The organism is Pilibacter termitis, from assembly GCF_900167335.1.
Lineage (GTDB): Bacteria > Bacillota > Bacilli > Lactobacillales > Streptococcaceae > Pilibacter > Pilibacter termitis.
The window spans coordinates 57,672-115,342 of sequence record NZ_FUXI01000003.1 but is presented as its reverse complement, the minus strand read 5'-3'; the positions used below and the strand labels follow the sequence as shown (position 1 = coordinate 115,342).

Sequence of the window (57,671 nt, the reverse complement as noted above, 5' to 3'; positions counted from 1 at the left end):
TTCATCGTCACCTCTCCTCATACTCGTGAATAATAACACCTTTCACCACACGATTCACCGTTCCTGTCGCACTTGGCGTGTCTGGTGTGTTTCCTATCATCACAGAGGCGGTAATAGAAATAATTTGAGCAAATACGAGAAATGGAAAAACGATAAATTCTTCTTCTAATGTTTTCTCACTTCCAAGTTCAAAGCCGTCAACCTCTAGTCCTTGACCGATGAGCGTAACAACATTAGCAATTTCGTCTTCTTTTACTTCGTTATACAAATCCAAATCATACTGGCGAGTATAGTTATCGTTTGCACAATAAACATAAACCGCTGTTTTCTCGTCAATAAAAGATTTCGGACCATGTCGCAAGCCCATGCTAGAGTCATAGAGTGTCGCAATTTTTCCTGCGGTCAACTCCAAAATTTTCAGCTGTGCCTCACGTGTCAACGCTGCTGCTGGACCACTTCCTACATAAATCACCCTCTGCGTATCTTTCGGCAAATGAGCAACCACTTCTGCTTCTCTATCCAAAACATCTTGTGCAATTTGAATAATTTTGCCAACTTGTTCGGCTTTCTTCTCCTCGCTAAATGTCGAAAACACAAGTGTCGCAAGCAACATCATACTCGAGCAACTGCCTGTCATAGCAAACCCTTGGTCGTTTGATTTCTCTGGCAAAAGTAAAACAAGAGCATTTGGACGATTTTCTGTCTGTTTAGCTAACTTGCCTTCTTTTGCACAAGTCATTACAATGTGATAACTATCCCTCACCACTTGGTCAACTAATTCCACTGCTGCGAGACTTTCTGGAGAATTTCCACTACGAGCAAACGAAATCAAAATCGTCGGAGTATCTTTTTCAAGTGTTGTCTCAGGTGTTGCCACAATATCGGTTGTCGCAATGCTTTCAAAGCGGAAATGTTTCGTATCTCCCGATTTTTGTAGACTTCTTTGCACCACGTCTCCCACATATTGACTCGTCCCAGCACCTGTAAAAATAATACGCCCAAACGTATGTTTCTCAAGAAAATCAGTTAAAAATTTGTCAATCTCCCCTTTTTTTCCTACATAATCTTCAAGTGTCTGTTGCCACAAGGTTGGCTGTTGATAAATTTCCCTTGCGGTAATAATCGCACCCAAGTCTTTCAATTCTTCATCTGTAAATTTTAGCATTTGGTTTGTCTCCTTATATTTTTATCTACGAAAGGCAAGAGGGTGTTAACTGTTCGCAACCTCCTTACCTCCTTCTTTTTTTACAAGAACAGGCGTGAATAAGTTTTTATCCACGCCCGTATACAAGTTCTTTAAGGCCAGATATTCGGCCAAATGCCAAAGCCACTTCCAATTAGACCAATAACCAAAAGAAGTGCAATACATTTGATTGGCGTCCATTTGAATTTTGCAAGTAAGAAGTAAAGCAATAGCGTCATACCGAGCGGAATGATAGACGGTAAAATACCATCTAAAATTTTCTGAATGTCAATCGTTACAGGTTTTGTTTCATTTTGGTTCATAGTAATTTCTGAACTGCCATTTTTCAAATCTGTAATCGCTGCATTGTCCTGAAGTCCTTCGCTTTCCTTGCCGTCTTTATAGAGCATATCTGCATATTTATCTACATCTTCTGTTGGCACAACGGTTGTAATTTGACGAACTTCGTTTGTTGTTCCATTCGGAATTTGAATGTTTACTTTTGTTGCTCCGTAAACACAAGTAAGTGAACCTACGATAAAAATACCCAAAATACTGGCTGCACGTGTAAATTCTTTTGCATTTTCCGTCAAAATCCCAATTGCATCCATACCTAAGCGATAAGACCATTTCATCAAGAAGAAACGAATCGCAAATTGTGCCGCATTGAACACGATAAGGAAGATAAATGGTGCTGCTATACTGCCACTAATTGCCATATTGGACGTAATCCCAGCAACAATCGGTACAAGTGTAAACCAGAAAAGTGCATCGCCAATTCCACCTAATGGCCCCATTGCCGCCACACGCACTGCACGGATAGTCGGAATATCTGCTTTCCCTTGTTCAAGTGATAACACAATCCCCATTACAAAAGTTACTAAGAATGGATGAGTGTTGAAAAACTCTAAGTTGTGGCTCATAGATGCCGCTAAATCGTCTTTATCCTTATGAATTTTTCGAAGTCCCGGTAAAATAGAGTAGAGCCAACCACCTGCCTGCATACGTTCGTAGTTAAACGAACCTTGCAAGAAAAGTGAACGCCAAACCATTTGGTTCAATGTTTTTTTATCAAGAGGCTCTGCTGGCGTTGAATTTTTATAGTTGTCTGGAATATTATATGCCATCTTCATAACCTCCATCATTTGTAGATTCTGCTGTTTTTAATTTAGTTTGCATTTGGAAATCCCAGAACGCAAGAGCGAAACCGATAAACGCCAAAAGAATTAAGGCTGGACCACTTAAGGATTCGATAGATGCCATTACAGCTGCTAAAGCAAATCCACAGAAGAAAAATCCCCAAAGGTCACGTGAAACCATTACTTTAATCAAAATGGCAAAACCGACATAACGCATCATGCCTCCTGCTGCTCCTAACCCTTTCATGAGCCATTCTGGAATAGCACTTACAACCGTTTGTCCAAATTGACTTCCTCCAATGAAGAAAAGCGTAACGATAACAGCAAATATTGCCCCGAGAGCCGCCATGGCTCCATAGTTTATCCGTTCAATCCCTTTATAATCTGCATTTTCTGCACAAGTATCTGCTTTACTCATTACAGGTGACATAATGGTAAAAATAAGGGTTACTGCATATTGACCGAGCAATGAGAACGGAATGGCGGTGGCTACCGCTGCAGTAGGCTCTAACTTTAGACTAATGGCAAGAATCGCTGCCATAATGCCTCCAATTACAGCATTCGGTGGTTGAGCACCCCCTACTGGCATATTCCCAATTGTCATCAGCTGATACGTACCTCCAACGATTAGACCTGTTTTCAAATCGCCAAGAATAAGTCCAATAACACAACCAGTTACAATCGGTTGATACAATGATTCTAAGAAACTGAACTGGTCAATTGCACAAATGAATGTGAAAATAAAAACCAGTACAATCTGAATAATAGATGCGTGCATGATTTAGCCTCCTATATTTTTTTATTGACTAGAGAATTTTCACTCTCTGTCAAGTATTACTACCAACTTTACAACCATTCTTGTTCCTACCCCGAACTTCCTTATGAAAACAATTTGTTTACATCTTCTTCTGCGATAGACGGCACACGTTGAATTTGTAGCTCTACACCCAGTTCTTGCAATTCTTTGAATGCTTGCACGTCTTTTTCGTCTACTGCAATGGTGGTGGCTACTTGCCGTTTGCCCTCGCTCATGTGCATATTTCCAATGTTAACTTTTTTGATTGGCACGCCACCTTTCACAAGCGTTAGGACATCTAAGGGCGTTTCACAAATGATAAAGATTTTTTGTTTTTCATTTGCTTTTTCGATAATATCAATCGTTTTTTGCAATGTGAAGTACCGTGTTGCTACCCCTGTTGGTGCCGCCATATCCATCATTCCTTGACGCAACTTATTTCCTGCTACGTCATCATTTGCTACAAGCAAAAGATTTGCACCGATTGACCCTGTCCATTGGGTTGCCACCTGTCCATGAATTAATCGATTGTCAATACGTGTAAGTAAAATGTTTGGCATATTTCTTATTCCTTTCTTGTCTAGCTACGAGGGGCAGGAGTTGGGGCGTTGTTCGCAACAGCACTGGAAACTTCGTTTCCAGCAAGTAAATGCTGTGGCTCACTACGCCCAACTCCTGACCGCCCCTCTCCGCTTTTCTTTTTGTCTAGCTACGAGGGGCAGGAGTTGGGGCGTTGTTCGCAACAGCACTGGAAACTTCGTTTCCAGCAAGTAAATGCTGTGGCTCACTACGACAAACTCCTGAGCTCCCCTCTCCGCTTTTCTTTTTGTCTAGCTATGAGGGCAGGAGTTTAGTCGTTGTTCGCAAGGCTACTTGAAACTGCATCTCCAGCAAGTAAATGCTGTGGCTCACTACGACCAACTCCTGAGCTCCCCTCTCCGCTTTTCTTTTTGTCTAGCTACGAGGGGCAGGAGTTGGGGCGTTGTTCGAAATGCTACTTGAAACTTCGTTTCCAGCAAGTAAATGCTGTGGCTCACTACGACCAACTCCTGAGCTCCCCTCTCCGCTTTTCTTTTTGTCTAGCTACGAGGGGCAGGAGTTGGGGCGTTGTTCGAAATGCTACTTGAAACTTCGTTTCCAGCAAGTAAATGCTGTGGCTCACTACGAGCAACTCCTGAGTTGCCCCTCTCTGCTTTTCTTTTTACAGCTACAACGTGCTGTGATTTAGTTTGGTAGAATTTCTGTTATTGCGTAGCGAGAAATTTCAAGTTTTACACCACCTCCAATGTCTACAAAGACAAAGTCTTTTTGAATACTTGCGACAAAGCCAATCAAACCACCGCTAAACATAATTCTTTGACCAATCGCCAAATTTTTATGAAGTGCTGCGATTTCTTTTTGACGTGCCTTGAGTCGTTTCATGCTAACCAAGCTATAAAGCGTAATCGTCAGCAAAACCAAAATGAGTAAAGCGATCGCACTGTTTAAAATCAGCTCAATTTTCATATTAAATACCCTCGCTTTCGTCATCCTCTTCTTCCGCTGCAACGCTCAGTTTTTGTGTTACAAGTCCATCTCGACCAGCAGACAAAATCATTTTTTCCACTTCATCTGACGGCAATTTCATCATGCGACAGCCACAAAATTCAAGCAACATCGGAAGATTTGTCCCTGCGTAAACATACGCATTTTCACACTCAAACGTCTCAAGCATTGCCACATTAAAAGGAGTTCCTCCTTTTAAATCTGTAAAAATAAAAACTTCATTCTCACCTCCATTTGAAAGTGCTTGGATTTTTTGGGCAACATTTTCTTTGAACGCATCCATGCTCATATTTTCCTCAAACAGCTGGACTTCAAAGTTTTCCTGTTCTCCTGCAATCATTGCAAGTGCCGAATATAGCCCACCTGCAAATTGTGCATGCCCTGTAAGTAATGCAGAAAGCATAACCTTCTCTCCCTTCTACAAATGTATTTGTTGTATTTCTATATGCCTAGTATAATCTCTTTCACGCTGGAAATGTTTTCAAAATAATAGCTTTTTCGCTGGAAATGTTTTCAAAATAACTAGCAAAAATTAAGAAAATAGTTTATCATAAAATTAGTTCAATACAATTTCAAATTGGCTAAGATAGCATAAGTTCTAGGGTTTGGTAAAAAAATGGAAAAAATTTTTCTCTCATGAAAACTTAAAATTTTTTCATCTTTCATCTAAAAACAGGCTATCTCTTACTATTAGGAGGCGTTCATATGGATACTACTTCTTTGAGTGAAACAGAACAATATTTGTGGGATTGGCTACAACAAAATACAGACAGAGTCTCAAAACTCTCCATTGTACAAATTTCAGAAGAAACACACGTCAGCAATTCAACAATTACTCGCACTGTCAAAAAAATGGGCTATGACGGATTTTCAGAATATCGACAGCTCTTAAAAATGGAAAAACGAGACTTGGTCAACAATGGCTTTTCTCAAGAAATCAATGAAGCTATTTTCAAAAATGAAAATGAACTTCGACGAACAATCAATTCTCTTTCTGCGAGCGATCTGGAAAAATGTGTCTCACTCATTGATCAGGCGGAGAAAATTTCGATTTTTTCTACTGGTTTAAGCTCATTTGTCGGCATGGAAATGAAGAATAAATTGCAGTTACTCGGTAAAAATTGCAGACGTGAAGATGATCCGTCCTATATTTCCTACTATGGAAAAAAATCGTGCAAAGATGAATTAATCATTCTCTTTTCACTCAGCGGAAAAACGCCTGAACTTGTACAAGCTGCACAAGATGCGAGAAAAAATGGAGCAATTGTCATGTCCTTTACTGCGACTGTTCCTAGCCCAATCGCCAAACTCTCGCACGTCTGCATTCCTGTTTACAAATCAAAAATGACTATTTTCGACCACGAAATAGATGTCGCCAGCAGACTGCCACTAAACATTATCGCACGCATTTTAGCCGACGCTTACGCAATCTATGTAAATAAAAAAGGATAGGGGTACCTCTAAATTTTTAAAATCTAAACGTTATTTCGTGAAATTATTTTCCATTTGTAGCATAATAAAGGAAGAAAGAAATTTCTTTGAAACGAGATGTTTCTAAAAAAATCAATAAAAAAAAGCGAAGAATGGCGGGTTTAAGTCTCTAACAGCGATCTATATTGTGAGCCGTTGCCAGACTTCAGCACCATGGAGCTAGACAAAAAAAGGAGAATATTATGGCAAAAAAAGGATTTACTTCAGGATTATTAACAGGTATCGCTGCAACACTCGGACTTGTCGCAGCAGGAATTACAATGGTGAAAAAAACGGTGATTGACCCGATTGACGAAAAAGAAAGACAAATCGAAGAAAACCGTAAAAAAGCACAACGCAAACGCATTGCAAAATAATCAAAAAAAGCACTCGGAGATCAATTTTCCCTGTGCTTTTTTCGTTTATTATACGGTCCGTGATATTCTTCATCAAGATTTCTCTTGAGCGAAAAAGTAAGCGGCACATAATCAATACCACCTTTAGCAAAAGGGTGACAACGCAAAATACGTGCAACCCCCATTAAACCTCCCTTAAATGCTCCATGCGTGCGTATTGCATCTATCATATAGTTGGAACAAGTAGGATGAAAGCGACAACTCGGCGGAAGAATAGGCGAAAGAAAACGCTGATAACCACGCACTAAAAACAACAAAATTTTTGACATAAGGCTTACCTCTAAAAAAACAAGAACCTCGATAAAAAGGTTCCTGTTAATAAAATTACATTTGTTTGTTGTAAAATTCTACGATCAACGCTTCGTTAATTTCTTGGTTGATTTCATCACGCTCTGGAAGGCGAGTAAGACTTCCTTCTAATTTTTCTGCATCAAAAGATACAAAAGATGGACGTGAAACGATAGATTCAACCGCTTCTTTGATTACTGAAACGTTTTGAGATTTTTCACGAACAGAAATTACTTGACCTACTTCTACTGAGTAGCTAGGAATATCTACGCGTTTTCCGTTTACCAAAACATGACCATGGTTTACCAATTGACGAGCTTGGCGACGAGTTGTAGCCAAACCAAGGCGGTAAACAACGTTATCCAAACGACGTTCCAAAAGAGTCATGAAGTTGTAACCAAGCGTTCCCTCTTTGATTTTAGATGCTTTTACGAACAAGTTACGGAATTGACGTTCGTTCATTCCATAAGTGTGACGTAATTTTTGTTTTTCAGCCAATTGCAATCCGTATTCAGATAGTTTTGTACGGCTGTTTGGTCCATGTTGACCCGGTACGTAAGGGCGACGAGCCAATTCTTTTCCTGTACCTGACAATGAGATACCTAAACGACGTGATAATTTCCAAGATGGTCCAGTGTAACGAGACATTTGTAGTCCTCCAATAATAAAATATTTTTTGGAGTAAAATAATCATGAAAATACCTATTTCGTGCAGTTCCTCTCCAAGTTTCACCTTTGCAGCCGCGGTTACTACTTTACGATTGTGAGCAACTGTTGACGAGAACATTCATTTTCTGCTGCGTTATTTTACACGATTACTATTATAGCATTTTTTTTGGGGGAGTTCAAGGGAAAGTTTTCCTTGTGTGTGTCTAAATTTTGGTTAAAAGTGTTTTTCTCAATAATATCGGGATTTAAGAGGGCTAAAAAATAGAAAAAAATCAAAGAAAAGTTCACGATTTTGCAAAACTTTCCCTTGATTTTTATAATTTACTGTTATAAAATAATCCAAGTTGAGTTAAGCACTGCTATTGCTTTGCTCAATAGAGGGGCAGGTGTGAACTACTTGCTCCTTTATTTATATAGACTATTTTAACAAACTTCCTATGTGAAATCAAGATTTTTTATAAAAAAAAGTTATATTTTTTGCCTTAAAACCAATATTTTAACCGATTTCACACTTTTTTCCACCACTGCAAAGAACTCTTGGGAAGGGCTACTTCACTTTCACCTCGATACAAATAGTCTGCTGCGGATGCTGACATCTCTTGGTATTTTTCATATTCTTCTCGCCATGAACCACAGAACAAATCTCTCAATGTTCCCTCTGCTTTATCTATAATCATTTTCGCCATGGTGGTCGCACCCTCTACTGACCAGTACATTCCTCTATTTTTCATACGACTAGCGATTTTTGCGTGCAAACTCTCCATAATCCCGATTCCATCATGCGTAAACCCTCTCATGTGAGCTGGCTTGGTGTATTGGAAATTATTCAATAGTTTCCTACTGAATTTCGCAAAGTTTTCTTGTTTTGTTTCATCTCCAATTAAACTTTCTAGCGTATCTAAAAAAAGCTGACATTCTTTTTTGGAATGTTTTTCGATTGCTTTCATGATGCTTTCAATTAATGGCTCTCTTATTTCTATTGGAAAAATGGCAAACTCTTGCTTAATTCTCTCAACCAAATGAAATTCGTCCCAAAAATGCTCATGGCGACATCCAAAGGCTTTCGCCATTTCACTAAACGTCTCAAACATATAACCTTTTCCCATGTCGCTATTTGTAATCATCAACGTGTTTTCTGTGATTTGATAATGATTGTATAGGTAGTCAAGCACTTTTTCACGTGCGGTTTTGTTTTTTGCTTCTAAAATTTCATGCTTTTCAACTAATTTTTTGCGTTCACCATACTCTTTTTCAACTCCCTCGTGAACCACGAAATGAGATAAATCCGTTCTTTTTGTTTCGGTGTTAGGGGTATTTACTTGCACTCCGTCCCCCTCAACATAAATCTTCTCAACTTCCTTTTTCCCTGAATTTTCTTGCTCCTTGAAATAGCGATACTCCTGCTGTTCTTCATAACGTTGAGTAGCCAACTTTCTCGACTTTAAAACCGTATCTTTCGTAACAAAAACATTTTTTAGGACTTCAAACAGATTAGCGGCTTTTCTGTACGCTACCTCCGTAGCCAAATTGTTCAGCTCAAATAAAAGTTCTGTTGAAAAGCGTTCATACGGCTCTAGTCCCAACCATTCATCAACAGGATATCTATTGACTCCATTTTTACGGTAACATCTTCTCGAGAATGTTACTTCCCCAAACGAAAAAATAACAGTTCTCATGGCAGTTTTAATCAATTGCCAACCTGCTGCTCTTAATTCCATGCCTTTTTTCTGGTCTACTTTTTTCAATTTTTCTTTAAAGTTTTCAACAAATTTTGCTTGAAATTCTTTTTTCGCTTCTTGTTCGTTAAATGAAGTCTGCATAAATCTATCCTTTCTTGTTTGTATAGACCAATTATAACAAAAGATAAACATATATGTCTTTTATTTTCTCTACAAATTAAAAAAGCTCGCATTTAAGAGCTTTTTCTCATCTATTTTGCTTTTCCTTTGTCGTGTTCTTTGTCAGTTGAAAAGGAATTAAAATTAGTTTCTTGTTTTGCTACTTCCACACGTTGTTCAAAAGCGTTTTTGGGTTTCTTGCTTTCAATTGCTTTAATCTGAACTAAAAAGTGAAAGATAGCCTTGATTGTATCTTCATATTTAATTTGACTAGCATTTGGATTTTTCGTTTGATAATTCTTCCAAGAAAGTTGTCGCTCTTGGCTTACGATTAATTTTCTCAACATATCTTCAACAATTATATTAGGAGCTTCATTCAAAAGCGTATCGTAAAAACTCTTTCCTAAGTCTTTATAATTTAGACTTATTCCTAGTTGCGAAAACATGAATAAGTCGTAATAATCCTTATCTCGATTGTTTCTTTCTCCCTTTTTTAAAGTAGCGACTAATTTATCCGCTACAATTTGTTCAAGAGGAAAACTCAAAAGTCGATAAGTTGTACCATCTAATTTCTCAAATTCTCTTACAGTGGCTTCAGGATGAATAATATTGTTTGTGGATAAATCAATTGCTAAGTTGTCAATGTTCATACGTCCAAATTTAGCACGAAACAATACTTTCAATCCTTCTTCTCCATGCTGAGCATACATATCTTTAAGTTGAAAAATAACACCATTTGGCGAACTATTTTGCAGTAATTCCTCAAAATAAGTTTTAATCGCTTGTTTACTCATTTCAAATGATTGAAACATCATATCTAAATCTTGAGTTGCTCGATGTTTTTCCCCTATTATTTTTTCGATTAGAAAACCACCCTTTAATACAATCTTATCGCTTAATTTACTAAAAGCCATCATAGATAAAAGTTCCTCAAGAAAAAATCTTTGCTGAATAACTTGAGGATTGACCCCGTTTTCTTTTGCTTTTTGTCGAGCAATTTGTAACAACTCATGCTGCTGCATCTTTTTCCACCTCTAAAATAAAGTCATACAACGCTTTCCCTATTCTGAATTTCTCACCATACTCAACTAACTTTTTCATATCTATCTTGTATTCCCTATTGGAAAAAATTCTTAATACTGCTACTTCTTTCGTTTCCTTGTCATATCCATAACGTGGATTCCAAATATCAACAAGTGTACGTTCGATGTTGTAAATCGAAATCATTTCTCCACCGTACAACTGGTATGTTTCCTTGCCTAAGTCAAAGAAAATATCTGTTGAAAAATGAGGTCGAATAAAATTTTTCTTAAAAGATTGATTATGATACCCACGTTTAAACGTCAAATCATATTCAAAATTGTATTCATCATTTAAACCATAAATACTTAATGCTGTTTTTCTTGAGAAAATTCCTTGTGGATATTTTTGTTGAACAAGGTAAAACTCATTTACTCCGAGTTGGGCATCAGAATATACCCCATTCCCCTCTTGGAATAGTAATCCTTTTTCAACATAGCGTTTCAATGTCTGAGAATGAATCCCAAATTCTTTTGCCACAGATGTTTTTAAAACACCAAAATTGTCTGCTAATAACTTTTGAATGGTTACCATACTATCACTCCTTTGTGTATATTGTACTACACTAAAAATTGAAAATCAATTCTTCAATCACAAGATTTCATGATTCGTGACAACTCCCCTATACTAACAGGTCGCATTTTTGTACTTTCTAAATTCACATTCAGTTGCGGTGTTCTATTTTGAGAATAAGTCAAAATCATTGTTGTGTGGGTATGCCCATGGATAAGAGGCATTCCTTCGTCACGCAAACGATATTTTGAATAGGCATCTTTATTCGTTGCAGGATTTCCATTTGAAAATAATAAATCCGTTGTGTCATACGGATAGTGAGATAAAAGAAACCCTGTACCATCGTATGAAATTTTGACAAACTCCGATACGGTTTCAAATACTTTTTGAAAATCTTGTTTGTATTTCCTGCCATTCGAGTTATTAACTGCACACCTATCATGATTTCCTGCAATTAAATGTTTATGCCCTGGAATTTCATTAACGAGCATCAAATTTTCTTGCCAGCCTTTTAAATTTGCATTAAACACCACGTCTCCTAAGCAGAAAACAATATCATCTTCTGCAATCATCTTCTGACACTTTTGAATAAATGCTGTATCATGCAACTCTGGGCTATCAAATCCTCGTAATTTTGATACGAGTTGATGTTGGAAATGCCAATCACTTGTCAGCCAAATCGTCATAGTGTCCCTCCTCACTTCGTGCAATAATTTTTATTATACCACTATCCCAACCGTTGCCTGTCATCTTTCTCCAATTTCTTCACACCTGCCTCAATGTCATGGAACGCATTAACTGCTGCGGCTGTTTCTTTTACTGCCTCTTTTAAAATCTCTCGACTTACCTTTGCTTGTTTCAATTCTTCAAATAATTGGTTTTGTGTCACGTCTTCAGGCAAGCGAAGGTTTTCTTTGAACGTGTTCAACTCCTCCTGCTCTACTTCACTTATTTCCGACATCAAAAGTAATTTTGTGACTTGCGTATATTCCAAAATTTTGGAATCCAACTCTTTTAATTTTCCTTCCGCTTCCTCAAAAGATGCCAACAATTTCTTTTCTAAATTCTGCAATTGCGTGCCGTCTGTTACGTCATGACTTGCGAGAAAATTGAGTGCGGAAACTAAATCGTTCATGGTCGAAATGACAGGTTCTTTTTTGAGTGGGACGGTGCCGTTGTATAGGCTTAGTTGTTTCATCAATGTGTAGCCGTCCATATTTTTACTTTCGCCTGCATTCTTTTCGTCCATAAAATAAAATCGGTCATCCTTTTTGAGATACAATAAATAATTTCCGTTTTCGAGCTTATCTACTTTGTACGCTCCAATGAAAATTTGTCCGTGACGTTCCACACCAAAGTCTACATTCAAATGAATTCCTTTTTCTGTGGTATAGTCCACTTGCCACGGTTCAATTTGCACTTGGTAGTCAAAATCGTTTTTGGCTGCATTTACTTTTTCCTCATATTGATTCACAACATCTTCAACAGAGAAATGCACGGTATTTTCGAGGAATTGCTTTTGTATTGCTGGTAAATTATAACGACATTCCTCCGCAGAAATTCCTTTTCTTTTATCCAGTTGACGACTTCGTGTATTTTTGATTTGCGGTTCATCTAAAAGTAAAAACTTCGCCCACTTCCCTGAAAAATCACAATGCAAATTCAACGCTTCTGCTTTTTCTAAAAAATCTTTCACGTCATGAGAATGGGAAAGAAGAAAATCCAATCGTTGTTTGATTTTGCTTTTGAAAATAGATTCCGTTTGCCATTTCGTATATTTGAGATGAGAATTTTTTGGATTCTTTTGAATGATTTTCGCTCCAGCTTTTCGAGAAATTTTATCTGATACTTTTTCAAATTGATACTTCGAGAAATCTAAATACTCTTTGTTCTTTTTCTTAACAACTTTCCACGGAAAGGCTTTGCCTGTCTTACTATTTGTTGAGTTCATTACAATGTGATTATGAATATGTTCTTTGTCTACGTGAGTCGCAATCACAAATTCATACTCTCCGCCTGTAAATTCTAACATGGTTTTCCTGCCTATCTCATGAATTTGTTCTGGAGTCAAGTTGTCTTCAGGCGAAAAACTTTGAATGAGATGATGAGCTAAAACTGCTTTTCCCTTGCCAGTCGTTTTTTCTAAAGCTGAACGTTCAAATTCCATTTCATTGGTCTTTGGATTGTAGACCAAGTCTGTTCCTTTCATTCGTGCGTGTAACTCTTTTGTTTTCAAAAATTCATCACTCGCTTGATATACGTCATGGATAAGGTGTCCTGAAACTAACTGCATACTAATCGTCTTATCGAGATTGGTTACATACGGAAATAAATTATGAAAATGTGTTTCCCTTTCTCGGACAGTTGTCTTTTTCGCATTCTCAACATAATCTTTTGACTGATGTAGTTTGTTCATGTAATGAATATTGAAATGTTTGGTGTAAACCATTATCTTCTTCTCCGTTCCGTTTTAATTTCTTGATTGAATCTTTCTCGAATCATCTGTTCTACTTCTTCAAGTTGCAGTCGCAATTTCAAAATATCTTCTTCTGCAATTTCTTCAAACTGATGTGCCAACTTTGCCATTTGATTGATGTTGTTTCCGATTCGATTGACTTCATAATTGAGTGTTTCTAACTCTGAATAATTGATGAATTTCACTTCACCAGTGAGCAACATAATGCGTGCGAAGTTTTGAAAATTTTTGTAGGGACTCTCTTTTATTTTTTTATTGATATACATAATTTCTTCTGGAGAAAATCGAATTTTTTTCTGAAGCGGTCTCTTTCTTTTTTCTGGATTTTGCATTTTATACCTCCTCAATTTTTTGAAAAAAATTGGCAGGGGAAACCGAGCTTTTCCCCTGCACCCCTTTTGAGAAGGACATCCTTCTCTGCCCCCAAAAGGGGTCATTCACTACCTGCAAGCATAGTTAATGGGTACCCACTAACGATATTTTAGAAAAAGCCGCCCAAAAAACGGACGACTCTTTCTAAATTTTTGGGGTTCCCCCAATCCCCTTTTTCTTCAACTGACCTTTTTTGACCTTTTATTTTTCTTGTGCGTTGCCAAAGAAATTTCGTTTCAACTTCTGGAAAAAATGCGAAGAAGTTTCTTCTTGTTTCACTTGCATTTTTTCTTTTTTTGCAGACAAATCTTCTGAACTTTTCGCAAGATTTTTGACTGGAACAATTGGATTGATTGTATTTTTTTCTGGCAAAAATTGTTTTGGTTTTCTTGCTTTTCGTTGCGGAGTATAAGCTAAGAGAATCTCGCTCATGACTTCTTCATACTCCTCTCTCTTTTTCATTTTCCGAAGTTGTTTTGCGGTTTCTTTGTAGGGCGTGAGGTCAAATTCTATCTCTTGTTCTTCTACCTCTCGAATCAATGTATCAATTCTTTTTAAGAGTTGCCCTTTGCTCATATCCATTCTCTTAGGGTGGACTCTTGGTGTTTGGGCAGTTGGGTCAATGAGTAAAAATTGGGCGATTGTAAATTGAAATTCTTCGTTACTAATGGTCATCTTCTGTTCCTTCTTTCTGATTGTTTTTCGCTTGTGTTGACCGCAAACGACTTGTCAAAGACTCTGTTGCGGTCGTTACTTCTTTGGGGTAGCGTTCAAAGTTTTCTCTTTCGTTGCGGTTGTTTTTTGTTTCGTTTCTTTTGTCTCACGAGCCACTTTTAAACGTTCCTCAAATTTATTTTCTGGCACGGTAATGCCATACACTTTGTTTAACGTGCTGTCTAATTTGTTGATGATTTCTTGTGCTTGCTTGGTAATAGTTTCCAAACTTGCGGTAAAGTCTTCGACCTTTTTTCCGTTTTCCGTCCAACTGGAAAGATAGCCAAAGGAATAGCCACTTGAGTCAATGCCTAAGTGATTGGCGACAATGTAAGCAACACTTTCTGCCTCAAATTCATGTTGACTGTACGTTTCTGAACCAAAACTTGCTTGTGAGTCAGCGTGTAATAGAGCGTGCGTGATTTCATGAATGGTCGTCTTGATCGTCATCTCTTGTCCTAATCCTTTTTGAATAACGATTCTGTTCTCGCTTGGGCGATAGAAACCATTGGCAGCTCTTTCTATTTCTTCAATGGCAATCGGAGCTGGAGAAATAGCTTGCAAGCTCTCGAATATTTTCGCAAAACGTTTGGGGTCTTCCAAGTTTTCTTCTAAAGCATACACTGGTTTGGGAATCGGAGTTCCTTCTGTTTGACTGGCATCAAACACTGGCGTTAAGAAGAAAATAGTTTTCCTTTTAACATTGCCGTCTTGGTCTTTGATTGGCTTTCCGTTTTTGTCTTTTTCAATTACTTGGCTTGGAGCATAAATGTAAATTGCTTTGCTTCCTTTGGTGACAGAACGACCCATTTCTTTCCATTTGTTGAACCCTGCCACTTGCGTTGCCTGTGGCATTTGACCAAGAATCAAACGGATATTGTTCGATGAATATTTATGGAAGTGAGCAACAAAATCCAAATAATTTTTAAACATATCACTCTTGAGATACTCGCCAATTCCCTCTTTCAAATGAGCAGAGAGAGCTTTGTAGTCTTTTTGTTTGATGATTTCTTTTAGGGCAGTATCAACTTTTGGTGCCGTCTTTTCTTTCGTTTTTTCCAAATGTGCATCATACATTTTTTCAAAGAGTTCAATTGCTTTTGGATTGTATCTTGCTTGGACTTCTGGAGATGAAGTTTGTTGTTGATACGGGTCAATGCCGTCTTCGTAAAAGAACTCATTGTACGCTTTGATGAATGTTTGAATGTTTTCTTCGCCTTCTTTTGACGGTGCATAAAAATATTTCTTCTCCCAAACATCATCAACAAAACAATGAAACGCTCGGTTCAAATCATACTTTCCGTCAGCAGTTTTGAAGTCTTCCCACTTTGTTCCAAGTTCTCCATTGGCACGCTGTTGAAAAATTTCTGTGGCGATTTTCTCGAAGTCAATAGGTGGCGTTTCTTTTGTAACGGTGTTTTTTAGCTCATCAACAATTGCAGTTAGAGTAGGATAAAGATGATTTTCTATTCTAATAAAAGGAATAGATAACTTTCCCCCTCCATCTCTTACTTTTTTCAGCTCTTGCGTATATTCCAATGAGTATTCAGGAATATTGCTAGGATAATCTTGTCCTTCGTTCCAAAGTTGAATGATAATATTTTGACTATCTTCGTCAATATCAAACGTTATATCATATTGCTCATACGTGTGATTATAACCTGAAACGTCAACTCTCAATTGTGCTGGTTGTTGTCGTTTTTCCATTTTATTTTCCTCGCTTTCTGTCAGAGGAAGGGTTTCAAGTGTTTTCGTTTGTGTTACGATTTTTTCTCGCACGATTGCTTGATTGTACTCGTCATATTCTTTTTGGAGCATAGACACAAATTCTTCTGCGTTGAGTTGTTTTTCCTCCCTAAGTGCGAAAATACGCTCCACTTCATGAAAGAGTTTCGCATCTAATACAGTGCCTAAGGGCAAGTTCGGAGCCTCGCCCATGTCTTCTTGAATAACGAAAACATTTGCTTTGGCGAGTTCAAACTCGTCATCATATCCTGACGTTCTAATTTGCATTTCGTCATGCACAAATTGTTTCACTTCTGCCAGACTGCTGAATCGTCTAGCTTGGGTAATATCATTGCTTGAATTGGTTGTGATGATGTTGGCACTTTTAATATAAGTCTCTGCAGCTTTGTCTTTCAAAATAAATTGCATTTTGTATTCCTCCTCGATTTTTGTTAATGGATTGAAAAGAGTTTCTTGATAAAATTCTTGTGTTGCATTTTTCGTTTGCGTTTCCTTGTGATTCTCATGCGTGTTCTCCTGTTCTTACTTTTTCCTCTGCCAAAAACTGTGGCTTTTGTTCTTTTTCTATGAACTCTATCAAGTTTGATAGCAGTTGTTCTGCCGTCCAGTCTGTTGTTTTCATTTGTTTGTCCTTTCATTAAAAAAAGCAACTTGACGTTGCTTTTAGCGTTTGTTGAATATTCTTTTGATAAGCGACCGCTCTTGTAACTCAGCGTTTTCCCTTCTAAGTTTTTTCGAGCTATTTTCAGCTTGTTCTTTGAGAAATTGTAACTGTTGATTTTCAAGATGTAAGTGTTTATTTTTTTGGAGAATACCTTCTTTTTCTTTGAGAAGTTCCTCTTTCTCTTTAAGAATATCCTCATACGTTCCATTTTCTCGTTGATAGGATTCTAATTTCTTTTTCTCGCTCTCCAATTCTTCGGTTTGTTTTTGTTGTTGTGCTAAAAGAGTCTCTAATGTTCTTTGTTTCTGTAAAATTTCTTCTAGCTCTTTGCATTGCCACTCGTAACGCCTCAATTTCTGCCCTTCTGTATAAGTTACTAACATAGACTTGTACCACCTCCTTTTTCCAAAAAAGTAGAATTTTCTACTTTTCTACTTTTCTACTTTTCTACTTTTCTACTTTTCTACTTTTCTACTTTTCTACTTTTCTACTTTTCTACTTTTCTACTTTTCTACTTTTCTACTTTTGAGCTTAATCTTAGAAATCCCCTTGTCAAGCAACATCTTGTAGAATCCCATGGTCAACTATATTGTCTGGTGTGACATTATCCATGAACCGCTCATAATCATCTCGGTAGCGTTTGTAGTAATACCAGTTGGCATCATTTGGACTATTGGCGAGTTGTGAGCTGTTCGGGTGGTCTTTGACCGTGTATTTCTTGTCTTTGAAAACGTGTTGACCTGAGATGAATAATAGAGCATCTCCGTTATTCAGTCGTCCGATTTCGTCTGGAGTCAACAAATCACGTGCTTGTTTTTGTCGGTTCTCACTGCCACCATTACGCCCTCTTGAAATCGAGTGATTACGTATTGCAATTGTCTGTTTTCCTGCTCGTTGACTGAGGTAACTGGTTGTTTCCTTTTCATCTCCGCCAAGAAATAGGAAACTGTCACACGTGTTTAGAATCGTTGCCCAACCGTTTCGATACATCGTTTTAATCTGGTCAAGGGCTTGTAACACAATCACAATACTCATTTCACGACTGCGGAAGGTTGCAAGTGCCTTGTCGATATTCGGCAGTTTGCCGATATTCGCAAATTCATCAATCAAGAATCGCACGTGCAAGAGTTGTTCTTTCAATTTCCGCACACCTGTCAACACTTCGTCTGCTTTCTTACGCAAGACTTCCATCGTGGTTGCCATGAAAATAGCAGCCAAGAAGTTGTACGCTGCCGTGGTTTCTGGAATCGCAATGAATACTGCAGTCTTTTCTTCGTTCCATTTATCGATTTCCATTGTATCGACTTTGACCATATCCACTACTTGTTCATGATCGAATACCGCATAACGACCTACCGCAATGGATACCACACTCGCTCGAGTTTCTGCCTTATAGTTGTTGTTGAATAGACACCACTGTTTATAGGCGTAATTATTTGGACGGTGTCGGTTCTGTTCCTCAAACCAGAGTTCAACAGGGCTTGGGACTTTCGGGTCTTTTCGTTCCGTAAATCGCAACATATCAGCAATCATGGAAAGATTCGGTGTGTAATCATTGTCAATGCCGTCAAACCAAAGAAAAGCGATAAATGACCGAATCAAAAGTGCTTCTGCGACTTGCCAAAAATCTTCGCCTTGGTTTTCGCTTTTTTTCGTTCCTTCCGTAATCGCCTCAAGCACTCGGTCAACGTCTAATTCTGTTTTGATATAGTTAAATACATTGAATCCGTCACTATTAGATAGAGTATTGAGGTCAAAGACTTTCACTTTGTAGCCGTTGTCTTCTAACATTTTCCCTGTTTCACGCACTAACAATCCTTTTGGGTCAGTAACGACAAAACTTGCATTCATTTGCATAATATTGGGTTTGATGAACGTATAAGTTTTCCCTGTTCCTGGGCCTCCGACTACACATACATTTTTATTTTTCTGGGCATGGAAACTCAACCGATGACTAAACAAGCCCATTCGTGCGTGTTGAGTGAAAATCAAGTTATTTTCAAAGATTGGGTCTTGAAACATCTCCAATTCTTCTTTTGTGGCGAAACGTGCGGAGCCGTGTTCTTCATTCGGACGATACACTCCTGAATCATTATTATAAGCATACGCCAACAACCCACTCAAAAAGCCAAGCACCCCTCCAATAAGTGCAAATAATGTAGGAGCATAAAAGAAATAGAAAAAGTTGTTGAGTACATAATCAAGGAACTTCTCGCTAAAAAGAAACAGTTCTTTCCCATATACGTCATAGCCTGGAATGTGGTAAAGAAGATTCCCACACCAAACGCCTACAACGAAAAGAAAGCAAGCCAATTTTAGATAGGTTTTAAAATTCTTTTTATAAATTTGCATCCCTTACCTCACTTTCCGAGGAATAGAACGAGCAAGTGATTTTCCTCTGTTTGTTGTTTGATAATGTTGTTTGCGAGCATAGGCTACTTTTTCATCAAACGTCATTGCCTCTGGTTTCCTCAAAACCCTTTTCGCAAAGGCTTGAGGATTGGAAAAGAGGTCTTTCAGCACATTTTCCACCGCACGGTTGGCAAGAGCTTCATCTTTCACTCGAAAGAAAAAGTTTGTCCCTTCGCTTGTTTTCTTAAAAGCAAACGGCAAACCTTGTTCCTCTAAATAACTCTTTAAATGCTCCAAATTCACTTTTTGGTCGAGATATTGACTCGTCACAGGGTCTTGTCGATTCAATAATGTATAGAGATTGGTTTCTCCTTGAAGTTCTTGGTGCTTTTCGATAAGCAGTTTCACTTTATCTGTGCTTAAATTCCCCAACATTTGTAAGACGATTCTTAGCGTTGTTTCGCCTAAGCGTTGAAATTTATGAATGGTTTCTTTCTGTTCCATTTCTGCCTCCTTTTGAAAGTAGAAAAGTAGAATTTTCTCTTTTTCTACTTTTTTCTTAAATGCAAAAAAGACAGGGAACAATTCCTGTCTTTTGCTTGAATGATTCGCTTTAGATAGAACGCCCTTTGTTTAAGCCATGGTCTATCGAAAACGATTGATTTTTTCTGTCTTGTTCTGCCTGCTGCACACGTTCTTCAAATTTATTCTGAGGTTCCTTTGGGCTTGAGTGTTGTTGAGTCAATTCCAATCTTTCTTCAGGAGTCAGTTTGTTGGGTGTAAGTCCTGAAGGCAACAATTCAAATGAATGTTCATATAAAAATTCAAGGTATTCTTCTTTTTGCCCTGTTTCGTAATACTGAATTAAAGCGGTGAAAAATTCATTTCGTCCTGTCACTTCCATTGCGAACAATCCCACTCCTTGTTGAATTAAGTAGTGATTGGCAATCATGGAGGCGGTTCGTTTGTTTCCGTCATTAAACCACTGAGATTTTGCGACCTCTGAAAAATAAGATAAGCCTCTTTCGACTGGGTCTTTGATTGCATCTAACTCTCCGATTTTGGCAAGAATGTTCTCCACCTCAGGCATAGGTGGGCGATAACTTGTTCCACTTATATTTACGTTGTAACTTCGGATAGAACCAGCAGAGTGAATCAGTCCACCCTCTCCCAATATTTTGTTGTATTGGCTGATGACTTGCCATGAAATAGGAGAATTTAAATGGTCAAACAAAAATTCCCATGCACGTTTTAAATTATTTACCACAAGGGCATCGTCAAAAGCAAGAGAACCTGGTACTTTCCCATTTAATACTTCCATTGTTTCAGGAAAGGTAATTCCTGAGGAGATTTCGATATTCGCATTTTTCCAAATCGTATCCACCAATAAACGTTTGGCAGAAAAGACCGCCAGCTCTCTATCTACTTTTTCATAGGCAAACATATTTCCACCTTCATTTCTCGTTATTTTTTCTAAACCCTTGTTCCCATTTTATCATAAAAGGAAGATTCGGGAGGACTCCTTTGTGTAATTATAGAGATTTCCCTCTATACATATCTCTTTCATAACTTGTCTCTCTCAAATGACGATTCAACTCTCCTGCAAATTCCATTTTTTCAAGGAATGCCTGATAATTGTCTTGAGAGGCTCCAAATACATCTAATAATCTTTCTTTCTCGCCCTTTCGATAGTCATTTAATCCTTGATAGTAATATTGGCGATAGTCGTTATTTAAGATAAAAGGCATGACATTATTTCTCAAGCACTCTTTGAACATCAACAAACGACCTATACGACCATTTCCATCTGCAAAGGGATGAATCTTTTCAAATTGCACATGAAAATCAACGATTTCCTCTAAAGTCAAAATATAATCTTCGCTATTTTTTTCGTAGTCTCGCAATAAGTTACCTAATTCAAATTCAACTTCTGAAGGTTTCGTTGTTTCCACTTCTTGCGTGGCACTGCTAATAACATTTTGATATTTCTTAAACTCGCCAACTGGACGTGCTGGACTGTCCTCATCACTTGTGAATCGTTTTAAAATCTTGTGTAGTTCTTTTAAATAGTCGAATGTAAGAGGTTCTTCTACCGTGTCTAAAATAGAATCAAACGCCCGAAAATGATTGACAGCTTCCACCACATCGTCCAATTTTATGAGTTCGTCAGCTTTTGGTAAAAACTGTTTCGTTTCAAATAATTGTTCTGTTTGTTCTTGAGAAAGTCTTGAACCTTCTATCTTGTTGGAGTTGTAAGACATCTCAATTTGTGTTACATAATAAATTGAACGAACTTTTCCAGCTCTTTCTTCTTGCATACGTGTAATCAAGTCCATGTCGCACCTCCTCGATTTCGTTTTCTAAACCCTTGTTCCCATTTTATCACAAAAGGAAGATTCGAGAGGATTCCTTCACTTCTCTCATGCTCTCTTTTTCATCCGTGCCACAAAATCAATCGGTTCTTTTCGCTTTTCTACGTTTTCAATGACTTGATTGTGTTTTGTATTAAACGTTGCCAACACTTCTTGGAAATTGTTTTTCAAGCCTGCGTTGATTGTTTTCTGGCGGAGTTGCAGCTCGTCTGTTTTGCCTTGCAAGATACGCTTTAACTGCTCGGTTTGACGTTGATATTCCGCTGCGATTTTTTCTTCTAATTTTGCTTGGTAATCAACTTGAATCGTTTCGAGTGCCTCTTTGCGTTGGATCGTAAAGTCTGCCTCGATTTGTAGAATGGTTTCTTCATGCCGCCTGTTTTCTTCTTGAATGGCTGTTTCTTTTTTCTTAACCAATTCTGCACTTTTCGTTAGGAGTGCTGCATCTTTTTCAGACTCAAAGCGTTTCGTCATATCGGCAGCGATTTGTTCACGTTTATCGAGTTGTTTGATTTCTTCTTCGATTTTCAACGTTTCTTTGGTAATGAAATCAGACAAAGCCTTGTCAAATTCAGATTTCACCATAAACAACACATCTTGCACGGCATCATCTGTCGAGAAATCAAAACTTGTTTCCGCAATGGACGATACAGGAGAATTTCGTGGAGTGTCCTCTGTTTTTTTCTCTGAAATCGGCTGAGAATCCTCCTCTCGCACAAGGGGAGGAATGGAAAGATTCGCCATTTCAGAAACTGAAGGAATGAGCTGTGTTTCTTCCACTTTCTGAGTCAGTTCCGTTTTTTCGATTGGAACGGAGGGGTGAATCGCAACAGGAATTTCTGGTGCAGGGGTAGGGATTCTTTCTTCCAATTGTTTTTTCAACGCTGCCATTTCCTCTTGTTGTGCCAAAAATTGGGCTTGCATATTCTCTAACGCAAGTTGCTCTGGTGTTGGCGAAGGAGTTTCTTCTGGCATTACTGGAATTTCTTGCAAGTTTTCTTGCCCTTTTTGTGCCAATTGTTGAAACTCGCTAGGCATGGGTGGAGTGGCGTTTGACGGCTGAACAGGTTCAACGATTGTCGCCTTTTCTAAAATCGTTTCGTCAAAGTCAATTGGTTTCTTGGTATAGAAGTCTTGTAGCAATTCATCAAAATCGGTGTCTTCGTCCATTGGGAACGTCAACTTCATGCCATACACCATTTCCTCTTTATGGTTATATTTCACCACCACCACGCTAGAGGACGTATTCAACTCCATTGCCATCGCATTTTCTTTTTCTGCCCAGTTAATCAAATCCACTGCATCACGCAGACGACTTTCTTGCACGTTGACTCCATGCAACAATTCAAATCGCTCTTGTTTTTTTGAAAAGAATCCCATACTAAATTACCTCCGTTTCTACTAATTCATGCTCGTTTCTGTCTTCGCTTGTATCTTCATTGGTGCTGTGCATCTCTGCTGTTTCAGACTGCAAGTATTCCACCAATTCTTCTCGGTTCATGGCACTTTCCACACGAATGGTCGCAAAGATTTCGCCTTCCACTCGCAACAATTCATCTTGTTTTTGCTTGATCCCCGATTGCAATTTTGAAAGATTGGCTTTGCTTTTTTCAATTTCCTTTTCTAAACGTGTGGCAGTAGCTTGTAATTTCTTTAGTTTATCCATTGTTCTCCACCTCTTCCTTGTCTTTTTGTGTTGGCTCTGGTGCTTTCACATACGAATTTCGATTGGTGGACGTAGGCAACACCAACGTCACTCGTTCGATTTTGTTGACCAAAAAGGCTTTCCCTTCTTTTTTATAGGTCAATCGAATGGTTTCGGTATTCGGTTGATTGACCAATTCTCCTTCAGGGTTGTTTATTTTCTGCCGTTGTGTATTTTTATAATTGACTTCACAAATCGCAATCATATTGGTCGTATCAATATAAATCGTAGCATCTGTCAACACTTGATCCACCACATAGCCTTTATACGCCAAGCTCACAGGTTGTTGTTCGCTCTCTTGTTCCGCTTGAAACATATTGGTCGTCATAAAGGGTTCGATTCGGTGCTTGTTTTCGCCTAAATCTTTTTTCGTATAATAGGCAATCAGAAATTTCTTTACCTCTCCTTCAGATAGAAGATTGGTTTTCTTTTCGACTTTCGGTTGTTTCATTTGTTGATACTTCGAGGCAGTTTGATTGCTCCCAATCGTAATCCCCACCCCTAAGCCAAGCAAAAGGATGAGGAAAAACAACCCGATGAACCCCATTTTCTTGTATTTTTGAATCTTTTCCTGATTATACATAGTCCGTTTTTCCCTCCGTTCTTCTTTCTTATTCTACTCGCATAAAGTATTCGTTGGGTTGTTTGGTTAGTACACGCCACCCCATACTATATGCTCCTTGTACGTTCATTTCACTGATTAAAAAGCTCCCATCAGAATTGACGTATTCCACCATTGCCACGTGTCCGTATGTTGGGTGACTTCCTGCCGCTCCATTCGTAAAGATAATCGCATCTCCTCGTTTCGGTTCGCTTACTAATCTTGCTCCTGGTGTTTGGACGTAATTTTGCACCCACTGATTGGCATTCCCCATGGTTGGATGAATGTGTTTGCCCAACTGAGCCATTCGGTTATACACCCACCACGTACAATTCCCTAACGCATACGCATTCCCTCCCCAACCATCTTTCATTTCTTTATTGGTCGGAAGTGGAGCAATCTTGTCTTTGTATTTCTCAAAATTCTCTTTGCTTGTCCCATTCAAATCAGCCGCACTTCCTGAAAAATAGTTGTACCAGTTCTGTGCCGCTTGAATCCGTTGTTGTAACTTGTCTCCTGGGTTGCCCTCCCAATGTGTTAAGAAATAAGTCGTCAATTCAGGAACGGTCGTGCCTACCTTACTTCCTACGGTGTTGACAAACATTGTCTTACTTGCAGGAGTATCGCCATTCAACATGAAATCTAATTGTAGCTCTAGGTCATACCATTTCTTATTTTTGCTTTTCGCATAATTTCTTAACATCGTGCCACGTGTTGAACCGTCTGCTGTATCCGTCCATTGTCCTAACCCAATTCCTCGATGAATGATTAAAGGAAACTTGCCTCCGTAAATTTCATTATTTCCCATATTCAACCAATTGTCATCGTCCCAACAGTTGCCACTTGCTCCAACTGGAGGTTTGAGATAATCCCCCTCTGCCCGCTTAGGATTAATCGAACTCTCGATTTGGAAATTTCCTAAAATCGCACAAATTCCTTGTCGGGTATACCCTTTTTTCATTAAAAAATCATAAATGGTTTTCGCTCGATCTGCCATATCTTTTTGCGGAGAAAAATCACTATTCCCCAAAGAAGTCACTTGCATATAGGTCACTTTGGGAAAATAAAAGGCAGGATTGACCTTTTGCCACTTATCACTTTCAACATCGTATTTTTCATACGTGATTTGCAAGCGATCACCTATCGCATTGCCTAAACCTTTTCCTTCGGTTACCGTTTCATTCCCTTGAAATCGTCCTGTGCCAATCCCCTTCAATCGAAGTCTGGCATCTTTTTCTTTGGTAATCAGAAACGTATTTTCAGCAGGAATGGTCAATACCCCACCCATTGGAGCGACACATTCTTGTCCTGGCGATAACGCAACAGAGACACTTTCCACCAATTGAATACTCTCGCCCTCTCGTTCATAGCCAAATCTTCTTGCGATTGGTAAGACTTCTGTTTGAAAAGGAAACGACAATTGCCCGTCCAGTGCTTGAAATTGCGTTTCTTTCGTTATCTCTGACCACTCTGTATAGTCCTCTTCAGATAAGTGATACGCAGTTCCTTTATCTTTTGCCAAACTATCCATAGAAGTAAATTTATACTCAGGTTTACACCCATTCAAATCTCCCCATAATTCCGTGACATAGCTTGCAAAAGTGGATAAACGCCATGGCACCAAATCACTCAATTTGAAATCTTCATAGCGATAATTCATATACAGCAGGGGTTGCGTAAAATCAGTATAGAAAATGTTGTTCTCATCACTGTTTTTCGCATCTTCTTCTGTAAAAGCCTTGTACGTTTTGGTTAATTCTATCTCGTCTTGCATGACTGCAGACTGAGGGGTGGCGGCAATAGCTCCAAGGATAAGAAACAAGAACAACAACAACCCTAAAATCGCTAAAACAAAAGGATTTTGTGCGAGAACACTGGCAGCTTTTCCCACTGCTTTTTCTCCTCGAAACATTGACCGCAGAACAGCACTGGTTTTTTGAGCTTTTTTTGCCTCCTGTATCGCTTTTCTTCGAGCTTTCCATTTTTGCATACTCCGCTTTGTTCGATTCTTCAACTTAAAATCTTCAGGCGTTCGTTTAAAGCCGTTGCCCATAGAGAAGTTCAACAAACGATTGCCTAAACCATACGTGGACTTTCCTGCTTTTCCGACAATCTTTACACTGGATTTCCCCAGATGTTTTGCCGTTTTCACTCGATGTACCGCACTTCTTCCTTGTTGGTACGCTTCGACTGCTTCATTTAAGGTATCGTCCTTGTGCATGGGGTCTAAGACAATCGTTTGAACCGCTTTGGCTTTCGCCTGATACTTCGCTTCGCCTTTGACTTGGTTCCGAACCATGGTAGGGTCCGCTTTTTGATGTGCTTGAAACACTTTCTTGGCGACCGTTTTGTCCCCTTTTGCATCGAGCATTCGCTTTTTCGTCAAAGCCTCTACGGCTACTCCAGAAGTTGTTTCTTTTTTCCTCAAATACCGTGCGTTCTTTCTTCTCAACTGGTAGTGTTTCTTCGCTTGCTTGTATTCTTTCTTGCTTTGAAGTCGTGCAGCTCTTGGTTTGACAACGGATTTGGCTGCCATTCCTTCTTTGACACGCAATTTGATTTCTTTTTTCGTTGTTTTTTGGATAAAGCTCTTTTTATCCATTTTATCCATGAAACCCTCTCCTATCTAAGCATCTGTATTCATCAACTCAAAGAGTTTGGTTTGCTTTGGAATCAAGTTGGTAAATGGGACAATGACTCCACCCGAGGCAATCAATCCTGTTCCTGCTTGATTGTTGGTCACATATTGAATCAATTTCGGTGTTAATTTGATAATCTCACCTAAGCGGTCTAAGACAATTGGCTGTTGTTTCAATAAAATCATAAAATGCGTATTGGAAAGCAACTGTCGTCCTGCTTGCGAATTGAGCAAAATCGTTGGCTCTTGTGTAATCCCTGTTGGGACAGAACCATATTTCCTCACTCGGCTCCAGAGTTCCATAAACCAAATTGCACTGGATTCTTCCCTAAAATTCAACTGCAATTCATCAAAATACAACAAGGTCGTGGTCTTGTGCTGGTTTTCTACTACTTGTTTCCAAATTTGGTCTAAAATCACTCGCATAGCAAACGACTTCAATTCTTTATCTAAATGTTTGATATTGAAAATAATCATACGTGAAGAAAGGTCGATATTGGTTTCATGAGCGAAAATATTTTGGCTCCCAATCGTATAAGGCTCTATTTTCACAGCCAATAGTTGTGCAAGTTCTTCTGGTTGTTCCAACAGCACTTTGTGCCATTCTTTCAACGTGGGCATTTGACCAATCGGTAGGGAACGCTTATACGTTTCTCTTGTCACACGACTAACGATTGATTTCTCCAAATCGCCAAAGTCAGCCAACAACTCTCTGAACAATCCTGTCAGCAGGTTTGCTTTTTCTGACACCAAATCCACCTTTTGGTCTTCATCTTTCAACAATCGTTTGTCTGTAATGCCAAGCATATTCAAATGATTGTGCGTTCCTGTGTGAATATCTAAGATTTCTGCCCCCAGTTTCTTCCCAATCCCAACGTACTCTCCTTCAGGATCAACGATAATGAATTTTCTATCAGGGTAACGAAGAAAGGCAGTAAACACTTCCCATTTGGTCGTCATTGATTTCCCAGACCCTGAACTTCCCAAAATAATGCCACTCGGAGCATCTAAATCCTCTTTTCGGTCAACCGTAATAATCCCTTTCGTCAATTGATTTTGACCGTAAAATTGACCTGTGGGCGATTGTAATTCAATATTGGAAAACGGCACGTGGGTGGCAACATTGCTGGTCGTCATATCTCGCATATAATTCATTTCAACATCTAAATAAGGTTTGCCGATAGGTAAAATCGTGTTCAACGCCTCTTGTTTGTAAGCATTCACTGCTTCAAACTCTACTTGCCACGCACTTCCTGCATCTTTGATCTCTTTGATTGCTTCTTCCAGTTCCTGTTCGCTTTCTTCAGAGAGAAAGACTGTGAAAATACCTGAGAATAGTTTTTGTCCGTTATCCTTGATTTCCTCCATTAAACTTTTTGCAGAATAATTGATCTCAAACGCATTTCCAGTCATCAAATCATCCGGAAGGTGAAGGGAGTCTTTGTATTGTTTCGAGAGTTCAATATTATTGAGTGCTCGGGTGGATTGAATATTCTTCCGAGCCTCTGTCATATCATAGGGTTTCGCATGAATACTAATCGCAAATTCTCGCCCTGTGGCTCGCAATTCTTTGATTAAACGGTCTTCTAAATACTTTGGATATTGCCGAATGTAGAGAACCGCTCCAAATCGTTCGCCCAAACGAAAATAGTTTTTCGTTCTCGGAAAAGCTAGACGGTTCGGAGCGATGAACGCCTTAGAAGAAAGACCTGCTAACGCCATATCTCGATAACTCATAGAGAAAAATGAAGTCGGACGAAGAAGTCCGCTCATCGTTTTCAACCGTTCCACTCCCTCCATTTCCTCCATTTGCAAGTTTAACGAATGTTTCCCAAAGGAATTGATAAAGTTTTCTTTCAAGCGTGCTAACGCTGCTTCTGCGGCTTTCTCATCTCGTGCTTTTGTCGTAAAGACCACATATTTGTCATTCGTGAAATTTCGTTGGTCTTTTTGATATTTGCTTTCGATAATCTCATTCATTTCTTCTCGCAAATCGTCATACGTATCGCCTTGATAAGCGAGTAAAATATCTTTTAAAAAATTGGTTGGCACTCTCTTTTGTTGAACAAAGAGTTGATATCGACTATTGCGGTCAATACTATTCAATCCCTCTGCATACCCTAAGACGGTTTGAATTTGATTCTCCTCTGTCGAAATTTCATAATCTAGCTCGCCAATGCGGTACATTCTGGAATATTCCTTCTCCACAATGTGCATCAACCCAGTTTCAAATTGGCTGGTGTAATAAATCCCATCCCCTACGTTTGGATTGGCTTGTTTAAGCAAACGTTGTGTGCGTTTTTTATTGACAGTAGACGAAGATTCTTTTCTACGTCCACTCTTTGACTTCTTTTTGAGCAATAAACTCATGCTTCTCATACCTCCTTATTTGATATGTTTGGTAAAAACTTTCTTCGTGGATAAAATACAACGCAATAGTTCGCCGAAATTCTTTCCACTTATTCAAAATCAACAAAAATGGATACGTGCCTAAAAGAATAACCGTTGGAGCGGAAACCAACAAGTACACCCAATCAGGAAGAAGAAACACTTCTGCCACCCCTACAATCAAAGCGACCCCTAACAATAGAAAACCTTTGAATTGTCGTTTCGTGACTTTAAAAATACGTTTTTCCACTTTCGATAAATCTCGATAATACTCTGAACTAATTGCCATATTATCCTCCTCCTATCAATCGTTTGGCTAAATTTTGCGAGCCAATGATGAGCACCAACACAACCAGTGCTTTCAAGAAAATAAGGAAAAAGACCCCTATATTGGTCAGCCACGCATCCATACCTGTTGCCACATCTCCTGCTAAAAAATCGTTTTGCATCAACGCTGGATAAATCCCCATTAACAACACCAAAACGACTCCTTGCAAGGCATAGGCTGAAAATTGTTTGAGAAAACCAATGCCAATACTTTTCAACTCCTCACTCATTACAAACACCACAAAAATTGGGGCAAGTGCTTTGAAAATGAACAACTGAATCGCCCGAAGAAAAATGATGATCGTTGCGATATAGCTATTCGTCCAAACAGCAAGTTGAGCAATAGCAGAAAAAAGAAAAACAATCGGTTTTTCAAAGAACCCTACTTTCCCTTTGATTCCTGGCACCGTCATATTGTAGGTACCTTCAGGTAAAACAGAACTCACCCATTTCGATGCTTGAATCGCCAACCACATGATAAAATCTAAGATTTCCCCACTTGCCATGACCATCAAAAAAGCAACCAAATATCTCATGCCAATACTTGTCACAATTTCCATCGTCAATCCTCCGTCATCGGAATTGAGCTTTTTCGCATAATTTTGTAGTTCAATGATAAAAAGAACAATCAGGAAGAAAAGTGCCATTGTCTGTAAGACCAGTGCCACTTTCTCCACCCCTGCATTTAACGCTGGATTATATTCTTCGAGGGTTTGAAAGGTTTGTGCCAAACTTCCATTCGTTGGATTTTTCATGGTCACTTTCCTCCATTCTAAAATTGGATTTTGCCCAATAAACCAATCGCATGCGCTCCTAATCCAGTCGCAGCAACAGCCATCACTCCATTGATGACGATTCCTGTAATGGCTCTTGTGGTCGTGCGGTCGTCTCCAGTATCCAATCCCTCACGTAATTTATTCACATTCAACATAATTCCTACTGCCGATACTACCCCTAGTACCGCAGCTATCAGCATAATAACTTTTTCTGCTTGATCCATAATTAAACTCTCCTTTGATATGTTTTGATTGATTTGCGTAGAGGTAGAAAAGTAGAAAATTCTACTTTTCCACTTTTCTCTTTTTCTACTTTTTGTCTTTGTTCTTGTTCATTTGTTTCTTCTTGCGGTTTCTTTGGAGAAAGACAATTACACGTCCTCATGCCAATCGTCTTCTTCTTCGTAGGGCAAGTCGTCCTCGTCCCCTTCAAATTCCGCTTGGTCAAGAAATGCCGCAATCACATTTCGGATGTTTTCTTTGTAAATCTCCTCTTTGACTTCGACATACACCGATTTTCCTTTGAGGAAATTTGCCGTTTCTTCCGTGTACCCAAACTCAATGTCTGGAATGTCCACCCCATTGTCCTCGATGCTGGCAAGAATGAACCCAAGATTTTCTTCTGTATAATCCGTTTCAAATACTAGGTTGTAAAACCCACTTTGATTGTTTCCTCCTGCAACCAACATTGAAAACATTGGTACGCCTTTTTTCGTTTCTGTAAGTTTGACGTTTTTAATCGTTGCTTGATGTGTCCCTAAAGCAAAAGGTTGGTAGTCTCGTTTAGTGCGTGTTGGTCTTGCGTATTTCATGATGATGTGTCCTCCTTATTTTTTCTGTTCAATGATATGCACTTCATATCCTTGTTCTTCGTACATTTTTTTCAATCGTTCTGCCTCTTGGCGATTCGCCAAGTCTTGTTCCTTCGCTCGTTGTATTGCTTTTTCACTTGCCTGTTCTTGCGTGTTCACTGTTCTACTCGTTGTCGTTTGTGTGGTAGCTGTCGAAGAAGTGGTGGATTGTGTAGCTTTCGTTTCACTTGTCGTAGCTGTTGCCTCCGTTTTTTCTTCTGGCAAGGTTGCCGAAAATTTCCGTTCCACTTCAGACGTTTTTGGGATTTCGTCTTTCTTCTCTGTTGAAGAAGTCGTTTTATTCTTCTTTTCCACACTCGAAGAACTCGTTTTCTCTTTCTTTGACTGGTCATCTACCACATAGGTTTTCTTCTCCGTCACATTGCTGGATTGTTTTGTTGAAGTGACAGTTGTCAAAAGAACCACCGAAAGAAATAGACAGAGTGTAAAAAGTGCGATAGCTGAACCTACAAGCAATTGATACAAGTGCTTATTCGTTCGCCTGAGTCGTCTTAGTTGTAGTCTCAATTATTCCACTCCTCTTTGGTTAATCGCTTTTCTTAGGTGCGTGCCTGGGCGAAACAACGGAACATTCGTTTCTGGGACTTGTATTCGCTCACGTGTTGTTGGATGAATCCCAATATGAGCGACTCTTGTTTTCACGAAAAATGCTCCAAAGCCTACTAATTTCACCCGTTTCCCTTTGGCAAGCTGTTCTTGAATCAATTGAAAGATCGTTTCATGTGCCAACTTCGCTTCTTTTTTTGATAGCCCTGTTCGATTTGCCAGTTCTTCTACTAGCTCTTGTTTTCCAATCATGTGCTTCCTCCTTTCCTTTTTGTAGAAAAGCAAAAAGACAGGTTCGGCACCTATCTTTTCCCAAAAAAGTAGAATTTTCTACTTTTCTACTTTTAGCGTAATCGTGGAAAAGCTCTCGTCAAGTCATTTGATTGCTTATTGTCTTAACTTTCTACGAAGTTTACGAACCCTAAATTGCAATTCTTCACGTTTCAGAAAGACAATGCTTGCAACCAACATAGAACCCAACACACTCAAATAGATTGCTTGTTTTTCGCCTGTATCTGGCAACAAGATGTTGATAATCCCTTTTTTCGGTTTCTCGCCTGTTACTGGCAATTCTGGACGTTCTTCATTGACTTTGTTTACACGCTTCTCTGTCACGTGTGCATTGGCAATTCCGTCCGAATCTGTCCAGTGCTGACTTGCGGTATTCACGATTTCTGTGCCACTTTTCACGTCCTCTTTGACGGTAGTTGGTACGTCAATCTTGTAGACTTGCCCGAATGGTAAAAGAGTCGTATCCACGATTTTAACCTTTTCGCCTTTTGAGTTCGTCGTTTCCACAAAGACATTTGCTGAAACCGTCAATTTTCCGTCCTTGTCCTCTACCTTGAATCGTTTCGTTACATCTTCGCCTTTGGCGTTGTAGACTTTTACTTTTGAAACGTCTACGTCCAATGTTTTTTCATCATAATCATCTTCCATGAATAAACTTATCAATTCGCTTGTTTCATCGAATGGAATCGTGTCTAACCATAACTGGTAGATGATTTGGTCGCCTGATTTGACTTCTTTTGTGTTGAGATTTTCTTTCTCGTTGTTGTCCGTCTTGTCTAAATACGGGTCTTTGTTTGAATCTTGATAACGATCTTTCATCTCCTTGTCGTCATCTAAGAGTTTTTTGCCTGTCAAATCAAATTGTTCTTTCGACAAATCAAACTTATGCGGTTGTGGTTCTGGAGTTTTCGTCTGCACTTCATTTGATTTTTCGCTTGAATCGTTGACCGTTTCAACAAAGGTATTTAACACTTTATCGGACTGTTTGAAACGGAAGAAATCGGCATGGATAGAGAAACCGACTTGTTTGTCTTTTTTTTCGTTGACAACTGTCAAAAATTCTTTTGTCGCAGTAAACGTGACTTTTCCGCCTTTTTCTTCTGACGTAAAGAATGTTTCAGGCAATTGGTCGCCTTTCTTATAATCGCCAAACTCGGCTGTCGCATACGCTCTAAATGTGCCGTCAAATTTATCAAAGTTTTCGTCAAAGTCATCTACAATCGTCCAGATTGTCGTGTCTTGCGTGCGGTCTGGCTGTAATAAGCGTGAGTTCAACACATAGATGAAATCACTTGATAAGGCTACATTGCCTTCATGGATAGAATCGCCCTCATCTGTATTTTGAACGTCTTTCACTGGCTTACTTGGCACTTCAACAGGGTTCACACGTTTTTCCGTGATTTTTATAAAATATTTGCCGTTCGCATCTATTGTGACCTGCTGAGCCGTGTTGATGATTTCGTCATCTTTCAAGATGTCTTTTTTCACCACTGTTGGAAATTCAATTTTGTAGAACTGACCCAACGGAAGTTTCTTCGTGTCTACTACCTGAACCTTTTGCCCTTTTGAGTTGGTAGTTTCCACAAAGACATTTGCTGAAACGATCAATTTGCCGTCTTTGATTTCCGATTTAAACAACTTAGTTACTTCTTCGCCTTTTTTGTTGTAGACTTTCACTTTTGAAACGTCTACGTCCAGTAATTTCTCGTCAAAATCATCAATCATTGCCAATGCTGTGAGCTTACTGGTGTTGTCAAATGGGTTAGTATCAAGCCATAGCTGATACGTGATTTTATCCCCCGGTTTAACCTTTTTCGTGTTCAAGTTGAAGGACTCGTTATTATCCACTTTATCCAAATAAGGGTTGTCGTTTGAGTCCTTGTATCTATCTTTCATCTCATCATCATCATTCAGCAACTTATCACCTGTCAAGTCGACTTTTTTTCCCTCAACGTCAAATTTATGTGGTTGAGGAGCAGGAGTTTTGGTATCTACCTCGTTTGATTTTTCCGTCAAACCATTTTTCGTTTCATCAAACGTGTTATACACGACATCTGCCCATTTGTGACGATAGAAGTCTGCACGAATTTCAAATTGCACAGTATCATTTTTATTGTCATTGATGACTTTCAGGAAGTCTTTGGTTGCGACAAAGTTGACTTTTCCGTCTTTATCCGTTGCCGTAAAGAAGTTGCTTGGCAACTGGTCGCCTTTTTTAAATGTACCGAAGTTCGTTTTCGCATACGCTCGAAACGTACCGTTAAACTGGTCGTAACGTTCATCATAGTCGTCTAAAATTGACCAATCGCTTGTGTCTTTATTTCGTCCGTTACTGAGATTGCTTGATACTAGGCTATACACAAAATCACTCGATAAAGCTACGTCACCATGGTTGATCGAGTTCCCTCCGTCATTTTTCGTTACGTCTTTCACTGGCTCTGCTGGTGGTTCTGGGGTTACTTTGTCAGTAAACACCATTTTGCCTAAGCTAATGATGAATTTGTCGGTCGAAACTTTTCCGACTGAGCCAGTTTCATTTGGGTTCGTTCCGGACTGGTTGTCCGTCAACGCAAATGTTCTTTGGCTGAATGGTTTGGAGAAGTCCGAATTGTTGCTTGCCGAGATATACAGCAAATCTTTTTTCTTGTCGGTCGTCATGTGAATGTAAATATCACGCACATTATCAAATCCGTCAATGCCTTTCGTTTCTTTCATGACATAATCGCCATAATCCAATACCACTTGCCCAAATCCGTCCTCGTCAGTTGCCTCGTTGACTCCAGTTTTCATGACAACAGGATTGCCTTTCGTTCCGTTAATTGGAGTAAAGGTAAATTCTACGCCATTAAACCCGCTTTCCGCACTTTCGCCTACAATCTCGGCTAATTTCTGTACGGTAATTCGTGCTTGAATGATCTGCTCTTCCGATTTGGAGTCTGGTGTTACGATATTCAGTGTTTGATCGTCTTTTTTCTTAATTTCAAAGCGATAAACGTTTTTATCCAACACATACCCCTCTGGAGCGTTGATTTCTTTCCAAACATACTTGCCAATCGCAAGATTGCCGATTGCAAGGTTTAAATCTTTGTCATCAACGCTGATAACAACATTATCCCCATGTTTGACTTCGACCCCATTAATGTAAGAAGTTGTCACTTTCTCGCCTTTTAAGAGCTTGGCTTTTGGAATGTCGCTCCATTTTACAGGTTGTCCTGCTTGGTGTGGGCTTGAACCTGTCGCCTCCTCATCGTAGAATAACGCATACTCTGCATCTTTCATATCCGCTTTTCCGTGTGGGTCTTTGCCTGTGTCTTTGTCTGTTTTCTCAAGGGTGTTTTGCCCTTTGATTTCTTGGTTGGTGCCTGTTGCAGAATCAAAGACTAAAGCCGTTTGGTTGTCTTTCCAAGTAAGCTCAACCACCACAGGTTTGAACGTGTTCCCAAAGCCGTTGCTTGCCTTTATTTCATTGACAAGGTATTTCCCAAGTGGCAAGGTCGCAGGAGTTTTCGCTTCTCCTTTGGCGTTTGTTGTTACTTGGAGTGGGAAAGTGCCTTCTTTCCATTTGGTGTTAGTCGGGTCAACTGGAGTGATTTCAAACACGTTCCCAGCAAGAGAATAGTGCTGATTCCACATGTTTTCTCCACTCTCTACGCCTGTTTTCTTGATAGATATTTGACCCAAAACAGGTGGATTGGCAACATCTGTTTCTGCAAAGACTAATTTTGTTTGATTGTCTTTCCACACCAATTTCGCCTTGTACACGTTTTTGTTGACGACTTGCCCAGTCGGTTTCGTCACGCTACTTGCGATTTCCTGCACGTCATACTCGCCCAAAAGAAGTGTTGTAGCCGTTTTAGCAACCCCATTTTTATCCGTTGTAATGGTGCAAGTCTGGTTTGTTTCTTTGTGCGTGAGCTTAAATTTCAAGCCCTCAAGACTGTACAATCCGTTCGGGAGGTCTTTTCCGTAACCTGCCAAAGTTTTGTCAACGGTAATCTGACCAGTAACTGGCGTATTGACTACGTTTTGACTGGCAAGGACGATTTCAGTATTTTGATCTTTATACTTCAACTCCGCCGTGTAAGTCGTTGGGTTGACGATTTGACCAGTTCCGCTTGTGACACTGCTTGGGATTTCTTTTACTGTATACTTGCTTAGTGGCAAGTATTTCGATTTCCCTTCGCCGTTTTTATCTAGCGTGACAACGTCCGTGTATTTGCCGTCCTCACTTTTAATTTCAAACTGCAAGCCTTCGTACTTGTAGTTCGAGTTTGGCAAACTTGAATAGCCGTCCAGCGATTTCTTAATGGAGATTGTACCTTGCACGGCAGTATTTTCTACTTTAACCGTAGACGTTGCCCCTGCCGATACTTTGGCGGTCATATCTGGGTGGACAGTTTGACCACTGCTTGCCCATTTTCCTGACGTTTCATGGAGTGTATAGTCTCCACTTGGGATTTTCTTCGATTTTCCTTTTCCGTTCTTGTCCAGATGAATGGTATCAACCACTTTTCCGTCTTTGGCAATCACCTCAAAAGCTAAGTCCTCAAATGAATAGTTAGCGTTCCAACCGTTTTTGCCATACTGCAGAGTAGACTTGTCGATTTCAATGAAACCACCTAAGTCCCAACTTGGGAGATTCCCAAAAATGGCGGTTACAATGTCGTTTCGGTCGGTTAAGCCATTGTAGGAATATGAAATGATATTCTGATTCCATTGTTTCAATGCAAGAAACGAAGTGGGACTAATGGTATCGCCATCGGCATTAAAAGCAGCGTTTGATTTAACTTGGAAATTAGAACCGTTTAGCTCTAAGTTTGTGTCATTCCCCACAACGAAAGCTAATGCGTTTGTTTGATCTAAATTAGCCCATTGTGTCGCATCAATATCAGACATTTTGATTGGCATTAGAGTGTCGTCTGGCAATGGTTGTCCTGTATTAGCATTAACTAATTGAACTGCATAACGAACATTTTCAATATATAACATTGACTTACCGTCTGTGTTGCCTCCGCCACCAGAGCCATTTTCATTCCCACCACCGCCTGTTCCTCCAGTGGTAAATTCACCACCCCAACCGATTGTAATCGTGGAGCCTTGGTTTTTTACCATCATGAGAGAACTATTTAACGCTTGCGGAGCTCCGCCGTTTGGTGCTCCAAAACCATTGGCAGATAAGAGTTTCACGTTAAGTGAAATCGGAATGGATTTTCCAGTTGCCATTTCCATTGCCGTTCCAATATTCGAGATTTTGGCAACGTCGCCTACGTTCATCACTTTCCCTAAGTCATTGCCATTGTAGCCGTCACCTTGGAACACCCAGTTTGCCGTTTGACCGAAAGTAGAAAGGGGAGAGCCACCCTCTAACTTCGTGTTACTCGTCCATTGGGCTTGTTCGACAATGTAACTTGGACTTTGTTCGTTCAAAATATTACTCGTTAAGTCTTTGAACCATTGGTCTTTCAAACTACTTGTCGGTGCTTTCAGCACTGGACTAGAACCAATCGATCCAATTTGAGTCATGGAGCTTGGCACTGTCAGGGCAGATACGCTTTGTAAAATCGTTGGATAGATTGGAAGAGTCGGTGCAATCGTATTTCCTCCCAAAATTCCTAACATTGAAAGCACATAGAGCTTTCGTTTCCATTGATTGTGTGTTGTTTTCTTCATGAAATTTTCCTTTCTTGTCTGTGTTTCTTTTTTGTTTGGTTGAAATCTACCTTACGGCGAGCGATTCCTTGTTTTCATGCTATTTCTCCTTTTTTTTTGGGTACAAAAAAAGACAACTTCCTCTCAGAAATTGTCTCTTTATAAGTTCTTTGTTTTTTTAGTTGTATAACACTTCATCTTCTGGTACAAAATCTATTCGTACTTTCTGATGTAATGCTTTCGCAATTTTATTCAGCGTTTGAACTGTCGGAATCGTATCACCATTTTCTAATCGAGCGATTGCAGATTGGCTCGTTCCAACTAAAGTAGCTAACTCTTTTTGTGTAAGTCCTGCTTTATCTCTCAAAGCAATAATTTTTACTGCAAGAGGAAATGCTAAATCAGACTTCGCTTTTAATCGGCGAAATTCAGGACTTTTTTCTGCTCTTTTTTCCCAATAATCATCAATAGAACTTTTAATAGGCATAATCGTACCCTCCTAGAATAAATTTCTTATCTTTCGAGCTTTTTCTTTTTCTCGCTCAGGTGTTTTATCTGTCTTTTTCGTAAAACCATGTGTAATAACAAATTTTCCTGCTTCGTATTTGAAGAACAATCCTCTTTGAATATCATTTCCTTGAATCGAACGAAGTTCAAACAAGTTGTCCTCTAATTTCTTCGTCCATTTTTGCCTTTTCGCCACTTCCAATCCTAACGTTTCCACAACACCAATCATCCAACGGAATTTATTTGCGTCTTTATCGGGAAGTGTCTCTAAAAAATCTTCAAAAGGAATATTGCCATTTTCATCTTGATAATACTCAAATTTCATTTTCACACCTCCTCATTTATATTATATCATTTTTGATATAATAATCAACACCTATTCTTTTGACTTTTTTTACTAAAAAACAGCCCTCAATCACTTGAAAGCTGTTTCTATTAATATTCAATTTTTAACCAAAGGGACGAGCTTTCGCCGCTTCATTAATTTCCTTTTGATCTTCCTCTTGTGTCTTTCCACCAGTATATCCATTATTAGAAGAATTTCCACCACCATTCCCACTTCCACTTGGTTGACTCGGTGCGGGTGCAGGCGTTGCAGGAGCTTGTGGAGCTGTATACCCACCACCTTGTTGCACAAACACTTGAGGAGTAACAGGTTCATAGCTTTCCTCTTGCGTTGCCTGAACGGTTTCAGCTGCTTGATTTGCCTCGTTTGCTGCGTTGAGTGCCTCTTGTTCGGCTTTTTCTTTCTCAGCTTTCGCCTTGTCCTCCGCAGCTTTTTTTGCTTTCTCGTCAGCAATTGCTTTTTTGAGCTTATCTAATCGCTCTTGGTGTCCTTTTTTATCGTTTTCAAGGTATGGGTCTTTTTCTTCGTCTACTGCTTTCTGAGCTTTCGCAATATCTTCGTCTTTCTTGCTCTTTTCAGCAATGACTACAAGTGCCTCTGCTTCTTTCACTTGTTGAATGAATTTCTCTAGCTTTTGGATTTTCTCTGTCGGCTCTTTTTTATCTGATTTCTTGAGTTTCTTAATTAGCTCTTTCGATTTCTCAATCATCTCTAGCCCTCTGGTGTCATAAGCTGTCTGAATAGTCTTCTCCACCTCTTTTTGTAGCTTTTTGTATTTCGCTGCATCTTCTTTCGCCAATGCAACACGAGCTGCCTCAGCTTTGTTGTTATGCACGACAATCCCAGTCCCAACACTTGCTACAACAAGTGCCGTTCCTACAATAAGAAAAAGCTGTTTCTTCGTAAATTTCTTCGCCATTTTGTTCTCCTCCATTTTTTTCTACTTTTCTTCATTCAGTTCTATTAAATTCTTCTTGCTCGTGAAAAAATCTTATATATTCATCTTTATCAGCAAACTCACTTTCTCCCATAAATACAATATGATGTATTAGATGTCCCAGCCATTTTGCATTCCAATGCCCTATTTTTTTAGTATAGCGAAAATCTGAAAGTTGAATGGTAGCATCTTCTATAAAACGTTTCACATCTTTTTTCCCATAAGCAGCACGTGAGGCTGCTCCATAAAAATAATAATCCATCCTCAAATTTCGGGGAATATCTGAAAGACGAATTTTATCTTCTACAATCCATTCCCTAATTAAACTATCTAAATTTGCATTTTTGATTATCTCTTTCATTGCTATCTCCATTCTATCATATTTTCTTTTCATTGCTCATTTTTTCTTTGGAGCTTTGAGATTAACTTGCCCCCTATAATTGAATTATGTTATGACAATTCGCCTTTTTTTTATGTTTATCTTCTTCAGCCTTTTTCCTTAAATAGTCAGTTATTAGCATTAATAAACAAAGAATAAACGCACTAATGACAGCTGGTTTAAATGTTTCGTACAGTTTGATATAAACAGACAAAAAGTCAGATACAAAGTCAAATATATTTTCAAAAAATGCCATTTATAAACACCTCCATTTTAATCCCTTTCTATTTTTTTATTTAAAGTCTTTTTTCGTAAACATAGTATCATAACTTCGTTTTCCTGTTGCGTGAATATAAGGGTTGTTTCTGGCTATAAGGCGATTAACATAACAGGTGTCGGCTCTCAATTTAAGCACTCTACGTGTTTCAAGTCCTTTAGTACGTTTATTTGTTATACATACTGTTAAAGTGCTATTTTTTGAGTTCTCGAAATAGAACCTTGCCTTTTCTCTAATGTCCTCCCCTTCCTTAATCAACACATCTAAGATAATAGTATCTTTGCTATTGTCATAAAAAGATAGAGTCACTCCACTATCACTTTCCCTCAAATTCAATTTTCATTTTCTACACCTCCCACGTTCTAACCACTTCTTTTCTTTTTCAATCAGTTTCTTATCATCACTTCATTTTATCTGTCCTTTCTCCAATCAGAAAAGTAGAATTTTCTACTTTTCTACATCACCTTGTAAATGATTTGACTACCGATTTTATTTTTCCAGAAAGTCTTCAATCGTTGTTTGACCTTTTGCTACCTCGTTCGTTTCGCGCAACATTGCTCTCATGGCTCGAAAGTTTTGGTTGCTTCGTGCCTCCGCATCAGCATACATACTCATTGCCTCGTCCAAAATCTCTAAATATTTCTTCCTTGTACTCATTTTTAGGAAAGTCAAGATTTGATACGTTTCTTCCGTCATCTTTACGGATTTCAATGAACTTCCTGTTGTTTTCGCCTTTCTTTTCGGCTTTTGAGTTTGTTGCAACTCTTTTTTTCTTTGTAAAGAAACATACGTTTCTTTCGTTTCTTCTGCCTCTAAAAATTTATCAAATTTCCCCATTACACTTCCCCCTCTACTTTTTTACGGATGACTTCAAACAATTCACTCACGTGTTCCACGTCTTGAGCGTTTTTCTTTGATACCACTTTTTTATTAAAAATAGCTACATCATCCGCAATCAACGTGCGGTCTGGAAGGTATCCAGCGTATTCAGTAAATTTGCTTAAACTTTTTAATAATTCTTTTGAATTATCTTTGGAACGATTGATTTTATTTGCTACAAATACAAGTTGCGTATTCATATCAAAATCGGCATTCAAATCATTCACAAATGAACGCAAATTAGCTAGAGCAGTCACGTTATCCTTATGAGGCTCCGCAATCCCTACAACCAAATCGCTTGTAATAATTGCATTTTGAGTTAAAATCCCCTCGTCATTCTCCGTGTCAATCAAGATATAATCATATTTCGATTGCAATTCTTGAATATTCTGTGCCAGCCACTTGCCGAAAAGATACTCTCTACGGCGTTTGCTTTGCACCCGCTCTTTGAGCAATTCCACTTCTCTATGACCTGCAATTAAATCCAAATTTTTGGAAATGGCAATTGGTTCAACCACACCATGATCAAACAATTCAATAATCGTATGGTGTAAGTCGTGAAATTGCCCATAGCGGCTCGTTAGATTTGCCGAGTCGTCAAAATCCAACACTAACACTCGATAATTTTTTCTTAAATATTCTGCGAAGTTGTGTGTAAATGTTGTTTTCCCTGCTCCGCCTTTGTTTACGTTCACTGTGATGATTTGCATATGCTTACGCCTCCTGCTTTCTTGTCTTTTTTTCTTTAAGCATTTGTTCAAATTTCCATGTCGCAACCAATTTTTTATTTCGGCGTTCTGCCAGCAATACTTGACCTAACTTCACGGTCATAATATGGGCATATGCCTTATGGAATGGCTCTCGGATTTTCACGGTTGCTTTTTTTCCTGCGACAATGGCATTTTGTTCTGGAATGTATATCCCATCTTTTTTTATTTCAGCGATTTTAAAGGCGTGTTTTCGCCCCATTTTCGCTGTTGCATTGCCGTGTTTTGCTAGTTGGCGTAAGTCTGATAGTTTCAATTCGTACATTGTTCTCCTCCTTAGGATTTTTTCTAAGTCTGTACTTGACTTGTCGGAAGTGGCACGTAGCCCTTCTCGGTATTTCTTGCGTGAGATTTGCAGTCTTGTGATCTCGAACTCATCGGACACTTAACAGTCAATCTTGCGATTGTGTCAGGGGTTCCTCGTTGGCATCTGGGGGTAGTTCATTACTCTACCTACACAGCTCCCTTATTTCTTTTTTATCCCATAGATGCACGCAAACAACTTGCTATACCTTGTATAAGCAGTCGTTTTAATCAGGGGGCTGGTTGTATTTAGTTGTCAAATATTCACACGTGCAATCACGGTTCGTAGCAGTTTAACGACTTACTAAGGTCGAACATTCACACCGTTGATGCGAATGTTATTTGATTTTCTTTTGTTTTTTGGCTAATTAAGTCATTCATTTCCGACCTTGTTTTCTTTTTGGAAAAAAGAATTTGCAAGATCGAGCGAATACTATTTTCGTTTGGTCGTTCAATTGTCACCTCTCGAAAATTCATTAATTCGTCCAAATCAAACTCTAACTCATTCATTAACACCTGTTGCCAAAATAGATACATCATGCTATAAAAATAAGCACCTATGTCTTGAATCGGTCGCCCTTCGTCATGACTTGTCTTATACTTATACACAAGTGTTTTGACTTGCATTTCAATTTCAACGTCCCACAAGTCCCCTAAGAGTCTTTCTTCGTCTGATTTTGTTTTGCGTGCAGATAATGCAACACTAAAATCTTTTTCCACCTTTCGTTTGGAATTGTAGATTTTGTTGATAAGATTTTTACTTTCATCCCCAAAATTGCTCAAAAGCTGAATTGTCTTTTTCGTCAGGAATGGAAATTCTTGTCCCAATAAAATTTCGGAAGTAGGCATTTCATCCTTTATATTTTCCACAGGAGATTTTTCCATAGGTGGATTTTGAATATCTTCCTGTTTCGATACTGTATCGATATTATTTATTTTTCTATTTAATTTTTTTATATTTAATTTATTATCTGTTGATTTTGGACTGTCCATTTTGGACTGTTGAAAATCAACACCCCAATTTTTTCCTTTAGTATCAAGGGTTTCTGTTTTCTTTGTTTTTGGTTGCTCTTTTGGTTTGGATTTTCTTTTTGCTGTCTTTGGAGCAATCTCATAACCATTTTCGAGCATCTCTTTTGAGAGTTGTTCAATATCAGAAATAGAAAATTTATCCTGAGTAAAATAATATTCATACTCATATTTCGTTCCTTCACGTTTCCGAAAAGCAACTAAATAATTTTCTTCTAACAACTCATTCCAAATCCTCTCAATGGAAGTCTTTTTATTCTTTTCAAAGCACCTATAAAGCTGAGTCTTATGAAATACGTAGTTTTTGGGCATACTCTCCATATACGAAAGCAACCCACGTGCCTCCAAACTTAATTCATTGTTTTGCAAAAACTCTCTGTTGATACTCTCGTATCCTTTTTCTTTGAATCGTTTGACTGACATAGATAATTTCCTTCTTTCCAATTCTTCCGCCAAGAAGAATATTTAAATTTATTTTTCAAAGCAGATAGGATGAATCGAACATCCCTACTCAGCCATATTCTGAGGTTATCTGCGAGTGTCATAATGTTGGCGGTCATTATGACGAAAGTTTGTCAGTCAAATTTGAGGAAACCCTCAAAACAAACGTGAGGAATCGAACCTCATGAGCTACCTATTAGCCGTTTGTTAAACTAATATTTTTTCTATTTTCTTCTCACTTAAATTATTAAGAATTTATTAAGACGTCAAAAAGAGGACAAATTTCTTTGTCCTCTTAAACCTTGATATTATTGAGTTTATCGCACTAACCAAATACTAGACACTTACTTTTCCTTGGTATGCAGCTAAAAACTAACATTTTCAGCCATACTTAAACTCCTCCAACCCCAAATTCCATTTTTTTAAATTATTTTTTCAAAAAAAGTATTTCTCTAGGTTGCTATCTTTTTCCTTTTGATTTATAATAATAAAAAACTTATTTTATTAAAGATAAATAAGCAAAAAATGAAAGTTGTCTTTTAAATTGGTTCAAGTTGTTCTTGAAACTAGAAAAAGTTGAAAAACAGGCTTTAAGCACCGATATGATAGGCTTTTTAGTTGTTTCAAATTTCTTTTTTCGTGCTTTATCGGAGTCCAATCAACCTTTTTAATAAATAAAATATTATCATATATATAGTTAAAAAGGTTATTTTGATTTTGCTTACTTCTATGGTTATTATCAAGTCTCCCTACTTGATAGTAGCTTGAAAACATATTTCTCCCAATTGCCAGAATATCTCCTCCCCTTGATATCTGGCTCCCTTACAAAAAAGCGTTCATCTTGAAAATGAACGCTTTTTTGGACTATCTTGGTGCCTCAACTGCTAAACGATAGCCGTCTGGCACTTCTTCGCTCGTTAAAATAGACATATCTCTACGTGCCTGTTCTAATTGTTCTTTGGTTACTTTCTTTTCTGCTTGTTGCAATTTTTCATTTTGCGTTTTATCATTTTCCTTTGGCATTACATCAATTGGATTTACAAAATCAACCCAAACACCTTTTGCAAGTCCAAAGTGCAAATGCGGACCTGTTGATGCTCCTGTTGAACCACTTTTCGCAATTTCTTGTCCAATATCTACTACTTGACCTTGTTTAACGTGCAACACGGACAAATGTGCATAATAGCTATAATAGCCATTCGCATGACGCAAAATAATATAGTTTCCGCTAATATTGTTTCGACTTGCAGTATAAACTACCCCTGCCATTGCTGCATAGACAGGCGTACCTGTTGGTGTTACCAAGTCTACACCATTATGGAAAGTTCCTACACCTTCGATTGGCTCTTCTGGGCGATAACCGTAATTACTCACTAAATCAAGAGTTTTCAGCGGCCATTGAAATTCACCTTTGATACTCTTACTTGCTACCACTTTACGAAGTAAGGCATCCTCATCTTGGTTAATTCTATTTCTATCTGCCTCTTTATCTGAAACTCTTTTTCTACGTGATAAAAGTTCTTCTCTCAAAAGTGCCATTCCACGTTTTTCTGGATTAAAAGGAGCTGTTTCTTTCTCATAACGCTTTGATAATTCATCAATTTTTTCTCTTGCAACTTCTAAATCTATACGAACTTGTGACGAAGTGAGCGTAATAGGATTGCTTAATAAATATTTATCCAATTCATCTTTCATCATTTGTTCAGCTTTTCTCTTTTTCACATCATCTTTAGAATGTAACAAAAAGAGGACATCACTTGAAAATAGTTCTTTATTGAGAACAAGTTGGGCATAAAAACTCTTTTGCAACTCTAAAAGTTTTTGCTCTTCCTTTGAGATCGCATCTAATAAGTATTTATACGGAGCTAACTTTTGATTCAAATTTTCTTTTTTACCATTAAAGAACGTTTCAAATTCAGCAAACACGCCCTTTTCAGCTTTTATCGCTTCATCGGCGTCCAGTTTCCTCACTTGAATTTCTTGATAAGTTTTTTTGTAATATTCTTCTAGCGTTGTGTAAAGCGTACTTTGAAACACATCATCCGTTTGATTTTCATCAATAACAGGAGGCTCAACGTAACCTGACGGCTTTGTATAATCAGGGGCTTCTTCTTTTCCAACATTCACCGCATCAGTCCCTTTTTCCTCTTCTTTTGCTTTCGTAGAGGAGGTACTTGTCTTAGACGTAGAAGTTTCCTTTTTAGAACTACTGCTTGTTGATTTGCTCGTTGAACTGGATGTTTTTTCTGATGAACTACTCGTTTTCTCACTACTAGAGGAGTTGCTAGTGCCACTTGAGCTAGTAGAGGAAGTAGCTGGCTCACTGTTGGTGGTCGTGTTCGCCACATCTTTCGCCATTGCCATTTGTCCGCTTAATAATAATAATGTAAAATATGCTGTTATAAGTTTTTTATTTTTCATAAGGCTATCTCCTAACTCCTTTCTGTGAACTAAAATTCGAGTAAAATCTTTCTTCACTTTTACCTCATAAAATCACAAATCTTGAAAAACATCTAAGTTTTCATATGAGGTCCCTCTAATATTATCTGGTAAATTATTTACTACTCTCATTATAGCACAAAATCTTATTTCATATTACTCAAATTGTTCCCACTTTAAGCTTTTCCCAAAAATAATCCTTTTCTTTTGGAAGTGTAATTTTTTTACACCTTTATTTGTAAGAATTTTCTTGAAATAATAGTTAGGATTCAAATTTTTTTTATAAAAAAAGGGGAAAATCGCTTATTTTTTAACTAAAATACAAATTCTTTTGTTTTTTCTTTCCTTTCCAGCTTGTCTTTGCTATGTTTATTTTATCATTTTGTAAAAAAGAAAGGTCGTCTGAAATGAAAAAAGTTCTAAAGATAATGGTTCATTCACTTGTACTTGTTGGTATTTCGCTAGCTATTGGGATTTTTTTGCATATTTTCGCTGAAATTATTCCACTTGTAGAATTGGAAGGATAGCAGAGCATACTTAAAACACAAGCTGCATTCTGCTATCTCAACCATTTCAATTCATCAAATGGATAATACACAAACAAACCTTTGCCTAGTATTTCTCGTTCTTTTACCACTCCAAAAGTTCTAGAATCACGTGATTCTACACGATTGTCTCCCATAACAAAATATTCATCTTTGCCAAGTTTTTCCTTACCAATCAAGCCTTTCAACTCAAAATCATTGGTAAACGGAGTGAGTGAGTGATAATTTTTTAAATTTTTCTTTAAAAAAGGCTCCTCTTGCCTTTTGTCATTGATATAGAGCTGATTGTTCACGACTTTTAGGGAATCATGAGGAAGTCCAATGACACGCTTGACTAAAATCTCATTATTGGGTCTTTCAATCACGACAATATCAAATCGACGAATTTTGGAAAATTTTTCCATGACCATCTCATCACCTGTCATCAAAGTATTTTCCATTGAATTTCCATCAATTGTCACTGGCACAAACAAAAAACCACGAATAAAAACCACCAAACCAGCCGCTACAATTGCAATTTTTAAATAAAAAATAAATTGCTCAAAAAACTTTTTTGCTCGTGGGGAGAATTTCATTTTTTTACCTTACTATATATTTTTTTATTTTACAGTTCCCTCTAAAGGCTCACGATTACTCAAAATTGCTAATTTTAGCTTAATCGAAGTTTTAGAGCTACCCTTATTTTACCACATATACGTGGAGGATTGAAAGATAGATAGAAAGGTGCTTAATATATTATAAGACCGCCTCCAAAAACCTCAACCCAAGAAAATCAAAAATTTTTAGAGGCACCTTCATATTCCCACTCAACTCCTCCAGCTCTAAAGCGTCACTCCCGTTTTGAAAATAGCAATTTCTTGATAGCCATTTTTTTCGGCACACGTGAGTGTTCCGTTGGCGATTTCGATTACTTTTTGGATAAAATCATAGGCTACTTCTGGCATTCCTGCATGAATGATTTTCCCTGCATTGAAATCAATCCACTTGCTTTTATGCTCTGCTAAAGTATCGTTTGAGGAAACTTTGACCGTTGGTACAAATGTGCCGAATGGGTTGCCTCGTCCTGTCGTGAATAAAACTAAGTGACAACCTGCACTTGCAAGTGCTGAAGAGGCGACTAAATCATTTCCCGGTGCTTGTAGCAATGTCAGCCCGTGTTTCTTTATTCTTTCGCCATACTGCAACACATCCATTACACTTGTCGAACCCGCTTTTTGCGTACAACCTAGCGATTTGTCCTCAAGTGTCGTAATTCCTCCTGCTTTGTTTCCCGGAGAAGGATTTTCATAAACGACCATATTGTGATCCAAAAAGTATTGTTTGAAATTATTAATCAGACTAACCGTTTGCTCAAATCGTTTCAAGTCAATACAGCGATTCATTAAAATAGTTTCCGCACCGAACATTTCTGGCACTTCTGTTAAAACAGCACTTCCGCCAGCCTGCACGAGAAAATCGGAAAATTTCCCTAACAATTGATTGGCTGTAATGCCTGACAAACCGTCTGAACCACCGCATTTCAAGCCAATTCGTAATTTCGACAATGGCAATTCTACACGTTTTTCTTCCTTGACTACCTCCAAAAGAGAATGAAGCATTTCGACACCGCTTATTACTTCGTCTTCTACTTCTTGAGCAATGAGAAATTTTATACGATTGCTGTCTGCTTTATCCAAAAGAGTACGAGATAACTGCTCATGTTCAATAGCAATTTCTCCTTCTTCGATTACTTGTTTGAATACATTAATCGAATTGTTTTCACACCCTAGTCCAAGCACCAAAACGGCTGCTGCATTTGGATGAAGTACCGCGTTTGCCAAAAATTGTCTCGTGCTAACATGATCATCCCCCATTTGTGAACAACCATAAGGATGTCGTAAAACAATAATGTTGTCAAACACTTCCTCCGCTAGTGGATTTTCTCTTATAAAACGCTCACGAACTTTTTCTGCCGTATGATTGACGCAACCAACCGTTGGCACGATATAACAGTCATTGCGAATCCCTACTTCACCATTTTTTCGCTGATAGCCCCAAAATGTCTGTGGAAGCACCTCTATATTTTGTCCATTATTTTTCAACTCGTCAAGTACATTCACCTCAGGAGCTGCAAGCTCTGGCTCATAGGTATATTCAAGCGTTGCATCAAGATTTGTTTTTACATTTTGTATATGCACGTGTTCGCCGATTTCAATTGCCTTTGTCGCATGACCAATTGGTGAGGCGTATTTTATGATATTTTCATCTATTGCAATATTTTTTATCGCAATTTTATGACCAAATGTAATGTCTTGCAATAACGTAATTTCTTGCCCGTCAACTGTCAATTTTTCGCCTTTTTCTCCGTTTTCAAGTGCAACTACTACATTATCAATTGGGGATATTTTTATAAATTCCATGTTACACCTCCCAGCGTTTTTTCGCTATTTCGGCAACTTCACTCAACACTGCTGGCACTTTTTCGCCATTTTCTAAATATCGTTGAATAATCGGCAAAAGTCGAACTTCGTATTTGGATTGCTCATTTAGAGCGATAGATGCTAATTCATGACGATTAAAAGGATTTTTAAAACGATCTAGCACTTGATTAGCAAAAATTTCTAGTTCCTCTTTAGGTAAATCAATTTTCGGTGCAATCTCCTCAAGCATTAACGTTTTAATTTTACTTGCAAAAGGTTCCTCGACCACCATTTCAAGTACCGTTTCTTTACCGTTTGGAAGTCCAAGCATACTCATAGCCGTATGTGGTGCATTGAGCAAATGTACTTTCCGTTCACGGTACGGCGTTAAATTGTCCGTGTAAATGGCACCTAAGCCTAACTTTGAAAAAGGTAAAATGTACTCAATCGCAAGATTCCCCGCATTATCAAGTGTTTGGTCGACACCCTCAATGCCCATAAACGCAAACGGTTCTGCTTTGACAATTAAATTGTCCTCAAAATCAAGTTTTCTGTTCACTTCATCAGCTTGTTCTTTTGGATACCCCGGCACAATTCTATCCACCAAAGTATTGTAAAAATGGCATTTTTGGACGAATGATGAAAACTCAGGTTCTAAATTCCAAAGTTTTGCATATTGCAAAATCACTTTCCTAAGCGTTGCACCGTTTTTATCTATTAATTCACAAGGAATAATTTCTACTGGTAAAGAATTTTTCAAAAATCGCTTGTGCAAAAGAACAGTTAATTTTGCTGGAAATGTTCCTTCGGGAACGCGTTCGTAACGATCCGTTTCGTCATACGCAATTCCTGCCTCTGTCGTATTTGAGAGAATCACCTTTAACTCTTCACTTTCAGCAATTTCGATGAGACGTGAAAAGTCTGTATAGGCATTTAAACATTCCTTTAATACATTTACCACATCCAAACGCTGTACTTCCTTACCATTTTCAAGTCCCTCAATTAAGACACTGTATTTACCATTTTGTTTTTTCAATAAATCAATGATGAAATTTGATTTTATTGGTGAGGCAACTGCAATTGCATTATTTTCATCTTGAAGATTATTAATCCCCCAATCAATAAACCCACGTAAAAAATTTCCTTCACCAAATTGCAAAATATTTATTTGTTTATTCATATTTTTTCTCTCTTTATTTATAAGTTTGTAAATCCTTAATTTTCACAGGCAAACCGCTTGCGATCGATTGGTTAGCAGCGATTCCTGTGAGAATACTTTTTACACCATCTAAATGATTGGCTTGGCGGTTCAGTGGGTCAATTTCTGGTGTGCCAAATAAATCGTTGAGTAAAATAGGGTCCCCACCGCCATGACCGCCTTCAAGTGTTTCGATTTCTACGATATAAGGGGCCAAAAACATTGGGAATACTTTAATTTCTTGAAATGCTAAAGCTCCCTCGTCCTCTTTTTTTCCGCCTGCATTGACATAACTTTTTTCAATAATCGTCATTTCAATCCGCCCTTTACTGCCATTAAATGCGACTTTAAACCCTTCATATGGCATATAAGCATTGAGCGAATAGGTCAAAACTGCTTTATTTTCATACTGGACGGTAACTGCCAATGTGTCTTCAATGGAAATATCGTCTGAAAATACACTTCTGTCTCGTATATAGCCACTTTCTTCTTCAGCATTCAAATATAATTCTCGCAATTCTTCATTGCTTGTTAAATCAAGAGAAAACGGGTCTTCTTTTGCCGCCGCACTTCCATAACTACGTGAATAAAATTGTGTAACTCCCCGTTTTTCAGCATTTTTCATGCCGTAAAAATTCAATTCACCAAAGGCAAACACGGTTTTTGGTGAACTTTGTAGCCAAAAATTAACTAAATCAAAATGATGTGTCGATTTATGCACCAAAAGCCCGCCACTATTGTATTTGTTGCGATGCCAACGTCTAAAATAATCTGCTCCATGTTCTGTATTTAACAACCATTCAAAATGGACTGAAAAAACATCGCCAATCACGCCACTTCTCAATAATTCTGCGATTTTTGTATTATGAGGAGCGTAACGATAATTGAATGTTACACGCAAATTTTTCCCTGTTTCTTCTTGAGTTTTTAAAATAGCTGCTGCTTTTTCTGCATCAATGGTCATCGGTTTTTCGCTCAATACATCACAACCTTTTTCCATTGCTCGAATGATATACTCGTGGTGTGTTCTGTCTACACTTGTCACAATCACGTAATCGGGTTGTAATTCATCTAGCATTTTGTCAAAATCGGTATAAAAATAGGTGGCAACTTTAGGGTAATTGTACTTTTCAGAAAGCAAACGGTTCGCATAATCCATTCTCACTTGTGAAATATCACAAAAGCCGATTAATTCACTTGTTTCACGGAAATCCTTCGCAATTGCCTCATAAAAAAATCTCGCCCTTCCACCAATACCTACTTGAACATATGTTTTTTTCATCAAATCATCTCCATACTTTTTCACAAAGATAGCTTGTTAGGTTCCAGTTTCTACTTTCGTTTCTTCAAAAAATTCTTTTTTAGTTTTGTTATTTTATTTGAATCTTAAAAAAATGACCGAAATAAATATAAGTAGCCTGTTTATTTCGGTCGCTTGTTTTTTTGTCTAGCTACACGGGGCAGGAGTTCGGTCGCTGTTCACAACGTCGCTCGAAACTACGTTTCGAGTAAATAAACGACGTGGTTCACTGCGACAAACTCCTGAACGCCCCGCTCCGCTTTTCTTTGTCTAGCTACGAGGGGCAGGAGTTCGGTCGCTGTTCACAACGTCGCTCGAAACTACGTTTCGAGTAAATAAACGACGTGGTTCACTGCGACAAACTCCTGAACGCCCCGCTCCGCTTTTCTTTGTCTAGCTACGAGGGGCAGGAGTTGGGTCGCTGTTCGCAATACCACCTGAAGCTCTGCTTCAGGCAAGTAAATGGCATGGCTCACTGCGACAAACTCCTGAACGCCCCTCTCGCTTTTCTTATTTCACTTTGTCTTTTGCGAAGTCGTAGATTTCTTGGGCTGCTTTTTCTGCTTTTTCATCGCCATTGATTACTTTTTCCATTAATAGCAAGTATTGATCTTTGATTACTGCGTTGTTTTTGTTTTCAACTGTATTAATTTCTGGATTGCCCACTTTTCCAACTAATTCAATATAATCATAAGTTGATTTTAGCGGTCCATCTTCTTCTGGTTTCAATTCTTCACGCACTTTTGACATGATTGGCACACCACGTTCACCTTTGAGGATTTTGTTTGCCTCTAAATCATTGTGGAAGAAATTAATGAATTTCGCTGCCTCTTCTTTGTATTTAGAGTTTTTCGCAATACAAAGCATTTGTGAACTCATCAAAGCTGTACTTCCAACGTCCGCTTTACGCTTAGGTAGGGTGATGAGTTTGATTTCACGATTCGCCGCAGCACCAAGTGCGTTTACTTGATTACTTGCCACCCAAGTCATAGCAGCCTCACCTTTTACAAGATAGTCGTTTTCAATATCTTTTACTTCTGCAATTGCACCAGAATCTGGGAATGCTCCAGCTTTTACTAATTTTTTCCGCATTTCAAGATAAGGCACAAGCAATGACGGATCATCAAACCCTAGTGTATCTGAGTTCGTCTTGATGTCATAGAAGTTTTTTCCGCCTCCATATTGACCAACCCCAACACTTGCACCCGGATAGAAATCATCATTTGTTTGGAGAGAGAAACCGTAAATATTTAATTTCTCATGGATTTTCAAACAAATTTTTTCAAAATCATCCCAAGTCCAGTCAACTGTCGGTTCATCAATTCCTGCTTTTTTGAACAATTCTGGGTCATAAGCTACTGCATAAGCGTTCATTCCGTTTGAAAGTCCAAGTTGCTTGCCGTCACGTTGTGTCGTTTTCAAATAAGCCTCTGTTGTGTCTTTTGTGTCAATTGTTCCCTTTTTGATGTACTCATCCATTGGCTCAATATTATCCAAATACGCTGGATAATTTCCTGCAATTTGCCAAATATCCCAAACCTTGCTTGAAGCAGATAAAACGTTTAGTTTGGTCACGTAGCCGTCAAAATCATAAAATTCTGGCTCGATTGTGACATTTGGATTTTTTTCTTGATAAAGTTTGATGACTTTTGCGGTTGCGTCATGACGTTCTTGCGAACCCCACCAAGCCATTGTTAATTTAACTTTACCACTGCTATCCCCTTTGTCTTCTTTTTTCCCTCCACAGCCTGCTAGACCGCCGAGTAGTAGCGTCCCTGCTACCATTGTTGTCATTACTTTCTTCCAATGTTTCATTTTGATTCCTCCATTTTTTTATTTACTTATCTTTTTTAAAAGATAGTATTTCCTCTTCTGATATTTTGATAAAGACTGGATGCTCTTTTTCTCTTTCGTTTGGCTGATGTAAGGTAAAGTACATTTCTTCATCAAATCCTTTGAAAAGCATTCCATGCCCTCCGTCAGAGCTAAAGAACAGCTCTTTTGCGTGTTGCCACTTTCCGTCCAATTGCCCATTTTCACTAAAAGAAATCGCTTCTACATACTCCGTACCTTTTAGCGACGACCAAAACAAACAAAGAGAGTTATCGCTTGCTTTATAAACGCACGGCCCGTCTGTTACGAAACGTTGAGCATTTTTTTCTGCCCATGACGGTGTTGAGGCGTGAAAAAGCTCTTTGACTTCTCCTACTCTTTCTCGCAAGTCTTGCGACAATTCTACCGAGCAAATAGTGCCGTCACGAATTTGTACCCATTCATGACAAAAGATTAAATGCGGAATATTTTGTTCATCCACATAAAGCGTGCCGTCCAAACACTCCCAATTTTTTGGGGTAATACTCTCCTCACTATGCGGGACAAACGGCCCAAGAGGACTATTGGAAACGAGAATTTGCGTGCCACGGCATTTGTTTTTCGCTGTAAATGAGGCAAACATATAAAATTTTCCTTGATAGTGATGAACTTCCGGTGCCCAAAAATTTTGATCACCCCAAAATTCATCTGTATAGCGGAAAATCTCGATTGGGTCACTCCAATTTTGTAAATCTTTGCTCGTGTAAACATCAAATCCCAAGGTAGATAAATCTTCTGGTTGTTCCCAGCAATTGTACCCTCTTGTGCCATAAAGGTAGTACACGCCCTCGTAAGCTAAGACAAACGGGTCACGTAGGTTGATTTCTTCTACTTTCATTCTCTTACCTCGCTTGCAACTACGACTCTTTTGTAATTTCTAAGATGTAAATATACACTTCCCAAAATAGACGGTAGTATCAATAGGCAAAAGAATACATGGTGTTCAAATACAACAACACCAATGCCTAAGAGCAAAAGTCCTAGAAAGTTCACGAATAATTTTCTAAACGCCGCTCTTGCCATAGCTTTCACGTGAAAGTTCATCTCACGCTCAAACATTTGCTCAATCGCACTACTACAAACCATTAATAGTAAAACTGCCATAAATGGTAAGAGTAAATAAATTTTGGCTATCACAAGTACAAAATAAATGTCTAGACTTACCCACAAAAGCAATAAACTATGCAAAACGCTCATTTTGAGTTTCTTTTTGATCGCGAAAAGGAAGTGCCGTAAAAATCTTGCAAAAAGTTTCACACGTTGTTCAAGGACAACTTCCTTTGTCGTATAAAGCAAAGCATAAAGTAAGAGTTGCAGATAAGTAAAACTGACAAGTAATTTTATCAACACAACTGTTACTGCTTGTATTGGCAAAAATAGCAGCACTGCTAATGGCAATAAACCAATCGTGAAACAAATATTGAGTAGCAAAAAGTTATACAATCTTGAAAAAATCCGATAAAACAGTTTTTCTTCAATTCCCTTACCTTTATCCATATTGTTATCCTTTCAGTCCGCTCGTGCTGATACCTTCTACTAAATACTTGTTGAAGAACAAGAAAATCAAAAATACAGGGAGCAAGGACAAAGTACTCATTGCAAACATTGCACCAAAATCGGTTCTACTGGCGGTATCGGCAAACATTTTAAGGGCGAGCGAAACGGTATAGCTCGCTGGTTTGTCCAGATAAACCAATGGTCCTAGGAAATCATCCCATTTCCAATAAAACTGAATGATGACGGTTGTTACAATCGCTGGTTTGAGGAGTGGGAAAATCACTCGTGCAAAAATTGAATATTTGCTACAACCGTCCATGTATGCTGCCTCATCAAGTTCTGTCGGAATACTTACCATAAACTGCATCATTTGATAGATGAAAAATGCCTGCCCAAACCAATGTGGTAAAACAAGCGGAACGTAAGTACCCACCATACCTAGTTGATTCCAAATCAAATATTGTGGAATCAAAATAACTTGGGTCGGAATCATCATCGTTGCTAACATAACGGCAAACCAGATTTTTTTCCCTTTAAAATTGATACGTGTCAACGCATATGCCACACACGCTGAACTCAATACTGTTCCTAAAGTAGAAACAGATGAAACGATGATTGAGTTGATGAAAAAAGTACCAAAGCTAATACCACCAAACCCTTTCCAACCGTTTTGGAAATTCTCCCAACGGAAAGTCGTTGGAATTAAATTCAATGCACTATTTAAAATTTCATTGTTATTTTTCAATGACCCTGCAATCATCCACAATACTGGATAAATCATACAAAGACCAAAAACAATAATGAAAGCGTGCAATAATACTCGTTTTATTTTTTGATTTCTAAAATACATAACTTCCTCCTTAATCTAGATCACTGCGACAAAATTCTTACCGCAATCCTTCGCTTTTTTTAATCTAGCTACGGATTGCAGAATTTTGGTCGCTGTTCGGGGTGTCACTTGAAACTGACGTTTCAATGCTAGTCTTTCAAGAATCTTTGATTCTTAGAAAGACTGTATGCGAAACGAAGTGTAGTAGCAAGTAAATGACACCACTCACTGCGACAAAATTCTTACCGCAATCCTTCGCTTTTTTTATACTTTCACCCATTTTTTTGATGATTTAAAGATTAACAATGTTACCAAGCTCATGACGACGAGCATTACCCAGCTCATTGCACTGGCGTAACCCATGTCGTAATACTTGAATGCGTGGTTGTAAACATAGAGTGCATAAAAGTTGGTTGAGTCTTGTGGTCCACCTTTTGTGATAACAAAGGCTTGTGTAAAGCTCATAAATGCACTAATTGTCTGCATAACCAAATTGTATAAAATGATAGGTGACAATAGCGGAAGCGTGATTTTGAAGAATGATTGTAATTTATTTGCTCCGTCAATTGTTGCTGCCTCATAATAAGAGGAAGGAATTTCCTTTAGACCAGCGGCAAAAATAATCATACTTGAACCAAATTGCCAGACGGTCATTAAAACAAGCGGAATCATGGCGAGTTTTTTGTCTCCAAACCATGACAAGCTCTCCATTCCAACGCTGTTAAGCAGTACGTTAACAAGACCTGTTTTAGAGAATAATTCTTTCCAGACCAATGCTACTGCGATACTTCCGCCGATAAGACTTGGTACATAGTAGAGCGAACGATACAATGTTACCCCACGAATTTTTCGTGTGAGCAAGTAGGCAACAAACAAGGCAAATGCCAATTTCAACGGTACAGATAAACCGACATAAATGAATGTCGCCTTTACTGAGTTGAAAAATCGTTCATCTTCAAACAAACGAATGTAGTTGGCAAATCCTGTAATATTCGCCTCGCCGCCTAATTTAAAGTCGGTAAACGAATAGTAAAACGAAACCATCATCGGAATAAACGTTACCATTAAAAATCCGATAATAAACGGAGAAGAAAAAACATACCCGACAACGTTTTCGTTATTCATAAAATTTTTTAATCGACTGTTACTTTTCAAAATTCTCGCCTCTTTTCTTAGGTTGTTGTATTAGTAAATATTCGACTTACCGCGAGAACTAGCGAACCATTTCCCGGTAAGTATGCTGGCAAGTCTGTCCGTCCCCTTTGATAATTATGCCCATTTTTTGCATAATAATTTTTTGGACAATCCTTGAGCAAAATCTCAAGAGCTAATGTGCGGTTGCCTAATTTTTCAGCCAATAACGCCATATAGCCGTAATCCCACCCCCACATACTTTCCTCATCCCAATCCTTTAGCACACGAGAAAGCGTTTGTTCTAAAGCCGTCATTTCCACATCTGGATTGTCAAACAATCCAAGAATTGCCAGTTGTGTTGGATGATCTTTCATGTAGTTCGGGAAAGTATCTGGTGCATTTTCATGCGAAGGATACAATCCTTCTTTTGTCGGTTGTGGAATGGCAATTTTTTGGTAAACCTCTTGCCACAAAGGCTTTTTCTCTCCTAAATCTTCCGCCCAGCGTAACGCTTGAGAAATGCCGTATTTCCAATAGGCAAGCTCAAATGTCGGGTTGTAGACAGTGTTCGGGTCAAATTCTTCTTGTGACGGAATCATTGGCGAGACTAGGCAATATTTCTCCTCTTTTTCATCGTAGGAAAGAAAATCACAAACAAAATCAATCGTCTCTTCGACTAGCACCCAAAATTCCTTTTGAAAAACAAGACGTTCACTTTCTGCTATTTTCTCCTTACTCCAGTCAAGCAATGTCACGATATGTGTCTGTTGCCAAATGAGAAGTGGAGCGATGAAGGACGGAGAATCTATTGCGTCTGGACCAATCATTTTCGGCCACCTTGCACCTTTAAAACCATTTTTTTCAGCGTTCCATTTTGCTTGTGGCAAAATACTTTTAAACCAAGAAAATTGTGGTTTGATAAGTGCGACTCGATTCGTTTCAATCGCCCAAGCGAAATGCCAGAGAGTCATCTCCAAGTGAAACTTTCCATACCAAGAATTACAAAGCAATCCCGTTTCTTGTGGCGGAAGTTTTCCACTAGAATGAAGTCGCAATTGATACATGGATAAAATCCCCCTACGCTCTAACTCTTGCATTTTCTCATCTGTCACGTCAAACGTTGGAATTTCGCCTTTCGTCCAAAAGTCATGCCAAAACTTTTTCAAC

Annotated in this window: 61 protein-coding genes (2 of these 61 cut by a window edge); 2 read left to right on the top strand and 59 right to left on the bottom strand. The window is 38.5% G+C overall.

What is annotated here, in order from left to right; translation table 11 throughout:
* The 11 genes from nagA to B5D30_RS01960 all read right to left on the bottom strand — a co-directional run.
* On the bottom strand, positions 1-5 hold the start of the coding sequence (gene nagA / locus B5D30_RS01990) for an N-acetylglucosamine-6-phosphate deacetylase (RefSeq protein ID WP_078806359.1). It extends 1,150 nt beyond the left edge of the window; only the first 5 of its 1,155 coding nucleotides appear in the window; it begins with the start codon at positions 3-5; the stop codon falls past the left edge of the window.
* A 2-nt stretch (positions 6-7) separates the two neighbouring features.
* A complete protein-coding gene (locus B5D30_RS01985) occupies positions 8-1,165 on the bottom strand; it encodes an SIS domain-containing protein (RefSeq protein WP_078806358.1) in 1,158 nt (385 codons plus the stop codon).
* Positions 1,166-1,296: 131 nt separating this feature from the next.
* On the bottom strand, positions 1,297-2,310 hold the full coding sequence (locus B5D30_RS01980; protein WP_078806357.1) for a PTS system mannose/fructose/sorbose family transporter subunit IID: 1,014 nt from the start codon (positions 2,308-2,310) through the stop codon (positions 1,297-1,299).
* Complete coding sequence (locus B5D30_RS01975) at positions 2,300-3,100, bottom strand: PTS mannose/fructose/sorbose/N-acetylgalactosamine transporter subunit IIC (protein ID WP_078806356.1); 801 nt, start codon at positions 3,098-3,100, stop codon at positions 2,300-2,302. The genes B5D30_RS01980 and B5D30_RS01975 overlap by 11 nt, the downstream gene beginning before the upstream one ends.
* 101 nt (positions 3,101-3,201) lie before the next feature.
* Positions 3,202-3,678: a PTS N-acetylgalactosamine transporter subunit IIB gene (gene agaV, locus B5D30_RS01970; RefSeq protein WP_078806355.1), complete on the bottom strand. Its 477-nt coding sequence runs from the start codon at positions 3,676-3,678 to the stop codon at positions 3,202-3,204.
* A complete protein-coding gene (locus B5D30_RS14210; RefSeq protein WP_268802087.1) occupies positions 3,650-3,781 on the bottom strand; it encodes a hypothetical protein in 132 nt (43 codons plus the stop codon). Before B5D30_RS14210 ends, agaV begins: the two co-directional genes overlap by 29 nt.
* Positions 3,781-3,906 carry a hypothetical protein gene (locus tag B5D30_RS14205; RefSeq protein ID WP_268802086.1) on the bottom strand — a complete coding sequence of 42 codons (126 nt, stop codon included), beginning with the start codon at positions 3,904-3,906 and terminating at the stop codon, positions 3,781-3,783. The genes B5D30_RS14210 and B5D30_RS14205 overlap by 1 nt, the downstream gene beginning before the upstream one ends.
* 123 nt (positions 3,907-4,029) lie before the next feature.
* Positions 4,030-4,155 (bottom strand): hypothetical protein, encoded by a 126-nt coding sequence (locus B5D30_RS14200; protein ID WP_268802085.1) that lies wholly within the window; start codon positions 4,153-4,155, stop codon positions 4,030-4,032.
* Positions 4,155-4,280 carry a hypothetical protein gene (locus tag B5D30_RS14195; RefSeq protein WP_268802085.1) on the bottom strand — a complete coding sequence of 42 codons (126 nt, stop codon included), beginning with the start codon at positions 4,278-4,280 and terminating at the stop codon, positions 4,155-4,157. Before B5D30_RS14195 ends, B5D30_RS14200 begins: the two co-directional genes overlap by 1 nt.
* A 62-nt stretch (positions 4,281-4,342) precedes the next feature.
* Positions 4,343-4,624, bottom strand: coding sequence for a preprotein translocase subunit YajC (gene yajC, locus B5D30_RS01965; protein WP_159443169.1), 282 nt, complete (start codon positions 4,622-4,624; stop codon positions 4,343-4,345).
* Position 4,625: 1 nt separating this feature from the next.
* Entirely contained in the window at positions 4,626-5,066 is a 441-nt protein-coding gene (locus B5D30_RS01960; protein ID WP_078806353.1) for a PTS sugar transporter subunit IIA, read from the bottom strand.
* A 302-nt stretch (positions 5,067-5,368) separates the two neighbouring features.
* Between B5D30_RS01960 and B5D30_RS01955 the strand changes: the two genes are divergently transcribed.
* Both B5D30_RS01955 and B5D30_RS01950 read left to right on the top strand, forming a co-directional pair.
* Positions 5,369-6,115, top strand: coding sequence for a MurR/RpiR family transcriptional regulator (locus tag B5D30_RS01955; RefSeq protein ID WP_078806352.1), 747 nt, complete (start codon positions 5,369-5,371; stop codon positions 6,113-6,115).
* Positions 6,116-6,336: 221 nt separating this feature from the next.
* On the top strand, positions 6,337-6,510 hold the full coding sequence (locus B5D30_RS01950) for a DUF3042 family protein (RefSeq protein ID WP_078806351.1): 174 nt from the start codon (positions 6,337-6,339) through the stop codon (positions 6,508-6,510).
* Positions 6,511-6,530: 20 nt separating this feature from the next.
* On the opposite strand, the gene yidD is transcribed toward B5D30_RS01950, so the two are convergent.
* The 48 genes from yidD to B5D30_RS01705 all read right to left on the bottom strand — a co-directional run.
* Positions 6,531-6,818, bottom strand: a complete 288-nt coding sequence (gene yidD / locus B5D30_RS01945; RefSeq protein ID WP_078806350.1) for a membrane protein insertion efficiency factor YidD — start codon at positions 6,816-6,818, stop codon at positions 6,531-6,533.
* 55 nt (positions 6,819-6,873) lie between these two features.
* A complete protein-coding gene (gene rpsD, locus B5D30_RS01940) occupies positions 6,874-7,485 on the bottom strand; it encodes a 30S ribosomal protein S4 (protein ID WP_078806349.1) in 612 nt (203 codons plus the stop codon).
* A gap of 527 nt (positions 7,486-8,012) precedes the next feature.
* A complete protein-coding gene (locus tag B5D30_RS01935) occupies positions 8,013-9,326 on the bottom strand; it encodes an ISLre2 family transposase (protein ID WP_078806348.1) in 1,314 nt (437 codons plus the stop codon).
* A gap of 110 nt (positions 9,327-9,436) precedes the next feature.
* Positions 9,437-10,366 (bottom strand): nucleotidyl transferase AbiEii/AbiGii toxin family protein, encoded by a 930-nt coding sequence (locus B5D30_RS01930; protein ID WP_078806347.1) that lies wholly within the window; start codon positions 10,364-10,366, stop codon positions 9,437-9,439.
* Positions 10,353-10,958 (bottom strand): type IV toxin-antitoxin system AbiEi family antitoxin domain-containing protein, encoded by a 606-nt coding sequence (locus tag B5D30_RS01925; protein WP_078806346.1) that lies wholly within the window; start codon positions 10,956-10,958, stop codon positions 10,353-10,355. The genes B5D30_RS01930 and B5D30_RS01925 overlap by 14 nt, the downstream gene beginning before the upstream one ends.
* A gap of 53 nt (positions 10,959-11,011) precedes the next feature.
* Positions 11,012-11,623, bottom strand: a complete 612-nt coding sequence (locus B5D30_RS01920) for a metallophosphoesterase (RefSeq protein WP_078806345.1) — start codon at positions 11,621-11,623, stop codon at positions 11,012-11,014.
* Positions 11,624-11,664: 41 nt separating this feature from the next.
* The gene (locus B5D30_RS01915) at positions 11,665-13,386 is read right to left on the bottom strand and encodes a helical hairpin domain-containing protein (protein ID WP_078806344.1); all 1,722 of its coding nucleotides are present in this window, start codon (positions 13,384-13,386) and stop codon (positions 11,665-11,667) included.
* On the bottom strand, positions 13,386-13,745 hold the full coding sequence (locus B5D30_RS01910) for a plasmid mobilization protein (protein WP_078806343.1): 360 nt from the start codon (positions 13,743-13,745) through the stop codon (positions 13,386-13,388). The genes B5D30_RS01915 and B5D30_RS01910 overlap by 1 nt, the downstream gene beginning before the upstream one ends.
* A gap of 241 nt (positions 13,746-13,986) precedes the next feature.
* A complete protein-coding gene (locus B5D30_RS14040) occupies positions 13,987-14,460 on the bottom strand; it encodes a hypothetical protein (protein WP_078806342.1) in 474 nt (157 codons plus the stop codon).
* Positions 14,461-14,535: 75 nt separating this feature from the next.
* Positions 14,536-16,653, bottom strand: a complete 2,118-nt coding sequence (locus tag B5D30_RS01900) for an ArdC-like ssDNA-binding domain-containing protein (protein ID WP_078806341.1) — start codon at positions 16,651-16,653, stop codon at positions 14,536-14,538.
* A 255-nt stretch (positions 16,654-16,908) separates the two neighbouring features.
* Positions 16,909-17,292 (bottom strand): hypothetical protein, encoded by a 384-nt coding sequence (locus tag B5D30_RS01895; protein WP_078806340.1) that lies wholly within the window; start codon positions 17,290-17,292, stop codon positions 16,909-16,911.
* 169 nt (positions 17,293-17,461) lie between these two features.
* On the bottom strand, positions 17,462-19,261 hold the full coding sequence (locus tag B5D30_RS01890) for a VirD4-like conjugal transfer protein, CD1115 family (RefSeq protein WP_078806339.1): 1,800 nt from the start codon (positions 19,259-19,261) through the stop codon (positions 17,462-17,464).
* A 3-nt stretch (positions 19,262-19,264) separates the two neighbouring features.
* Complete coding sequence (locus tag B5D30_RS01885) at positions 19,265-19,765, bottom strand: DUF3801 domain-containing protein (RefSeq protein ID WP_078806338.1); 501 nt, start codon at positions 19,763-19,765, stop codon at positions 19,265-19,267.
* A gap of 109 nt (positions 19,766-19,874) precedes the next feature.
* Entirely contained in the window at positions 19,875-20,705 is an 831-nt protein-coding gene (locus tag B5D30_RS01880) for a Fic family protein (protein WP_078806337.1), read from the bottom strand.
* An 88-nt stretch (positions 20,706-20,793) separates the two neighbouring features.
* Positions 20,794-21,597: a Fic family protein gene (locus B5D30_RS01875; RefSeq protein WP_078806336.1), complete on the bottom strand. Its 804-nt coding sequence runs from the start codon at positions 21,595-21,597 to the stop codon at positions 20,794-20,796.
* Positions 21,598-21,681: 84 nt separating this feature from the next.
* The gene (locus B5D30_RS01870; protein ID WP_078806335.1) at positions 21,682-23,013 is read right to left on the bottom strand and encodes a hypothetical protein; all 1,332 of its coding nucleotides are present in this window, start codon (positions 23,011-23,013) and stop codon (positions 21,682-21,684) included.
* Position 23,014: 1 nt separating this feature from the next.
* Positions 23,015-23,299 carry a hypothetical protein gene (locus B5D30_RS01865; RefSeq protein WP_078806334.1) on the bottom strand — a complete coding sequence of 95 codons (285 nt, stop codon included), beginning with the start codon at positions 23,297-23,299 and terminating at the stop codon, positions 23,015-23,017.
* Positions 23,292-23,921: a hypothetical protein gene (locus B5D30_RS01860; protein WP_078806333.1), complete on the bottom strand. Its 630-nt coding sequence runs from the start codon at positions 23,919-23,921 to the stop codon at positions 23,292-23,294. Before B5D30_RS01860 ends, B5D30_RS01865 begins: the two co-directional genes overlap by 8 nt.
* Before the next feature lie 28 nt (positions 23,922-23,949).
* Positions 23,950-26,550, bottom strand: a complete 2,601-nt coding sequence (locus tag B5D30_RS01855) for a phage tail tip lysozyme (RefSeq protein WP_144399445.1) — start codon at positions 26,548-26,550, stop codon at positions 23,950-23,952.
* 15 nt (positions 26,551-26,565) lie between these two features.
* Positions 26,566-28,947 (bottom strand): VirB4-like conjugal transfer ATPase, CD1110 family, encoded by a 2,382-nt coding sequence (locus B5D30_RS01850; protein WP_078806332.1) that lies wholly within the window; start codon positions 28,945-28,947, stop codon positions 26,566-26,568.
* A complete protein-coding gene (locus tag B5D30_RS01845) occupies positions 28,907-29,254 on the bottom strand; it encodes a PrgI family protein (protein ID WP_078806331.1) in 348 nt (115 codons plus the stop codon). The genes B5D30_RS01850 and B5D30_RS01845 overlap by 41 nt, the downstream gene beginning before the upstream one ends.
* A 1-nt stretch (position 29,255) precedes the next feature.
* Positions 29,256-30,047 carry a hypothetical protein gene (locus tag B5D30_RS01840; protein ID WP_078806330.1) on the bottom strand — a complete coding sequence of 264 codons (792 nt, stop codon included), beginning with the start codon at positions 30,045-30,047 and terminating at the stop codon, positions 29,256-29,258.
* Between the two features lie 17 nt (positions 30,048-30,064).
* Complete coding sequence (locus B5D30_RS01835; RefSeq protein ID WP_144399444.1) at positions 30,065-30,268, bottom strand: hypothetical protein; 204 nt, start codon at positions 30,266-30,268, stop codon at positions 30,065-30,067.
* A gap of 171 nt (positions 30,269-30,439) precedes the next feature.
* Positions 30,440-30,880: a hypothetical protein gene (locus tag B5D30_RS01830; RefSeq protein WP_078806328.1), complete on the bottom strand. Its 441-nt coding sequence runs from the start codon at positions 30,878-30,880 to the stop codon at positions 30,440-30,442.
* 15 nt (positions 30,881-30,895) lie between these two features.
* The gene (locus B5D30_RS01825) at positions 30,896-31,447 is read right to left on the bottom strand and encodes a hypothetical protein (RefSeq protein ID WP_078806327.1); all 552 of its coding nucleotides are present in this window, start codon (positions 31,445-31,447) and stop codon (positions 30,896-30,898) included.
* Positions 31,448-31,771, bottom strand: a complete 324-nt coding sequence (locus tag B5D30_RS01820; RefSeq protein ID WP_268802084.1) for an HU family DNA-binding protein — start codon at positions 31,769-31,771, stop codon at positions 31,448-31,450.
* A 102-nt stretch (positions 31,772-31,873) separates the two neighbouring features.
* Positions 31,874-37,447, bottom strand: a complete 5,574-nt coding sequence (locus B5D30_RS01815) for an LPXTG cell wall anchor domain-containing protein (protein ID WP_078806325.1) — start codon at positions 37,445-37,447, stop codon at positions 31,874-31,876.
* 157 nt (positions 37,448-37,604) lie between these two features.
* Entirely contained in the window at positions 37,605-37,913 is a 309-nt protein-coding gene (locus tag B5D30_RS01810; protein ID WP_078806324.1) for a helix-turn-helix domain-containing protein, read from the bottom strand.
* Between the two features lie 12 nt (positions 37,914-37,925).
* On the bottom strand, positions 37,926-38,258 hold the full coding sequence (locus tag B5D30_RS01805; RefSeq protein WP_078806323.1) for a type II toxin-antitoxin system RelE/ParE family toxin: 333 nt from the start codon (positions 38,256-38,258) through the stop codon (positions 37,926-37,928).
* Between the two features lie 124 nt (positions 38,259-38,382).
* A complete protein-coding gene (locus B5D30_RS01800; RefSeq protein ID WP_078806322.1) occupies positions 38,383-39,198 on the bottom strand; it encodes a hypothetical protein in 816 nt (271 codons plus the stop codon).
* Positions 39,199-39,229: 31 nt separating this feature from the next.
* On the bottom strand, positions 39,230-39,577 hold the full coding sequence (locus B5D30_RS01795) for a hypothetical protein (protein ID WP_078806321.1): 348 nt from the start codon (positions 39,575-39,577) through the stop codon (positions 39,230-39,232).
* 73 nt (positions 39,578-39,650) lie between these two features.
* The gene (locus B5D30_RS01790) at positions 39,651-39,851 is read right to left on the bottom strand and encodes a hypothetical protein (RefSeq protein WP_078806319.1); all 201 of its coding nucleotides are present in this window, start codon (positions 39,849-39,851) and stop codon (positions 39,651-39,653) included.
* Positions 39,852-40,361: 510 nt separating this feature from the next.
* Positions 40,362-40,709 carry a hypothetical protein gene (locus tag B5D30_RS01780; RefSeq protein WP_078806317.1) on the bottom strand — a complete coding sequence of 116 codons (348 nt, stop codon included), beginning with the start codon at positions 40,707-40,709 and terminating at the stop codon, positions 40,362-40,364.
* A complete protein-coding gene (locus B5D30_RS01775) occupies positions 40,709-41,461 on the bottom strand; it encodes a ParA family protein (protein WP_078806316.1) in 753 nt (250 codons plus the stop codon). Before B5D30_RS01775 ends, B5D30_RS01780 begins: the two co-directional genes overlap by 1 nt.
* Positions 41,462-41,465: 4 nt before the next feature.
* Positions 41,466-41,783 carry a hypothetical protein gene (locus B5D30_RS01770; protein ID WP_078806315.1) on the bottom strand — a complete coding sequence of 106 codons (318 nt, stop codon included), beginning with the start codon at positions 41,781-41,783 and terminating at the stop codon, positions 41,466-41,468.
* A gap of 356 nt (positions 41,784-42,139) precedes the next feature.
* Positions 42,140-43,273, bottom strand: a complete 1,134-nt coding sequence (locus B5D30_RS01765; protein WP_078806314.1) for a hypothetical protein — start codon at positions 43,271-43,273, stop codon at positions 42,140-42,142.
* Between the two features lie 882 nt (positions 43,274-44,155).
* Complete coding sequence (locus tag B5D30_RS01755; protein ID WP_078806312.1) at positions 44,156-45,712, bottom strand: M23 family metallopeptidase; 1,557 nt, start codon at positions 45,710-45,712, stop codon at positions 44,156-44,158.
* Positions 45,713-46,289: 577 nt separating this feature from the next.
* The gene (gene lepB, locus B5D30_RS01750; protein WP_078806311.1) at positions 46,290-46,850 is read right to left on the bottom strand and encodes a signal peptidase I; all 561 of its coding nucleotides are present in this window, start codon (positions 46,848-46,850) and stop codon (positions 46,290-46,292) included.
* Positions 46,851-47,096: 246 nt separating this feature from the next.
* Entirely contained in the window at positions 47,097-48,674 is a 1,578-nt protein-coding gene (locus tag B5D30_RS01745) for a UxaA family hydrolase (RefSeq protein ID WP_078806310.1), read from the bottom strand.
* 1 nt (position 48,675) lies between these two features.
* Positions 48,676-49,854 carry a tagaturonate reductase gene (locus B5D30_RS01740; protein ID WP_078806309.1) on the bottom strand — a complete coding sequence of 393 codons (1,179 nt, stop codon included), beginning with the start codon at positions 49,852-49,854 and terminating at the stop codon, positions 48,676-48,678.
* Between the two features lie 13 nt (positions 49,855-49,867).
* Positions 49,868-51,154: a Gfo/Idh/MocA family protein gene (locus B5D30_RS01735; protein ID WP_078806308.1), complete on the bottom strand. Its 1,287-nt coding sequence runs from the start codon at positions 51,152-51,154 to the stop codon at positions 49,868-49,870.
* Between the two features lie 338 nt (positions 51,155-51,492).
* Entirely contained in the window at positions 51,493-51,648 is a 156-nt protein-coding gene (locus tag B5D30_RS13415) for a hypothetical protein (protein WP_159443168.1), read from the bottom strand.
* A gap of 34 nt (positions 51,649-51,682) precedes the next feature.
* Positions 51,683-52,987 carry an ABC transporter substrate-binding protein gene (locus B5D30_RS01730; protein WP_078806307.1) on the bottom strand — a complete coding sequence of 435 codons (1,305 nt, stop codon included), beginning with the start codon at positions 52,985-52,987 and terminating at the stop codon, positions 51,683-51,685.
* A gap of 22 nt (positions 52,988-53,009) precedes the next feature.
* The gene (locus B5D30_RS01725) at positions 53,010-53,882 is read right to left on the bottom strand and encodes a glycoside hydrolase family 43 protein (RefSeq protein WP_078806305.1); all 873 of its coding nucleotides are present in this window, start codon (positions 53,880-53,882) and stop codon (positions 53,010-53,012) included.
* Positions 53,879-54,541 (bottom strand): hypothetical protein, encoded by a 663-nt coding sequence (locus B5D30_RS01720; RefSeq protein ID WP_078806304.1) that lies wholly within the window; start codon positions 54,539-54,541, stop codon positions 53,879-53,881. Before B5D30_RS01720 ends, B5D30_RS01725 begins: the two co-directional genes overlap by 4 nt.
* A 4-nt stretch (positions 54,542-54,545) precedes the next feature.
* Positions 54,546-55,391 (bottom strand): carbohydrate ABC transporter permease, encoded by an 846-nt coding sequence (locus tag B5D30_RS01715; RefSeq protein WP_078806303.1) that lies wholly within the window; start codon positions 55,389-55,391, stop codon positions 54,546-54,548.
* Between the two features lie 243 nt (positions 55,392-55,634).
* The gene (locus B5D30_RS01710; protein ID WP_200806698.1) at positions 55,635-56,495 is read right to left on the bottom strand and encodes a carbohydrate ABC transporter permease; all 861 of its coding nucleotides are present in this window, start codon (positions 56,493-56,495) and stop codon (positions 55,635-55,637) included.
* A gap of 47 nt (positions 56,496-56,542) precedes the next feature.
* Positions 56,543-57,671: the 3' portion of a hypothetical protein gene (locus tag B5D30_RS01705; protein WP_078806301.1), read on the bottom strand. Its footprint extends 845 nt past the window's final position; 1,129 of the gene's 1,974 nt are visible here — the last part of the coding sequence; the start codon falls outside the window, past its right edge — the gene reads right to left on this strand; the stop codon is at positions 56,543-56,545.

Coding starts and splice junctions, on each gene's coding strand:
- B5D30_RS01985 (WP_078806358.1), bottom strand. CDS start 1,165: ATGCTAAAATTTACAGATGAAGAATTGAAAGACTTGGGTGCGATTATT.
- B5D30_RS01980 (WP_078806357.1), bottom strand. CDS start 2,310: ATGGCATATAATATTCCAGACAACTATAAAAATTCAACGCCAGCAGAG.
- B5D30_RS01975 (WP_078806356.1), bottom strand. CDS start 3,100: ATGCACGCATCTATTATTCAGATTGTACTGGTTTTTATTTTCACATTC.
- agaV (WP_078806355.1), bottom strand. CDS start 3,678: ATGCCAAACATTTTACTTACACGTATTGACAATCGATTAATTCATGGA.
- yajC (WP_159443169.1), bottom strand. CDS start 4,624: ATGAAAATTGAGCTGATTTTAAACAGTGCGATCGCTTTACTCATTTTG.
- B5D30_RS01960 (WP_078806353.1), bottom strand. CDS start 5,066: ATGCTTTCTGCATTACTTACAGGGCATGCACAATTTGCAGGTGGGCTA.
- B5D30_RS01955 (WP_078806352.1), top strand. CDS start 5,369: ATGGATACTACTTCTTTGAGTGAAACAGAACAATATTTGTGGGATTGG.
- B5D30_RS01950 (WP_078806351.1), top strand. CDS start 6,337: ATGGCAAAAAAAGGATTTACTTCAGGATTATTAACAGGTATCGCTGCA.
- yidD (WP_078806350.1), bottom strand. CDS start 6,818: ATGTCAAAAATTTTGTTGTTTTTAGTGCGTGGTTATCAGCGTTTTCTT.
- rpsD (WP_078806349.1), bottom strand. CDS start 7,485: ATGTCTCGTTACACTGGACCATCTTGGAAATTATCACGTCGTTTAGGT.
- B5D30_RS01935 (WP_078806348.1), bottom strand. CDS start 9,326: ATGCAGACTTCATTTAACGAACAAGAAGCGAAAAAAGAATTTCAAGCA.
- B5D30_RS01930 (WP_078806347.1), bottom strand. CDS start 10,366: ATGCAGCAGCATGAGTTGTTACAAATTGCTCGACAAAAAGCAAAAGAA.
- B5D30_RS01925 (WP_078806346.1), bottom strand. CDS start 10,958: ATGGTAACCATTCAAAAGTTATTAGCAGACAATTTTGGTGTTTTAAAA.
- B5D30_RS01920 (WP_078806345.1), bottom strand. CDS start 11,623: ATGACGATTTGGCTGACAAGTGATTGGCATTTCCAACATCAACTCGTA.
- B5D30_RS01915 (WP_078806344.1), bottom strand. CDS start 13,386: ATGGTTTACACCAAACATTTCAATATTCATTACATGAACAAACTACAT.
- B5D30_RS01910 (WP_078806343.1), bottom strand. CDS start 13,745: ATGCAAAATCCAGAAAAAAGAAAGAGACCGCTTCAGAAAAAAATTCGA.
- B5D30_RS14040 (WP_078806342.1), bottom strand. CDS start 14,460: ATGACCATTAGTAACGAAGAATTTCAATTTACAATCGCCCAATTTTTA.
- B5D30_RS01900 (WP_078806341.1), bottom strand. CDS start 16,653: ATGCAATTTATTTTGAAAGACAAAGCTGCAGAGACTTATATTAAAAGT.
- B5D30_RS01895 (WP_078806340.1), bottom strand. CDS start 17,292: ATGTTAGTAACTTATACAGAAGGGCAGAAATTGAGGCGTTACGAGTGG.
- B5D30_RS01890 (WP_078806339.1), bottom strand. CDS start 19,261: ATGCAAATTTATAAAAAGAATTTTAAAACCTATCTAAAATTGGCTTGC.
- B5D30_RS01885 (WP_078806338.1), bottom strand. CDS start 19,765: ATGGAACAGAAAGAAACCATTCATAAATTTCAACGCTTAGGCGAAACA.
- B5D30_RS01880 (WP_078806337.1), bottom strand. CDS start 20,705: ATGTTTGCCTATGAAAAAGTAGATAGAGAGCTGGCGGTCTTTTCTGCC.
- B5D30_RS01875 (WP_078806336.1), bottom strand. CDS start 21,597: ATGGACTTGATTACACGTATGCAAGAAGAAAGAGCTGGAAAAGTTCGT.
- B5D30_RS01870 (WP_078806335.1), bottom strand. CDS start 23,013: ATGGGATTCTTTTCAAAAAAACAAGAGCGATTTGAATTGTTGCATGGA.
- B5D30_RS01865 (WP_078806334.1), bottom strand. CDS start 23,299: ATGGATAAACTAAAGAAATTACAAGCTACTGCCACACGTTTAGAAAAG.
- B5D30_RS01860 (WP_078806333.1), bottom strand. CDS start 23,921: ATGTATAATCAGGAAAAGATTCAAAAATACAAGAAAATGGGGTTCATC.
- B5D30_RS01855 (WP_144399445.1), bottom strand. CDS start 26,550: ATGGATAAAATGGATAAAAAGAGCTTTATCCAAAAAACAACGAAAAAA.
- B5D30_RS01850 (WP_078806332.1), bottom strand. CDS start 28,947: ATGAGTTTATTGCTCAAAAAGAAGTCAAAGAGTGGACGTAGAAAAGAA.
- B5D30_RS01845 (WP_078806331.1), bottom strand. CDS start 29,254: ATGGCAATTAGTTCAGAGTATTATCGAGATTTATCGAAAGTGGAAAAA.
- B5D30_RS01840 (WP_078806330.1), bottom strand. CDS start 30,047: ATGAAAAATCCAACGAATGGAAGTTTGGCACAAACCTTTCAAACCCTC.
- B5D30_RS01835 (WP_144399444.1), bottom strand. CDS start 30,268: ATGCTGATAGCTGCGGTACTAGGGGTAGTATCGGCAGTAGGAATTATG.
- B5D30_RS01830 (WP_078806328.1), bottom strand. CDS start 30,880: ATGAAATACGCAAGACCAACACGCACTAAACGAGACTACCAACCTTTT.
- B5D30_RS01815 (WP_078806325.1), bottom strand. CDS start 37,447: ATGAAGAAAACAACACACAATCAATGGAAACGAAAGCTCTATGTGCTT.
- B5D30_RS01810 (WP_078806324.1), bottom strand. CDS start 37,913: ATGCCTATTAAAAGTTCTATTGATGATTATTGGGAAAAAAGAGCAGAA.
- B5D30_RS01805 (WP_078806323.1), bottom strand. CDS start 38,258: ATGAAATTTGAGTATTATCAAGATGAAAATGGCAATATTCCTTTTGAA.
- B5D30_RS01800 (WP_078806322.1), bottom strand. CDS start 39,198: ATGGCGAAGAAATTTACGAAGAAACAGCTTTTTCTTATTGTAGGAACG.
- B5D30_RS01795 (WP_078806321.1), bottom strand. CDS start 39,577: ATGAAAGAGATAATCAAAAATGCAAATTTAGATAGTTTAATTAGGGAA.
- B5D30_RS01790 (WP_078806319.1), bottom strand. CDS start 39,851: ATGGCATTTTTTGAAAATATATTTGACTTTGTATCTGACTTTTTGTCT.
- B5D30_RS01780 (WP_078806317.1), bottom strand. CDS start 40,709: ATGGGGAAATTTGATAAATTTTTAGAGGCAGAAGAAACGAAAGAAACG.
- B5D30_RS01775 (WP_078806316.1), bottom strand. CDS start 41,461: ATGCAAATCATCACAGTGAACGTAAACAAAGGCGGAGCAGGGAAAACA.
- B5D30_RS01770 (WP_078806315.1), bottom strand. CDS start 41,783: ATGTACGAATTGAAACTATCAGACTTACGCCAACTAGCAAAACACGGC.
- B5D30_RS01765 (WP_078806314.1), bottom strand. CDS start 43,273: ATGTCAGTCAAACGATTCAAAGAAAAAGGATACGAGAGTATCAACAGA.
- B5D30_RS01755 (WP_078806312.1), bottom strand. CDS start 45,712: ATGAAAAATAAAAAACTTATAACAGCATATTTTACATTATTATTATTA.
- lepB (WP_078806311.1), bottom strand. CDS start 46,850: ATGAAATTCTCCCCACGAGCAAAAAAGTTTTTTGAGCAATTTATTTTT.
- B5D30_RS01745 (WP_078806310.1), bottom strand. CDS start 48,674: ATGGAATTTATAAAAATATCCCCAATTGATAATGTAGTAGTTGCACTT.
- B5D30_RS01740 (WP_078806309.1), bottom strand. CDS start 49,854: ATGAATAAACAAATAAATATTTTGCAATTTGGTGAAGGAAATTTTTTA.
- B5D30_RS01735 (WP_078806308.1), bottom strand. CDS start 51,154: ATGAAAAAAACATATGTTCAAGTAGGTATTGGTGGAAGGGCGAGATTT.
- B5D30_RS01730 (WP_078806307.1), bottom strand. CDS start 52,987: ATGAAACATTGGAAGAAAGTAATGACAACAATGGTAGCAGGGACGCTA.
- B5D30_RS01725 (WP_078806305.1), bottom strand. CDS start 53,882: ATGAAAGTAGAAGAAATCAACCTACGTGACCCGTTTGTCTTAGCTTAC.
- B5D30_RS01720 (WP_078806304.1), bottom strand. CDS start 54,541: ATGGATAAAGGTAAGGGAATTGAAGAAAAACTGTTTTATCGGATTTTT.
- B5D30_RS01715 (WP_078806303.1), bottom strand. CDS start 55,391: ATGTATTTTAGAAATCAAAAAATAAAACGAGTATTATTGCACGCTTTC.
- B5D30_RS01710 (WP_200806698.1), bottom strand. CDS start 56,495: ATGAATAACGAAAACGTTGTCGGGTATGTTTTTTCTTCTCCGTTTATT.